At 26.0% G+C, this 57,671-nt stretch carries 59 protein-coding genes and 1 other RNA gene (2 of these 60 running past the window's edge); 21 read left to right on the top strand and 39 right to left on the bottom strand.

Features of this window, described 5'->3' with window-relative positions; all coding sequences use genetic code 11:
• Together BHAMNSH16_RS12190 and pyk are read right to left on the bottom strand one after the other, a co-directional pair.
• A protein-coding gene (locus tag BHAMNSH16_RS12190; protein ID WP_008726826.1) for a sodium-dependent transporter crosses the window boundary here: on the bottom strand, positions 1-613 show its beginning. Its footprint begins 776 nt before the window's first position; the window shows 613 of its 1,389 coding nt (coding positions 1-613); it begins with the start codon at positions 611-613; its stop codon lies beyond the left edge, outside the window.
• 192 nt (positions 614-805) lie between these two features.
• Positions 806-2,239, bottom strand: coding sequence for a pyruvate kinase (gene pyk / locus BHAMNSH16_RS12185; protein WP_008726827.1), 1,434 nt, complete (start codon positions 2,237-2,239; stop codon positions 806-808).
• A 168-nt stretch (positions 2,240-2,407) separates the two neighbouring features.
• Between pyk and BHAMNSH16_RS12180 the strand changes: the two genes are divergently transcribed.
• Positions 2,408-2,971, top strand: a complete 564-nt coding sequence (locus tag BHAMNSH16_RS12180) for a hypothetical protein (protein WP_241033618.1) — start codon at positions 2,408-2,410, stop codon at positions 2,969-2,971.
• Here the strand turns inward: BHAMNSH16_RS12180 and rsmA are convergent.
• The 4 genes from rsmA to BHAMNSH16_RS12160 are packed head-to-tail and all read right to left on the bottom strand — an operon-like array spanning position 2,968 to position 6,277.
• Complete coding sequence (gene rsmA / locus BHAMNSH16_RS12175) at positions 2,968-3,813, bottom strand: 16S rRNA (adenine(1518)-N(6)/adenine(1519)-N(6))-dimethyltransferase RsmA (RefSeq protein WP_069731530.1); 846 nt, start codon at positions 3,811-3,813, stop codon at positions 2,968-2,970. The two genes, BHAMNSH16_RS12180 and rsmA, sit on opposite strands and share 4 nt — an antisense overlap.
• A complete protein-coding gene (locus tag BHAMNSH16_RS12170; protein WP_069731529.1) occupies positions 3,803-5,530 on the bottom strand; it encodes a tetratricopeptide repeat protein in 1,728 nt (575 codons plus the stop codon). Before BHAMNSH16_RS12170 ends, rsmA begins: the two co-directional genes overlap by 11 nt.
• The gene (locus BHAMNSH16_RS12165) at positions 5,527-5,961 is read right to left on the bottom strand and encodes a tetratricopeptide repeat protein (protein WP_008726993.1); all 435 of its coding nucleotides are present in this window, start codon (positions 5,959-5,961) and stop codon (positions 5,527-5,529) included. Before BHAMNSH16_RS12165 ends, BHAMNSH16_RS12170 begins: the two co-directional genes overlap by 4 nt.
• A gap of 10 nt (positions 5,962-5,971) precedes the next feature.
• A complete protein-coding gene (locus BHAMNSH16_RS12160; RefSeq protein WP_008724720.1) occupies positions 5,972-6,277 on the bottom strand; it encodes a hypothetical protein in 306 nt (101 codons plus the stop codon).
• Positions 6,278-6,475: 198 nt separating this feature from the next.
• Here BHAMNSH16_RS12160 and BHAMNSH16_RS12155 point away from each other — a divergent pair, with 198 nt between their 5' ends.
• Together BHAMNSH16_RS12155 and BHAMNSH16_RS12150 are read left to right on the top strand one after the other, a co-directional pair.
• Positions 6,476-7,135: a hypothetical protein gene (locus BHAMNSH16_RS12155; protein WP_069731528.1), complete on the top strand. Its 660-nt coding sequence runs from the start codon at positions 6,476-6,478 to the stop codon at positions 7,133-7,135.
• A gap of 17 nt (positions 7,136-7,152) precedes the next feature.
• Entirely contained in the window at positions 7,153-7,899 is a 747-nt protein-coding gene (locus BHAMNSH16_RS12150) for a hypothetical protein (RefSeq protein ID WP_008729391.1), read from the top strand.
• A gap of 348 nt (positions 7,900-8,247) precedes the next feature.
• On the opposite strand, the gene rarD is transcribed toward BHAMNSH16_RS12150, so the two are convergent.
• The 3 genes from rarD to rnc form a co-directional block, all read right to left on the bottom strand.
• Complete coding sequence (gene rarD, locus BHAMNSH16_RS12145) at positions 8,248-9,102, bottom strand: EamA family transporter RarD (RefSeq protein WP_008729389.1); 855 nt, start codon at positions 9,100-9,102, stop codon at positions 8,248-8,250.
• A gap of 385 nt (positions 9,103-9,487) precedes the next feature.
• Complete coding sequence (gene rpe, locus BHAMNSH16_RS12140; RefSeq protein ID WP_008729388.1) at positions 9,488-10,135, bottom strand: ribulose-phosphate 3-epimerase; 648 nt, start codon at positions 10,133-10,135, stop codon at positions 9,488-9,490.
• A 31-nt stretch (positions 10,136-10,166) separates the two neighbouring features.
• Entirely contained in the window at positions 10,167-10,904 is a 738-nt protein-coding gene (gene rnc / locus BHAMNSH16_RS12135) for a ribonuclease III (protein WP_008729387.1), read from the bottom strand.
• A 392-nt stretch (positions 10,905-11,296) separates the two neighbouring features.
• Between rnc and pbpC the strand changes: the two genes are divergently transcribed.
• The 3 genes from pbpC (at position 11,297) to BHAMNSH16_RS12120 (ending at position 15,898) form a co-directional block, all read left to right on the top strand.
• Positions 11,297-13,873 (top strand): penicillin-binding protein 1C, encoded by a 2,577-nt coding sequence (gene pbpC / locus BHAMNSH16_RS12130; protein ID WP_069731527.1) that lies wholly within the window; start codon positions 11,297-11,299, stop codon positions 13,871-13,873.
• Between the two features lie 76 nt (positions 13,874-13,949).
• Positions 13,950-14,699 (top strand): FecR domain-containing protein, encoded by a 750-nt coding sequence (locus BHAMNSH16_RS12125; protein ID WP_008729385.1) that lies wholly within the window; start codon positions 13,950-13,952, stop codon positions 14,697-14,699.
• 62 nt (positions 14,700-14,761) lie between these two features.
• On the top strand, positions 14,762-15,898 hold the full coding sequence (locus BHAMNSH16_RS12120; protein ID WP_069731526.1) for an HD-GYP domain-containing protein: 1,137 nt from the start codon (positions 14,762-14,764) through the stop codon (positions 15,896-15,898).
• Positions 15,899-15,902: 4 nt separating this feature from the next.
• On the opposite strand, the gene dxs is transcribed toward BHAMNSH16_RS12120, so the two are convergent.
• Positions 15,903-17,756 carry a 1-deoxy-D-xylulose-5-phosphate synthase gene (gene dxs / locus BHAMNSH16_RS12115; RefSeq protein WP_069731525.1) on the bottom strand — a complete coding sequence of 618 codons (1,854 nt, stop codon included), beginning with the start codon at positions 17,754-17,756 and terminating at the stop codon, positions 15,903-15,905.
• Positions 17,757-18,089: 333 nt separating this feature from the next.
• On the opposite strand from dxs, the gene pyrB reads away from it, so the two are divergent.
• The 3 genes from pyrB to BHAMNSH16_RS12100 all read left to right on the top strand — a co-directional run bounded on the left by pyrB (position 18,090) and on the right by BHAMNSH16_RS12100 (position 21,765).
• Positions 18,090-19,169, top strand: a complete 1,080-nt coding sequence (gene pyrB / locus BHAMNSH16_RS12110; RefSeq protein WP_008727290.1) for an aspartate carbamoyltransferase — start codon at positions 18,090-18,092, stop codon at positions 19,167-19,169.
• Positions 19,170-19,185: 16 nt separating this feature from the next.
• On the top strand, positions 19,186-20,418 hold the full coding sequence (locus tag BHAMNSH16_RS12105) for a dihydroorotase (RefSeq protein ID WP_008727289.1): 1,233 nt from the start codon (positions 19,186-19,188) through the stop codon (positions 20,416-20,418).
• Between the two features lie 318 nt (positions 20,419-20,736).
• Positions 20,737-21,765, top strand: coding sequence for a DUF3089 domain-containing protein (locus BHAMNSH16_RS12100; RefSeq protein WP_069731524.1), 1,029 nt, complete (start codon positions 20,737-20,739; stop codon positions 21,763-21,765).
• Between the two features lie 93 nt (positions 21,766-21,858).
• Here the strand turns inward: BHAMNSH16_RS12100 and BHAMNSH16_RS12095 are convergent, their stop codons facing one another.
• The 6 genes from BHAMNSH16_RS12095 to BHAMNSH16_RS12070 all read right to left on the bottom strand — a co-directional run bounded on the left by BHAMNSH16_RS12095 (position 21,859) and on the right by BHAMNSH16_RS12070 (position 26,057).
• The gene (locus tag BHAMNSH16_RS12095; RefSeq protein ID WP_069731523.1) at positions 21,859-22,434 is read right to left on the bottom strand and encodes a TIGR03943 family putative permease subunit; all 576 of its coding nucleotides are present in this window, start codon (positions 22,432-22,434) and stop codon (positions 21,859-21,861) included.
• Positions 22,435-22,451: 17 nt separating this feature from the next.
• Positions 22,452-23,279 (bottom strand): metal ABC transporter permease, encoded by an 828-nt coding sequence (locus BHAMNSH16_RS12090; protein ID WP_008727284.1) that lies wholly within the window; start codon positions 23,277-23,279, stop codon positions 22,452-22,454.
• A complete protein-coding gene (locus BHAMNSH16_RS12085; protein WP_008727283.1) occupies positions 23,276-23,968 on the bottom strand; it encodes a metal ABC transporter ATP-binding protein in 693 nt (230 codons plus the stop codon). The genes BHAMNSH16_RS12090 and BHAMNSH16_RS12085 overlap by 4 nt, the downstream gene beginning before the upstream one ends.
• 20 nt (positions 23,969-23,988) lie before the next feature.
• Positions 23,989-24,999 carry a metal ABC transporter substrate-binding protein gene (locus tag BHAMNSH16_RS12080; protein WP_069731522.1) on the bottom strand — a complete coding sequence of 337 codons (1,011 nt, stop codon included), beginning with the start codon at positions 24,997-24,999 and terminating at the stop codon, positions 23,989-23,991.
• A 66-nt stretch (positions 25,000-25,065) separates the two neighbouring features.
• On the bottom strand, positions 25,066-25,359 hold the full coding sequence (locus BHAMNSH16_RS12075) for a hypothetical protein (RefSeq protein ID WP_069731521.1): 294 nt from the start codon (positions 25,357-25,359) through the stop codon (positions 25,066-25,068).
• Between the two features lie 89 nt (positions 25,360-25,448).
• Entirely contained in the window at positions 25,449-26,057 is a 609-nt protein-coding gene (locus tag BHAMNSH16_RS12070; RefSeq protein ID WP_008727457.1) for a hypothetical protein, read from the bottom strand.
• Positions 26,058-26,200: 143 nt separating this feature from the next.
• Here BHAMNSH16_RS12070 and BHAMNSH16_RS12065 point away from each other — a divergent pair, with 143 nt between their 5' ends.
• Positions 26,201-26,845 carry a cyclodeaminase/cyclohydrolase family protein gene (locus tag BHAMNSH16_RS12065; RefSeq protein WP_008727456.1) on the top strand — a complete coding sequence of 215 codons (645 nt, stop codon included), beginning with the start codon at positions 26,201-26,203 and terminating at the stop codon, positions 26,843-26,845.
• Between the two features lie 308 nt (positions 26,846-27,153).
• Positions 27,154-27,450, top strand: coding sequence for a helix-turn-helix domain-containing protein (locus BHAMNSH16_RS12060; RefSeq protein WP_008724686.1), 297 nt, complete (start codon positions 27,154-27,156; stop codon positions 27,448-27,450).
• 2 nt (positions 27,451-27,452) lie between these two features.
• Here the strand turns inward: BHAMNSH16_RS12060 and BHAMNSH16_RS12055 are convergent, their stop codons facing one another.
• From BHAMNSH16_RS12055 to BHAMNSH16_RS12040, 4 genes are all read right to left on the bottom strand, one after another.
• A complete protein-coding gene (locus tag BHAMNSH16_RS12055) occupies positions 27,453-28,565 on the bottom strand; it encodes a glycoside hydrolase family 3 N-terminal domain-containing protein (protein WP_069731520.1) in 1,113 nt (370 codons plus the stop codon).
• Positions 28,529-29,491: a glycoside hydrolase family 3 N-terminal domain-containing protein gene (locus BHAMNSH16_RS12050; protein WP_069731519.1), complete on the bottom strand. Its 963-nt coding sequence runs from the start codon at positions 29,489-29,491 to the stop codon at positions 28,529-28,531. Before BHAMNSH16_RS12050 ends, BHAMNSH16_RS12055 begins: the two co-directional genes overlap by 37 nt.
• 121 nt (positions 29,492-29,612) lie before the next feature.
• The gene (locus BHAMNSH16_RS12045) at positions 29,613-30,518 is read right to left on the bottom strand and encodes an Rpn family recombination-promoting nuclease/putative transposase (protein ID WP_008731268.1); all 906 of its coding nucleotides are present in this window, start codon (positions 30,516-30,518) and stop codon (positions 29,613-29,615) included.
• 69 nt (positions 30,519-30,587) lie between these two features.
• A complete protein-coding gene (locus tag BHAMNSH16_RS12040; protein ID WP_069731518.1) occupies positions 30,588-31,799 on the bottom strand; it encodes a DegT/DnrJ/EryC1/StrS family aminotransferase in 1,212 nt (403 codons plus the stop codon).
• Between the two features lie 308 nt (positions 31,800-32,107).
• On the opposite strand from BHAMNSH16_RS12040, the gene BHAMNSH16_RS12035 reads away from it, so the two are divergent.
• Complete coding sequence (locus tag BHAMNSH16_RS12035) at positions 32,108-32,875, top strand: TSUP family transporter (RefSeq protein WP_008731275.1); 768 nt, start codon at positions 32,108-32,110, stop codon at positions 32,873-32,875.
• A 251-nt stretch (positions 32,876-33,126) separates the two neighbouring features.
• Here the strand turns inward: BHAMNSH16_RS12035 and BHAMNSH16_RS12030 are convergent, their stop codons facing one another.
• Complete coding sequence (locus BHAMNSH16_RS12030; RefSeq protein WP_069731540.1) at positions 33,127-34,548, bottom strand: PD-(D/E)XK nuclease family protein; 1,422 nt, start codon at positions 34,546-34,548, stop codon at positions 33,127-33,129.
• A 324-nt stretch (positions 34,549-34,872) separates the two neighbouring features.
• Between BHAMNSH16_RS12030 and rnpB the strand changes: the two genes are divergently transcribed.
• From rnpB to BHAMNSH16_RS12015, 3 genes are all read left to right on the top strand, one after another.
• Positions 34,873-35,213: RNase P RNA component class A (gene rnpB / locus BHAMNSH16_RS12025), an RNA gene on the top strand.
• Positions 35,214-35,315: 102 nt separating this feature from the next.
• The gene (locus tag BHAMNSH16_RS12020) at positions 35,316-36,155 is read left to right on the top strand and encodes a glycosyltransferase family 2 protein (protein ID WP_069731517.1); all 840 of its coding nucleotides are present in this window, start codon (positions 35,316-35,318) and stop codon (positions 36,153-36,155) included.
• Positions 36,149-37,414, top strand: coding sequence for a glycosyltransferase family 39 protein (locus BHAMNSH16_RS12015; protein ID WP_069731516.1), 1,266 nt, complete (start codon positions 36,149-36,151; stop codon positions 37,412-37,414). Before BHAMNSH16_RS12020 ends, BHAMNSH16_RS12015 begins: the two co-directional genes overlap by 7 nt.
• On the opposite strand, the gene BHAMNSH16_RS12010 is transcribed toward BHAMNSH16_RS12015, so the two are convergent.
• Entirely contained in the window at positions 37,415-38,008 is a 594-nt protein-coding gene (locus tag BHAMNSH16_RS12010; protein ID WP_069731515.1) for a hypothetical protein, read from the bottom strand.
• 277 nt (positions 38,009-38,285) lie between these two features.
• Between BHAMNSH16_RS12010 and BHAMNSH16_RS12005 the strand changes: the two genes are divergently transcribed.
• Positions 38,286-39,122, top strand: coding sequence for a class I SAM-dependent methyltransferase (locus tag BHAMNSH16_RS12005; RefSeq protein ID WP_069731514.1), 837 nt, complete (start codon positions 38,286-38,288; stop codon positions 39,120-39,122).
• A 123-nt stretch (positions 39,123-39,245) separates the two neighbouring features.
• Here BHAMNSH16_RS12005 and BHAMNSH16_RS12000 read toward each other — a convergent pair whose 3' ends face one another.
• Both BHAMNSH16_RS12000 and BHAMNSH16_RS11995 read right to left on the bottom strand, forming a co-directional pair.
• Entirely contained in the window at positions 39,246-39,581 is a 336-nt protein-coding gene (locus BHAMNSH16_RS12000) for a hypothetical protein (protein ID WP_039954165.1), read from the bottom strand.
• Between the two features lie 11 nt (positions 39,582-39,592).
• Complete coding sequence (locus BHAMNSH16_RS11995; protein WP_008727913.1) at positions 39,593-39,934, bottom strand: DUF5674 family protein; 342 nt, start codon at positions 39,932-39,934, stop codon at positions 39,593-39,595.
• Between the two features lie 330 nt (positions 39,935-40,264).
• On the opposite strand from BHAMNSH16_RS11995, the gene BHAMNSH16_RS11990 reads away from it, so the two are divergent.
• Genes BHAMNSH16_RS11990 through csrA form a run of 3 tightly spaced genes read left to right on the top strand, consistent with a single transcriptional unit; the run spans position 40,265 to position 42,305 of the window.
• Entirely contained in the window at positions 40,265-41,518 is a 1,254-nt protein-coding gene (locus BHAMNSH16_RS11990; protein WP_008727914.1) for a flagellar hook-associated protein 3, read from the top strand.
• A gap of 60 nt (positions 41,519-41,578) precedes the next feature.
• A complete protein-coding gene (gene fliW / locus BHAMNSH16_RS11985) occupies positions 41,579-42,055 on the top strand; it encodes a flagellar assembly protein FliW (RefSeq protein ID WP_008727915.1) in 477 nt (158 codons plus the stop codon).
• A gap of 1 nt (position 42,056) precedes the next feature.
• The gene (gene csrA, locus BHAMNSH16_RS11980; RefSeq protein WP_008727916.1) at positions 42,057-42,305 is read left to right on the top strand and encodes a carbon storage regulator CsrA; all 249 of its coding nucleotides are present in this window, start codon (positions 42,057-42,059) and stop codon (positions 42,303-42,305) included.
• Positions 42,306-42,395: 90 nt separating this feature from the next.
• Here csrA and BHAMNSH16_RS11975 read toward each other — a convergent pair whose 3' ends face one another.
• Positions 42,396-43,304: a hypothetical protein gene (locus BHAMNSH16_RS11975; RefSeq protein ID WP_069731513.1), complete on the bottom strand. Its 909-nt coding sequence runs from the start codon at positions 43,302-43,304 to the stop codon at positions 42,396-42,398.
• A gap of 190 nt (positions 43,305-43,494) precedes the next feature.
• On the opposite strand from BHAMNSH16_RS11975, the gene BHAMNSH16_RS11970 reads away from it, so the two are divergent.
• Together BHAMNSH16_RS11970 and BHAMNSH16_RS11965 are read left to right on the top strand one after the other, a co-directional pair.
• Complete coding sequence (locus BHAMNSH16_RS11970; protein WP_008728598.1) at positions 43,495-44,580, top strand: hypothetical protein; 1,086 nt, start codon at positions 43,495-43,497, stop codon at positions 44,578-44,580.
• A 550-nt stretch (positions 44,581-45,130) separates the two neighbouring features.
• Positions 45,131-48,565, top strand: coding sequence for a DUF4132 domain-containing protein (locus BHAMNSH16_RS11965; protein WP_069731512.1), 3,435 nt, complete (start codon positions 45,131-45,133; stop codon positions 48,563-48,565).
• 104 nt (positions 48,566-48,669) lie between these two features.
• Here BHAMNSH16_RS11965 and BHAMNSH16_RS11960 read toward each other — a convergent pair whose 3' ends face one another.
• From BHAMNSH16_RS11960 to BHAMNSH16_RS11900, 14 genes are all read right to left on the bottom strand, one after another.
• Positions 48,670-49,017, bottom strand: coding sequence for a hypothetical protein (locus BHAMNSH16_RS11960; RefSeq protein WP_069731511.1), 348 nt, complete (start codon positions 49,015-49,017; stop codon positions 48,670-48,672).
• 29 nt (positions 49,018-49,046) lie between these two features.
• Positions 49,047-49,475, bottom strand: a complete 429-nt coding sequence (locus BHAMNSH16_RS11955) for a hypothetical protein (protein ID WP_069731510.1) — start codon at positions 49,473-49,475, stop codon at positions 49,047-49,049.
• An 11-nt stretch (positions 49,476-49,486) separates the two neighbouring features.
• Positions 49,487-49,936, bottom strand: coding sequence for an ankyrin repeat domain-containing protein (locus tag BHAMNSH16_RS11950; RefSeq protein WP_069731509.1), 450 nt, complete (start codon positions 49,934-49,936; stop codon positions 49,487-49,489).
• A 27-nt stretch (positions 49,937-49,963) separates the two neighbouring features.
• Entirely contained in the window at positions 49,964-50,980 is a 1,017-nt protein-coding gene (locus tag BHAMNSH16_RS11945; RefSeq protein ID WP_069731508.1) for a tetratricopeptide repeat protein, read from the bottom strand.
• Positions 50,981-51,006: 26 nt separating this feature from the next.
• A complete protein-coding gene (locus BHAMNSH16_RS14350; protein WP_164071383.1) occupies positions 51,007-51,171 on the bottom strand; it encodes a hypothetical protein in 165 nt (54 codons plus the stop codon).
• Between the two features lie 22 nt (positions 51,172-51,193).
• Positions 51,194-51,523, bottom strand: a complete 330-nt coding sequence (locus BHAMNSH16_RS11940; RefSeq protein WP_008732235.1) for a YkvA family protein — start codon at positions 51,521-51,523, stop codon at positions 51,194-51,196.
• Positions 51,524-51,543: 20 nt separating this feature from the next.
• Positions 51,544-51,795: a hypothetical protein gene (locus tag BHAMNSH16_RS11935; protein ID WP_008732236.1), complete on the bottom strand. Its 252-nt coding sequence runs from the start codon at positions 51,793-51,795 to the stop codon at positions 51,544-51,546.
• A gap of 375 nt (positions 51,796-52,170) precedes the next feature.
• Positions 52,171-53,886, bottom strand: coding sequence for a hypothetical protein (locus BHAMNSH16_RS11930; RefSeq protein ID WP_069731507.1), 1,716 nt, complete (start codon positions 53,884-53,886; stop codon positions 52,171-52,173).
• A 12-nt stretch (positions 53,887-53,898) separates the two neighbouring features.
• The gene (locus BHAMNSH16_RS11925; RefSeq protein WP_008731687.1) at positions 53,899-54,306 is read right to left on the bottom strand and encodes a hypothetical protein; all 408 of its coding nucleotides are present in this window, start codon (positions 54,304-54,306) and stop codon (positions 53,899-53,901) included.
• Between the two features lie 268 nt (positions 54,307-54,574).
• The gene (gene nifS, locus BHAMNSH16_RS11920; protein WP_008731689.1) at positions 54,575-55,741 is read right to left on the bottom strand and encodes a cysteine desulfurase NifS; all 1,167 of its coding nucleotides are present in this window, start codon (positions 55,739-55,741) and stop codon (positions 54,575-54,577) included.
• Between the two features lie 16 nt (positions 55,742-55,757).
• Positions 55,758-56,591: a Fe-S cluster assembly protein NifU gene (nifU, locus tag BHAMNSH16_RS11915; protein WP_008731692.1), complete on the bottom strand. Its 834-nt coding sequence runs from the start codon at positions 56,589-56,591 to the stop codon at positions 55,758-55,760.
• Between the two features lie 87 nt (positions 56,592-56,678).
• Positions 56,679-56,855 carry a (2Fe-2S)-binding protein gene (locus tag BHAMNSH16_RS11910; RefSeq protein WP_008724633.1) on the bottom strand — a complete coding sequence of 59 codons (177 nt, stop codon included), beginning with the start codon at positions 56,853-56,855 and terminating at the stop codon, positions 56,679-56,681.
• 206 nt (positions 56,856-57,061) lie between these two features.
• Positions 57,062-57,532 carry a hypothetical protein gene (locus tag BHAMNSH16_RS11905; protein ID WP_241033616.1) on the bottom strand — a complete coding sequence of 157 codons (471 nt, stop codon included), beginning with the start codon at positions 57,530-57,532 and terminating at the stop codon, positions 57,062-57,064.
• Positions 57,533-57,578: 46 nt separating this feature from the next.
• A protein-coding gene (locus BHAMNSH16_RS11900) for an MGDG synthase family glycosyltransferase (RefSeq protein ID WP_069731506.1) crosses the window boundary here: on the bottom strand, positions 57,579-57,671 show its final stretch. It continues 1,041 nt past the right edge of the window; the window shows 93 of its 1,134 coding nt (coding positions 1,042-1,134); the start codon falls outside the window, past its right edge; it ends in the stop codon at positions 57,579-57,581.

The following is a 57,671-nucleotide window of genomic DNA, read 5'->3' as shown; positions in this document are numbered from 1 at the left end:
AGAATTTTATACCCTCTACAGCACCTTCTAAAGTAACAGATCTAATTATTAATACTATTACTATAACAAATAATGATGACATCATAATTTTAGATGCTCTTTCAACACCCTTTTGCAGTCCTTTAAAGCATATCAATATTCCTAAGAATACTGAAATGAATAAACTGAAAACCATTATCGCAGGATTGGAAAGCATCTTTCCAAAAAACTCAGCTATACCATCAGGTGTGAGTCCCAAAGTAACTCCTGAAGCCATATAATAGGCATAAGTGATAGTCCAGCCTGTAACACTAGTATAAAACATCATAAGTATTAAACAGCCTAACATTTGCACATAGCCTATTAAATGCCATTTAGAACCTTTTTTCTCTATTACCTTATATGAACCTGCAATATCTTTTTGTCCTGCCCTTCCAATACTAAATTCCATTATAAGTATTGGAAGCCCTACAATAGCTAAACATATTAAGTATATAATGACAAAAAGAGCTCCTCCGTATTTTCCTGTTATATAAGGAAATCGCCATATATTGCCAAGCCCTATGGCACATCCGGCCGATACAATAATAAAACCAATTCGGTTAGATAACCTCTCTCTTTTTTCATTATCCATATAAAAACCACTCCATAAAGTTTATTAATCATAATATTATACAAAATTTCAAAATTACTTCAAGTAGTAATTTATAAAATATTAATTTTTTATCTAATTTTTTGGCATATAATATAATTATTAAACATATAAAATATTAAAAAAGGATTACTATAATTAATAGTAATCCTTAAAAACCATATAATATATAAATTAATGTATTACAACTACACGAACACTGTTTTCCTGCCATCTTCCCTGCCATTTGCTTCCGCTGACAAGTATAGCAATATCTCCATGATTAGCTAAATTATGTTTGATTAATGTATCTTCAAGTATATCAATCTGTCCGCCATGACTTATACCGGCACTGAAATTCAAATCTTCAGGCATGAGTATAGTATAAACATTATGACATATAGAAAGCCTGTTACATAAATCAGTATCAGCAGACATAAAAACTATAGGTGTTTTAGGTCTTTTTTTAGATAAATTTTTAACAGTATGTCCAGATCTTGAAAGAGCAATTATGACTTTATTATCTAAACAATATGATAAATAAGAAGCACTGTCAGTCAATGCATCATTAACTCCCCTGTCTAAATAAGACATATTTTCATGCAAATCTCTTATAACGGATTTTTCTGCCGCCTCTACTATAGAAACCATAGCTTTAACAGATTCTATAGGATAATCCCCAGAAGCAGTTTCGGCAGACATCATAACAACATCAGTACCGTCTAAAACAGCATTAGCAACATCACTAGCCTCAGCTCTTGAAGGCACAGGACTCTTTGTCATACTTTCAAGCATTTGGGTTGCTATAATAGTGATTTTTCCTATATCATTTGCCATTCTTAATATCTTCTTCTGCCAAACAGGTACTTCTCCAAATGGTATTTCTACTCCTAAATCTCCTCTAGCCACCATTACGCCGTCAGAATGCTTTATTATATCTTCTAAATTCTCAAGAGATTCAGTATTTTCTATTTTTGAAACAATACCCACATCTTTAAGATTATTATCATCTAATATCTTTCTAAGCCTAATAACATCTTCAGCCTTTCTTACAAAACTCATTCCTAAATAATTAACTCCATTCTTAGCAGCAAATAAAGCATCATTAACATCTTTTTCAGTAAGAACTTCTGTTGTAACATGTGCCCCCGGAAGATTAATACCCTTACTGCTTAATATAGTACCTCCTGTTATAACCTTACATACAACAAGTTTTGAAGCCTCATCGCTTGATTCTACTATAAGCTGTATAGTACCGTCAGATATTAATAGCATAGAGCCTGATTTTACATCATGGGCTATATTGGAATGTGTTGTAGGTATAATGCTCTCATCATTAGTTTCTTTATATCCGCTAAGTTTTACTATATCGCCTTCTTTTACGGTAATAGGCTCTTTCAATTTACCTATTCTTATTTTAGGTCCTTGCAAATCTGCCAATATTGCAACAGGTTTTTTTAACTCATTCGATACTTTTCTTATTATATTTATTCTCTCTAAATGCTCATCATAAGTTCCAAAAGAAAAATTTAACCTGCATACATCTGCCCCATTTTCTATAATCTTTCTTATCATATCCTCATTAGACCATCTTGGTCCTAAAGTTGCTATTATTTTTGTTTTTCTCATTATAAAGTATCCTTTCAATTTTTATTTTCATTCAAAATTAAAATCAAATATATATTTAAATATAAAAAAATAATTCAATAATTAAAAATAATTTTTCATTTTTATAAAAAAAATCAATATATTATAATTTATACTTTAAAAATATATAATATGATATATAATATTAATATGGATAAGTTATTTAAAAAATTAATTAATACCCTGATAATAATTTCTTTTTTATTATTATTTTCTTCATGCGGTCAAAGAACTAAAACTATAACTCTAACAGATATAGCAGTAGATGTTCCGGAAGATTTTAAAGTAGGATTTTTAGATGGGACAGTTGCTATTGATAATACAGTGGAATTCAATGAATCTTATGGAGTAGAAAGAAATACGGCTATATATACTGTTGTATATACAAAATATAAGCCTATATATAATGGAACTATAACTTTAGAAAAAGCGAGAAATGATATAGTAAATGGATTAAGAAACAATCAATTTATTAAAGAATTTGAAATAGTTAATGAAGGACTTGTAGAAGGCTCAAGCAATTCTTATAAAATTTTACTTAGTTTTTACTATGGTCCTAATAAAACTTATCATAAATCTTTTTCAATGGTTCATGAAAATGGATTGCTTCAAATAATATGTATGTATAATGCCAACAGTAAAAAAGATGATAAAGAAATAGAAAATATTATTAAATCTGTTAGAATTTTAGATTCTTCTAATACCAATAATTAAATATATTCCTTTACTATATTAGAAAGTTCTATAACTTTATTTATATCTAAAGTTTCGCCTCTTATATTGCCGTCAATATTTGCATTATTAAATATTTCATCAATATATGCTTTATTTATATTCAAATATGGAGAATTAATAAAATTATTTCGTATAGTTTTTCTTCTATTATGAAATAGAGTTTTTGAAACAGATTTAAATACTTCAATTATATTAATATCAGCTTTTTTTGGTATAATGCTTATAACTGATGAAGTAACCTTTGGAATAGGATAAAACACATCTTTTGAAACATTAAATTCCAATTTAATATCAGACATAAAATTCGCAAATAAAGTTAAAGAAGAATAATTCTCAGTATTTTCTTTTGCTATAAGTCTCTGTGCAAAATCACTTTGAACCATAAATACAGCATAGTTCCATTTATCATAAGATTCATATAAAAGCCATTCTATTATAGGACTTGCTATATTGTATGGTATGTTTCCATATATATCATATTTATTTTCTGAATATGGTATATTAAATGTTAATATATCTTTATGTATTATCTTAATATCATTAAACTTCTCTATTAAATGATTGTATAAAGCATTATCATATTCTACTATAGTAAGATTATCTTTATATATAGAATAAAGCATATTGGTTAAAGATCCAAGCCCTCCGCCTATTTCTAATGCATATTTAGATCTTGATAAATTACTTGGTATTGTATTTGCGATATTATATGCTATATTTTTATCGCATAGGAAATTCTGACCTCTATTTTTATTAGGAAATATAGACTTGCATTTCAAATATTCTGTAACTTCTCTTTTTGAATATAAATTATCTAACATCTCTAGGAATTCTGGCCATTTGGAATATAACATATAGGATAAGGAATGCAAATACAAAAACAGCAATAATAACACTAATTGTTATATGAGATGCCATTAACATTAACATTGCAAGATAATTTATTAAAACTTTATAAACCGTAACAAATAATAATGTACCTAAAACACCTGTAATCCTATTGTAGAAATGGAATTTATCAGTAGATGCGGCAAGTCTGAATCTGAATGAATAATATGCTATTATCATAAATAATAATAAATAAGCTATAGGTTCTATATTCTTAACTAAAAGTTCAAAATTAATATCCTTATCTGAATATCCAATTTTTTGAATTTCTTTTCTTAAAGTAAAAAGCTCCAATAAATTAACATATTTTAAATTTATAGAAGTATAATTCTTAATAATATCTAATGTACTATATGATATATTAATAGGAATAACTTTGCTGACAGCATCATTGTATATATATTCATTCTTGTTAGTATCAAAATATGCCTTTAATATTATATTTTTAGTATTATTTGTAGAATTAAAAGAATCAGCTATTTTTCCGTATAGAAAATTATCGCATCTTACAATTTTCAATTCATCATCTAATTCCATAAGTGAAATATCAAACATATATAAACTATTTTTAAACATTGCACTAGATGCTGAAGAGAGTAAAACATTTTTACTTAGCATTAAATTTATACCATTATGACTGAAAGAAGAAGAATTTTTCAATAAATCCGTATTATCAATATATGCCTCTCTAATCTCCTGGGCTTCTTTAATAAAGAAATTATATCTAGTTATAGCATCTCTTATAATAGAATAATAATTATTTATTTCCGCTATATTAGGATAATTCAAATAAAGCTTAGAAATATTTTCATAAGCTATCCATAAATATCCGCTTTCATACATATCAATAGTTTCTGACAATTTAGCGTATATAGATGCTTCCTGAGGAGTAAGATTACCATAGTACAGAGGTTTTCTATTCATCGCTATATTAATTCTATTCATATAGTATAATGCCATAGGATTATTATTATCCAATTCTAATACCTGACTAAAATATTTACTTGCTGAATTATAATTAGATAAACTGAACTCTCTAGTACCTAAACTCATTAAATTAGTTATGTTATTAAATTTTTCTTTATAAAGTTCAGCCTCTTTAGTCATTTTTTCTTTTTGTATAGACTTAATGAGCAAAAGAGTATTTCCGTCATTATTATCATAAAACAAAGCTTCTTCTGCCAAACTAGATGCAGCATCCAAATTTCCTGCCATCAATTGTTCTTTTGCTGATTCATAGGCTTCATTTTTTAATTTTAATTCATATTCATAATATATTTTTGCATCTCTAATACTGTTGTATTCTTTCAGCTTGGAAATAAACATATTTGTAAAAGAATAATCATATACAGCATAAAAACAAACAAGTAAAACAATCAATCCTATAGGATAAGCTATAACCTTTGATATACTTTCCTGATATAAATATTTAGCTTTAAAAAATGATAAATAGACTGATAATGCTATTACATACGGTATATAGCTTTTAAAAAATATCAAACTAGAGAGAACATAAGTAGAAAGAGCATAATCTTCCCCCTCTCCCCTGCTGTACAATATATATACAAAAAGTATAATAAATATACTTAAAATACTAAGTAAGAGAAAACTTAATATAATACTCTTAGTAATACTAATTTCTTTTTTCATGAGTCTATATTTTCTTCAATAATTTCTACTTCCTCTTCAATAATTTCCTGAGGTCTTAATTTAGGTTTTTCTTCATAAATATCCTGAATAACCTTTTGAGCTAAAATTTTAGGAGGTAAAACCGTAAAATTATTCAAGACTATATCAAAATATTCTAAAGCTTCTTCATACTTTTTTTGATAATAATAGCAAAAACCTATTTCATAATAAGCCCAAGCAACATCTTTAGCATAATTTTCTCTATCAAAATTATCTATTATGTACTGATAATAGGCTATAGCAGTTTTATAATTTTTATTACCGAATTCAGTATATCCTTTTTCAGCTATTATTTTAGGATATTGTTCTTCCTCTACAGAAATTTTAACAGCTGAAGCACATGAAATCAATAAAAAAACAACCGCCGCTAAAAAAATAAAATCTTTTTTCACTAAAAATCCATTATTTCTTTATAGTATATACTTCATCACGTACAGGTAAACTCTTACGCAAAGTCTTAAGGAAACTTCTTAAATCACCCATTTCCTTATAGTCATCGCATTTTTCCACAGTTCTCCTAGCTACTGTAAAATACTTGTACATTTTTTCTTCGCCAAGTTTTTTACGCCATTGTTCCTGTGCACATTTTACTCTTAGCAAATATTGATTACCATCTATACCGCTTACTTTTCTGAATAAAACACAATATCTGCAATTGGCACAATATATACCTGTTTCTGACAATTGTTCATTTTGTTCTTCGCTCATAAATACTTACCATAAATTATATTTTTTATATTAAGAGTATAACAAACTTTAAGATTAAAGTCAAGATTTTAATGTATGAATAGCTTTAATATAATAAGATTAACTTAGTAATAATAATAGGAAAATTTCAATTTTTATAAAAAAATCAAATTATTTTTTATTATTGCTAATTAAAAATATTACGAAAATGATAAAAGTATGAAAAAAATAATATTAATAATGATTATAATATGCAGTGCATATAGCTACACATATTCACAAGAGGCAAATTTTCAGGATATATACGAAAAGATGAAAGAAAAATATTCAGAAATGTACCCTAGAAAATTTGAAGCATATATAGACGGAAAAATAGTACAAAGACAAATAGATACTATTCCAGCAAAAAGTTATGCAAAAACTAAAGATGATATAAAATTAAGATTTACTTTTGAAAAAGGATATAAGCCTACAATAATACTTGAAAATGTGGATAGTTTTTATAGAAACATGTTTTCTGTATTTGAAGGAGCTTTGGAAACTATTGGATTTTATACTTTAGTTGGAAATAATAATACCTATAGTTCTATATCCAAAAAATTCACATTTGAAAATATAGAAGATAAAAAGGATGAATACAAAATAACTTTGAGAGCTAAAGGAGAAAATGATGCCTATAGTGTAACTTATACAGTAAACAAAGAAAATTATATAATAGAAAGAGCTGAATATTATAATAAAAACTCTAGAATATATGATGTAAATATTTCGTATCAGGAAATAGATGAATACACTTTGCCTAAAACAATTAAATATAAAAGTTCTGACGGAAAAGTTAATTCTGAAATAGAATTTGTTGATATAAAAACTTATAAATAATAAATGGATAGGAAATTATGAAAAAAATATTATCAATTATAACTTTACTAATATTAACTATGCCGCTTTATTCTATTGATGTGCAGAGTTTATTTAATCTTTCAAACAATGGAGAAATTGTTTATTATAAAAGCGATAACATAAATAATGCTGAATATAGTCAGGCTGAAAAATTAAAATCTGAGCTTCAAAGCAAAGGATATAAAGTATATTCTATAGTTATTGCAGATGTTCTTCCTAAAGAAGGTAATGAATTTATAGCTTTAATGTCTTCTGCTCAGGGAGATAAAATATCTATATACAATAAAGATAATGAAGAATTTTCATATAAAACAGACAGGCTAGGAAAAAATGCTGCTATAGATTTAGAAAATTTTTATGATAAAAAAAATGAAATTGGAATAATAAAATACTATATCATAAATGATGACGGACAGGACAGAGACATATATATGTATATGTTTAGAATAGATGGGGCTAGTATAAAATTTATTGCTGATGTAGTTTTATATAAAGAAATTAATTCTATGAAAAGCTCTGTCATCACTCAAATGGATAATATTTTTGAAGATATTGACGGAGACGGAATATATGAAATGCTTGTAGAATCAAGAGAGATAGTAGGCGGAAGTAATGAAAGAGTTGAATATCAAATTTACAAATTAAGTAAAAGCAAAGGTAAATATGAATGCATTATGTCATCTTGGCTTGAAGAAACACCTGTAGATTTATCAAGATATTTCAGAAAAAGAATAGAAAAATAATCAGCATATTGTTTAATTAAAAATATTACTTATTATTGCTAAGAAAAATTGGGGCGGGAATTCTAAATAATTTTTTTAATTTTATTATAACTCCCCACCCTATAGTCTTATTGATCTATTTTCATATTTTAGCATTATTTTTCTTATATACCTTAACTAAAAAAGCATACCCACCCAAGTGTTATTTAAAGTTTTAGAATATAAACCGCACGAATAATAAAAAACTAGTTAATAATATAAATTGAATTATTAACTATATTAAAATAAAAATCTATTTACCGTGCGTATCAATAACAATAAAATATAAAATTATAATTTCATAAAGCAGTTTTGAAATAATTATAATATTTAATTATTTTTATTAGCAGAATTTTTAAATATGGACACAGCATAAAGAACCGCTGCCAATATTATTATAGCTAAAGTAATAGCCCTATTCAAATTAACTTCTTCTTTATAAACAAAAATTGCAAGCAAAGTAGCAAATAAAGGTACAAAAAACTGAAGAAAACCTAAAGTAGAAACCTGAAGATTCTTTGCTGCCTTAGCATATAAATACAAAGGTATTCCCGTAGCAATCCCTGCAAACATTAAAGCAATCCAAGTATGAATAGGCTGAGAAGATGCCGGGAAATATATTTTACTTAAAATTATTGACGGTATAAGTATCGCTAATGTTTCTAAAAATAAACTCTCCCAACCTGAATATATAGTTATCTTTTTGAATAAACCATATATTGAAAAAGTAAGCCCTATAAAAAAAGCCATTACAGGCGGTTTTCCAAGGGTGATTGTTTGATATATCATACCAATAAACATTAAAATAATTGCCGAATATTCTAATGCTGTTTTTTTCTCTCTAAAAACTATAATACCGATTAATATACTTAAAATAGGTGCTATATAATAAGCAAGCCCCGCTTCAAGAACATGCCCAGAATTAACAGTATAAATATATAAATACCAATTTAACCCTAAAAAAATACCCGCTATTATTATAGATATTAAAGGCTTAGCTCCTCTGTATAAATTTGCTTTTTTATATATAATAATTATCAAAGTAAATACAAAAGTAGTTATAACTCTAATTCCTAAAACAAAAGCAGAATCAAAATTCTGAACAGATTTCCAATAAAGAGGAAGAAGCCCCCACATTATATATGCAGCTGAAGCTAGTAAAATAGATTTATTATTATTTGACATAAATATATCCAATATAATTTTTTTAGATGCAATAATAAAATTTAATAAAAATATTTTCAATATATTAACTTCAAATATTTATAAAAAATTAAATCTTATATTTATTTGTATATTAGACTTGCTTCAATAAAAAATAATTATGTTAATATATTATTAAAAAGGGATTTTCATAAAATAATTGATTATAAAATTATTATTGTGCTGAAAAAACATATTTTTTTATTTTGTAGAAATTAATAAAATTATATAAAAATACAATAATAACATACCAAGAAAACTATCTTTATAAGCTATGCTTTTTCTTACTTCTATATATTTCAAACAATAATATTTCAGATAATTGTCTTTATATTTTTATGTTTCTGCCATTTTTATATTTTTAAAATTAATTTCCTCTAAGTTTTTTAATAGTATCTTTTTTATTGTCGCTGTCAATTATGGCACTTCCAGCCACAAGGAAATTTGCACCTGCCTCAACTACCCTATTACAAGTATTAATATTAACTCCGCCGTCAACTGCAAGAATTATATCTCTATTTCCTATTAATTTTTTAGCTTCTTCTATTTTTTTTATAGATGACTCAATAAATTTTTGTCCGCCGAATCCAGGATTTACGCTCATTATAAGCAAATAATCAATATCATCTATAATAGGTTCTACTACATCTACTCTAGTATGAGGATTAAGTACAATACCAGCTTTGATATTATGTGCTTTGATTTGATAAATTAATCTATGTATATGAATATTACCCTCAAAATGAACGCTTATAATATCAGCACCAGCTTTTGCAAAATCATCAATATGCTTTTCAGGATTTACTATCATAAGATGAACATCAAGAGGAATACTGCTTATTTTTTTTATATCAGAAACTATTTTAGCTCCGAATGTTATCTGCGGAACAAATACTCCGTCCATTATATCCAAATGAAGATAATCGCTTCCAGCTTCTTCAAGTTCTTTTACAGCATTCTCTAGATTTGAGAAAGATGCTGTAAGTATTGAAGGAGCTATATTAATTTTATTCATAAAGTTTTCCTTATTTACTAATAACTAATAATCATATTTTTTTTAATCTGCTTATTTTTTTAATAGATATACTTGCCATCTCTATTTTATCCAATGCTTTTTTTGCAGCATTAGTTTCTGCTTCTTTCTTGCTTTTACCTATACCCAAAGCAAAATTTTTATCATTTACAAAAACTTCAGCTTTGAACATCTCATGATTATTATCATCATAATACTCATAAGATTTATATATAGGGCTAGTTTTATGTTTTTTTTGTATAAGTTCTTGAAATATAGTTTTATAATCTTTGTCAAAATTTTCAATATCCAAATTACCAAGTCTTTCTTTATATGCACGCATAACAAATTTGTATGCACTTGTAATACCGGAATCCAAATATATCGCTCCGACTATAGCCTCAAATAAATCTTCAAGCATATTATCTCTATACCTGCCTCCTGAAGCTTCTTCCCCATGCCCTAAAAGCAGAAAATCGCCAAGTTTAAGCTCTTTTGAAATATCAGCCAAACTCTTTTGAGATACTAAAGAAGATTTTACCTTGGATAATACACCCTCTTTACTGCTGTTATATTTTTTAAATAGATAATCTGAAATGACAAGAGAAAGTACAGAGTCGCCTAAAAATTCCAATCTCTGATTATATTTCATTTTCTTTTTTGATTCATTAGCATAAGTTCTATGAGTTATAGCCTCCAACAAATAAGATTTATTTCTAAACTCATATTTTATAGCCGCCTGACAATTATTTAAGATTTTATCTATATTCATAATCATATCTGCCTAACAGTATTGTATTTATAATACAATGAATAAAATAACAGTCAAGAAAATAATATAATTTTTTAATATTTTTTAATAAATAAAAATTAGGTATTTTATCATAAACTCTAAAAATAGCCATAAATATTGCATTTAAGTACTATAATAAAATGAATTAATTTATGATTAAATATTTTCTATATTCTGTATATAATTTATTAATTTTACATAGCCATATTTATTATACTTTTAATTATGTATTAAAACATTATAATATATTTTGTTTACATAATAATATACATCTAATTTTACATACAAAAGCAGAAAAAATATATAAACACAATTAATCCCTATTTAATATAATTTGACTAATTATTTTTTTATTATAGAATACTTTTATTATGGAAAAAATCATTAGAAGAACGGCATTAACTATAATATACACTTTATTATTATCTATAATAATAGTTTCAATTATATTTATACCAAAAGGCTATAATTTTTATAAACATTGTAAGGAATATATAAACAAGCCATTCTCAAAAGATGAGTTATCCCTAAATGAAGAAAGAGCTTTAAAAATATATGACAGAAACTCAATACTAATATCAACTATATTTCCAAAGCATGGAGGATTTTTTGAAGAGGTAAAATATGAAGACTTATCAACAAATTTGATTAATGCTGTAGTAAGTGCAGAGGATAAAAACTTCTTTAACCACAACGGTATAGACTACAAGGCTATAATAAGGGCATTTTTATCAAACTTAATAAGCGGAAAAGTAGTTTCAGGAGGGAGTACAATTACTCAGCAGCTAGCTAAAAGTATAATTCCTCGTGAAAGAACATATATTAATAAATTCTATGAAGCACTTGATGCCGTAAGACTAGAAAAAAATCTCACAAAAGAAGAAATACTCACTGAATATTTAAATAGAGTATTTTTTGGAAACAACTGCTATGGTGTTGGGGCTGCAAGTGATTTGTACTTTCATAAAAAAGTTAATAATTTAAATAATAATGAATCTGCAATGCTAGCTTCTATAATAAAGTCTGGTACAAAGTTCAATCCTTATAAATATGAAGAGAGATTAAAATCAAGAAGAATATATGTATTAGGAGAGATGAAAAATAATAATTTCATCACAGAAGAAGATTATAATAAAAGTATTAATGAAAAATTAAATATATATAATGATAAAGATAAATATACTTTTAAAGCTCCTCATTTTACAATGTATGCTAGAGAATCACTTGAACAGTTAAAATATACAGGTGTAACAGAATTAAGAACTACATTAGACTATAATATGCAAAAGGAAGCTGTTTTGGTAATAAGCAATTCAAGTCAGTCGCTTCATACTTTTAATGTACGAAATATTTCATGCGTGATACTTAATGCAAAAACAGGAGAAGTGCTTTCAATGATAGGCTCTATGGACTACTTTGATGCAGAAACTCATGGTGCAGTAAACGGAGCAACCGCATTAAGACAGGCTGGAAGTACATTGAAACCTTTCATGTATGCTTATATATTTGATAAGGGAGAATCCCCTGCTTCTGTTATAGCCGATATTAAAACTTATATTAATTCACCTGGAGGAGATTATATACCGGAAAACTTTGACCATAAATATAGAGGTCCCGTTACTATAAGAGATGCATTAGCCAATTCTCTTAATATACCTGCTGTTAAATGGCTTGCAAGATACAGTATAAAAGATTTTCAGAATATACTTTTAAAATCCGGATTAAGTTCTATAGATAAAAATCCAGACTATTACGGATATTCTTTAGTGCTTGGAAGTGCTGAAGTTCGTTTAATAGACTTAGCCTCTGCATATACAATATTCCCAAACTCTGGCACATTTATAAATAATTATTCTATAACTTCATTAAAGAAAGCAAACGGTGAAGTTATAACACTTCCTAAAAAAACAACTAGAAAAGTTATATCAGAAGAAAGTGCATATTTAATAACAAGCATACTCTCTGACAGAAATGCAAGAATGGGATCTTTTAGAAGCTATAAAGGAATAGTATATCCGTTTTCTATAGCAATAAAAACAGGAACATCAAAAGGATCAAGAGATGCATGGGCTGTAGGATACACTAAAGATTATATAGTTGGTATTTGGCTTGGAGACTTTGCAGGAAGCGAGATGATTAATATAACAGGCGGAAATGGTGCTGTGCCTATACTTTATGATTTATTTACTATGCTTAATAAAAGTCAGAAAGAAACTAAATGGGATAAACCAGACACTATAGTAAAAAGAGAAATATGCCTTATAAGCGGAAAACTTAGAGGAGATTTCTGCAAAGAAAGCCGAATCGAGGAGTTTTCTCATATAAATGTACCAAAAGAAGAATGCGATGTTCATAACTTATATATAAAAACAAACTCTGACGGTTCTGTTACAGAAAAAGTTTTTATTAATCTTCCTAATGAATATAACGGCTGGATAAGAGAGCAGCAAATAGAGCGTCCTAATTCAGAATGGACAAAAGTTAATAATATATATGCATATAATAGAATGAAAAATAATAATCAGAACAGTAATTTAGAAAGTATAAATCAGGAGAATAGCTTTGATTTAAATTCAGCTGACAGCGTTCAAATGAATGTAAACAATATAAATGCTCATTATGCTTCATCAGAAATAAAAACTGATAGCAGCATAAATAATATAAAAGAAAGGCTTTCAATAAAAGAGCCTACAGATAATTCCGTATATAAAATAGATTCAACTCTCCCTATAGAATATCAAAATATATTCATATCATCATACATACCTAAAAATGTTGTAAGTGCTAATTTATACTGCAACAAAGAAATAATAGCAAATATCAATGATTTGAAAAAAGAATATATAAGATGGAATCTAAAACAAGGAGATTATACTTTTTATATAGAAGCAAAAACGGAGGAAGGAGAAACTATAAAAAGCCCTCCTGTAAAAATACATATACAGTAATAAAAAACAGTATTGATAATTTTTTTAATACCGATAATATTAATAATATAATATGTATTTTTATGGAGTTTTATTTATGTTGAATAAAAAAATTATTTCTATGCTGCTAATGCTTTCTATGGCTTTCTCTTTGCAGTCAGCTTACAAGACTAATCAATATATGAAAGTTGTAGATGTCAAAGGAAGAGTGAAAATATCTTCTCAAAAAGCTGTAGTAAAACCGGCACAAAACGGCGATTTATTATTCAGCAAAGATAATATCTCCACAGAAAATGATTCTTCTTTAACTTCATATTTAGAAAGCAATAATATATTTAAAGTTAAAGGAAACTCATCACTAAATATAGATGAATCTTATGATAAAACAGGAAATACAAAACTCCATTTAAATAAAGGAGATTTTTTAATTGCAGCTTCATCTAATGCCAAACCGGACTCTATTATAGTTTCTACTTCAAATGCTAATATTAAAGTATCTGGTATAGCAGCTGTTACATATACTAATGGAAGCACAAAAGCACAGTTCTTATATGGAGATGGGGAAATCAATGGTACTAAAGTTAATCAATTTATGGAAGCTAATATAGATAATTCCAATAAACTATCTATAAAAGATATAGAATTAAATCAAGATTTAACTAACACTATAAATGAAATAACTTCAATGCCTTATGTTGAAACCGTTGTCTCTGAAAAAATAGATATTAGTAATATAAAAAATCAAGTAAGTACTGAAACCAATACTGCATCAGAAACTATAGATTATGTAGGTAATACCAATGAAAATAGAACTACATTCATTATTACTAATGAAACAAAAAGATAATTTTTAAATATATAAAAATAATTCCGATATACTATTAATGAAATATTTAAAGAGTTAGAAAATTGAACAGTAAAACAACAGAATTTTATAAAAGATTCCAATATTGTATTTCATCTGATAAAGAAATAGCTAAAAAAGAAGAGGATATATTAGAAAATATAATAAATATGTCCAATAAAGAAACTGCAGCTTATATGAGACAGTATATAGCAAAATTAGTTTCTTACCGTAAAAACTTTTTAGATGCAGAAACCGCAGAACTTATATGTAAAATGCTTATAGAAATAAGTTTTGTATTAAGAATACAATATATTAATTATTTAAAAGATAAAGAAAATAATACATTAAGAAATGATGATTATGATATAAATAATTTATCTAAAATACTTCAGATTCTAATATCAGAAATAGCGATGATAATATATACAAAAGAATATGAAACAAATAATATATTCGATAATTTTTACGCTTTAAAAACTAATAATATAATAGGTCACTGCCTAAGAATATTTTTTATGATAATTGAAGCAACCTCCTTTTTTAATGAAAAACTTAACAAAGGTGCAGCAAATAAAATGAGAATTGACTTCAAAAAAACATATTATAAATTCTCAGAAAGGATATATAAAAGATATAATTTAAACAATCCCAATACATTAGATTCAAATGTAAAATTTGGTGTAAGAAAAATAGAAAACAGCACTATTTCAGAAATTGCTATAGGAGTATTAATGCATGATATTTCTTTGGATAAACCCAAAGATTATATACCAATACAAAGCGAAGAAAAAGATAATCATTCCATAAAAGACTATGGTTTTGCTAAATATTTTATGCGTGGTAATGAGGGTGTTGCTTTGACTGTATCTCTTCATCATGAATATTATAGTCATGGATACGGACTTTTTACAGAATTATATAAAGCAGTATTAAGAAGAAACCCTAATCATAAAATAGAATACATAGTATCTTATGATTATAAAGATATATTAACATTGCAAAGTCTTACATATCTTCCTGCAAAAATGCTTGAAGTAATTGATGTTTATGATACTCTTACAATGAGTATGAATAAAACTCCAAAAGAAGCTATTTCTTTTATGACAGAAAATTTCTTGGAAAAAGAGATAATGCTTGATCCTATAATTACAGACATATTCATAGAATATTTAAAAGAAATAAAAAGAATCAAACTATAATAATTTAAAAATAACTTTTAATAATTTCTTTTATGCCGTCTTTATCCAATTTATAAATTTGTAAAAGCTCATTTCTTGAAGCAACTTCAAAAAATTTATCAGGCAAAGCATGAATTTTTACACTTTTATATACTTCATTATCAGACATTAATTCCAATACCTCACTTCCAATTCCGCCTTTTTTCACACTTTCTTCTATTATTAAAACTTTATCAGCCTTTCTAATCATATTTAAAATAGTTTCCTCATCAAGAGGCTTTAAAGTAGAAAGATTCAATATTGAACAATCAAAATTAAGTTCATCAGCAGCATCAGCTATATCAATAAGTGTAGGACCATAACTGATTATAAGATTTTTTTGTTTATTATACTCTCTTACAATATGTGCCTTTCCTATTTCAAAATTATCAGATACAATATTTTTTTTCAATTCTCTTACAGATGCTTTATTATACCTCATCACTGTAGGACCTTTATATTCTATACATTTTTTTACCATGTCCCCAAAATCTTTTTCTCCAACCGGAGCCATAATTGTTATATTAGGTATGATTCTTAAAAAAGATACATCAAATACACCCTGATGAGTATCTCCGTCCTCAGGAACAAGACCTGCCCTATCTATCATAAGTTTAACATTAGCATTCATTATCCCAATATCATGTATAACCTGATCATATCCTCTTTGCAGGAATGTAGAATACAAGCATACAAAAGGTATTATACCATTTTCAGAAAGCCCTACGGCAAAAGTTATAGCATGCTGCTCTGCTATTCCTACATCAAAGAATCTGTCTTTAAAAAGTTTGGCATATTCAGTCAAACCTGTACCTGATTCCATAGCCGCAGTTATAGCAACAATATTTTTATTTTCTTCAGCTGCTTTTATTATGCATTCGCCTGCCAGATTAGAAAAAGTTTTTGAAGAGGATTTATTTTTCAATTCTCCTGTTTCTATATTGAAAGGAGCTATGCCATGAAATTTAGCAGGATTTTCTTCTGCTATTTTATATCCTTTACCTTTAATAGTATTAACCTGAACTAATCTAGGACCTCTTATTGATTTTACTTTCTGAAAAGTACTGATTAAATCTTCAAAATTATGTCCGTCAACAGGTCCGAAATATTTAAATCCCATTTCTCTAAAAGCAATTCCCGGAGCAACAAAAGTCCTTATTGCACCTTTTCCTCTATCTATAAATTCATTGGCAATATCTCCAAAAGGCAATGTTGATACAAGCCCTCTAACTTTCTCTGATGCTTCCTGAACTAAACTATCATTTAAAGTAGTATTCAAAAATTTAGATACAGCACCTATATTTTTACCTATAGACATTTCATTATTATTCAAAACAATTATTATATCTGTATTTGTATTTGCAATATTATTCATAGCTTCCAAAGCCATTCCGCCTGTCATAGCACCGTCTCCAATAATAGCTATAACATCGCCTCTAAGTCCTAAAATTTCTTTTGAACAAGCAAGACCGTAAGCAAATGACAATGAAGTAGATGAATGTCCTGTTTCTTCAATATCATGCTCTGATTCTATTCTTTTAGGAAAACCTGATATACCGCCGTAAGTTCTTAAAGTATTAAATTTATCTTTTCTTCCTGTAATAATCTTATGAGTATATGATTGATGCCCTACATCAAATATAAAAGCATCTTTAGGAGAATCGAATAAATAATGCAGTACCAAAGTTAAATCTACTACTCCTAAATTACTGCCTAAATGTCCTCCCGTTTTTGATACATTATTTATTAAAAATTCTCTTATCTCTGAAGATAATAATTTTAATTCTTCTATATTCAATTTCTTTATATCAGAAGGAGTATTAATAGATTCTAAGTACATATACAGCCCTAAAATTAAACTTATAAATTCAATTATAACTATAAAACATTTTATTTCAATATACCAAAAATATATAAATTATAAATTTATACTTGATTTTTTTTATATACATGATATAATCCGTTCAATTTGTAAAGAACAGGATAAAAAATGAAAAATATGTTTCTTAAGCACAGGATAATTTTTTATTTACACACCTATTTTATTTGTTTATTTAAATTTACGAATTTGAAATTTTTTAAAAGGAATAAAGTTGTTATCTTTAACAATTTTATTCCTTTTTTTTATGCCGAATTTCAACAAAACTATTAACTATTTTTTAAGGGAGAAATAATGAGGAACTTTATATCTATCAAAGAGTTATCAAAAGAGGAAGTTATTGAAGTATTAGATGTAGCTAAGGAGTTAGATAACACTGATAGTAGAGAAAGAAGAAAAATTATGGACGGAATGATAATGACCAGCATATTCTTTGAGCCTTCTACTAGGACAAGATTATCATTCACATCAGCAGCTTACAGATTAGGATGCAAAGAATTAGGATTTGATAACCCAGAACAAAGTTCCGTAAAAAAAGGAGAATCTTTAAGAGACACCATAATTATGGTTTCTGCATATTCAGATATTATAGTCATGAGACATAGTATTGACGGAGCTGCTAAATTTGCTGAAGAAGTTACAAACTGTCCTATTATAAATGCCGGAGACGGTGCCAATGAACACCCTAGTCAAACTCTGTTGGATTTATACACATTAAGAGAAGAATTAGGAACTATAGAAAATAAAAAAATCGCTTTTGTAGGAGATACAAGATACGGAAGAACTGTTCACTCTCTAGTAGATGGATTAATGATGTTTAATGGAGAGTTTTATTTTATATCTCCGGATGTTATACAAATACCGGATTATGTATTAAAAGAATTGGATAATGCCAAAATTAAATATAAAAAACTTAGTAATTATGAAGAAGTATTAAAAGAAATAGACTGCCTATATATGACTAGAATACAAAAAGAAAGATTTGATGATATTAATGAATATGAAGAAGTAAAAAATGCATTTAGAATATCAAAAGACGATATTATAGGAAAATGTAAAGAGGATATGATAATACTTCACCCTCTTCCAAGAGTTGATGAAATTAATATAGATTTAGATGATACCAAATATGCTAAATATTTTATACAGGCTAGAAACGGAGTGCCTACAAGAATGGCTATGATGGCTTTGGCTACAGATGTTATAAAATCTAAGGTAAAAAGAAAAGAAATGAATTATGAGGTTGTAGAAAATAAAGAAATAGTTTGTCCAAATAATAAATGCGTTACACATTTTGAAGAGACAAAAAATAGAGTTGTGAAGAAGGGATACGGAGATTTCTGTTATTACTGCAATAGAGAAATAGGTAAATAAATTATTAAGGTAAATTATGATAATCAAAAATGCTAAAATACCAAACAATGAAAAAATAGTTTCTATAATAATAGAAAATGGAAAAATAAAAAATATAGATTCTGATAATAACTTTAAAAAATATATATCTGATAATAAAGTAGATGATATAATAGATGCTAATTACAATTATGTGATTTCAGGAATAATAGATCCGCATACACATATGAGAGATCCCGGACTCACTCATAAAGAAGATTTTAATTCCGGAAGCAAAGCATGTGCAAGAGGAGGAATTACAGTATTTTTGGATATGCCTAATACTGTACCAAATACTATTTCAAGAGAAAATCTCATTGCAAAAAAATCTATGATTATTGGAAAATCTTATGTGGATTACGGATTTCATTTCGGAGGAAGCAAAGCAGATAACAGCAATGATATAAAAAATATTATTAATGATGCAGCATCAACAAAAATTTTCTTTAATGCTTCTACAGGAAATATGCTTGTAGAAGATGATAAAATATTAGAAAAGTTATTTGAAGTTTCAAAAATAGTTACAGTTCATGCAGAAGATAAAATGGTTGATAAGGCAATAAAAATAGCAAAAAATACTAATACTCCGTTATACTTATGCCATTTATCACTAGAAAGCGAAATTGAATCATTAAAAAAAGCAAAAGATTCAGGAATGATAATTTATGGAGAGGCTACTCCTCATCATTTATTTTTAAATACTGAAGATGTAAATAAAAATGATAGAAATAAAATGCTCCTTAGAATGAAGCCTGAATTAAGAGAAAAATCAGATAATAAAGCATTATGGAAAGCGATATCAGATGGTACTATAGATACAATAGGAACAGATCATGCTCCTCATTTGATAAGTGAAAAATTAGAAAAACTTACATTCGGCGTTCCTTCTGTTGAACATTCGCTTGAATTGATGCTTAAAAAAGTTAATGACAATACTATAGATTTAAAACTGCTTACAAAAATTATGAGTGAAAAAGCTGCAGAAATTTTCTCTATGAAAGATAAAGGCTTATTAAAAGAAAATTATGATGCTGATTTAGTAATAATAGATTTAAATGACCATTCAGAAATAGAAGAAAAAGATATAATCACTAAAGCAGGCTGGTCTCCTTATATAGGTTTTCAAAGAGGAGGCAAAGTTTTAACTACTATAGTACGCGGAAATATAGTATATGATAATGGCAAATTCACAGACAGCTTTATAGGAAAAGAAATAACTTATAGTAATTAAAGCTGAATAAATGAAAAATTAAGAACTTTATTCGTAAAATATAAAGTGTGTGAATAAAAAAACTTTTTTAAATTTAATTATTTACAATTTTATATTATTATATAATTTTTTATATATGTACTTTTGCAACTTTTACATCTGGAAAAGTTAATATATTTTATCACTAATTACTGCCAGCAATAAATTCACTAAAAAGTTATAATATGATTAATATATAATTCCTATTAGTAATATTAGCAGCAATAAAAAATTATTATTGATTTTAATTTTTATACATTATAATATTTCTCTTATTAAAAAATAATGAGAGGAATTAAAATGATAAAAATTTTTATTACTATTTTATCAAGTATTATAATTCTAAGCTGCACAGCAAATAACAATAATACCGCAGCAGAAATAAAACTAACAGATTATTCAGACAAAAATAATTGGCTTAATATCCCTTCAACATCAAATGAAGCAGATGTATTTTATCTATATCCTACAACATGGAGCAGAGCAAATTCAAATGACAGTATAGTATGTCCTATAGACTATGAACCTATGAGAAAAACCGTTACCAATTCTATGCTTGAACAAACAGGAATATTTGAAGAAACAGCAAATGTGTATGCTCCGTTTTACAGACAGGCTGATGCTTTATACTTGATGAATACAAATAATAATATTAGTAAAGAAGAACAGGATAAGTATTTTTATTCTTCACCAAAAGAAGATGCAATAGCAGCATTCGATTATTATATTAAAAATTATAATAATGGAAAACCGTTTATATTAGCAGGGCATTCTCAAGGGGCTATGATGATAAAACAAATATTAATTGACTATTTCAAAACAAATGAAAATTTAAAGAACAGAATGATAGCAGCCTATATATTCGGATATTCAGTTACAAAGAAAGACTTAGATGAAAATCCTCATTTGAGATTTGCAAACGGAGAATATGATACAGGAGTAATAATTTCTTATAATACAGAAGCTCCTGATTTTAATGGATATAACCCTACACTTCTTGAAGGGGCTATTTCAATAAATCCTATATCTTGGACATTAGATGAAACTCTAGCCGCAAAAGAACAGAGTTTAGGTGCAAATATAGCACATAATTATGGAAACCCTAAATCCAACATAGTTACAAATGCAGGAAAACCTTCAAAAATAGCCGATGCCAAAATTGATAAGGCAAGAGGTGTTGTAAAATGCAGCACTATAAATCCTGATGACTTTTATGTAAGAGGAGGAGGAATTTTTGAAAAAGGTGTTTACCATGTTTATGATATTGCTCTTTACTATTATGATTTAAAAGAAAATGTAAAAAAAAGAGTGGGAGCTTTTTGGAAATAATTATAAACTAATAAAAAATGGACAGGATAATATATTCTTTATTATCCTGTCCGCAACATGGTTTATAAAATATAAATACGATATTGTCAAAAATTAATTAGCTACGAATTCTTTTCCTCTCTTGTCTAAAACATTCAAACTTATAGCATTAAGTCTTACAGTCTCATAATTGTCTATCTCTAATATTTCTACAACTCCTACAACCTCTATCCAATCCTGAGGATTAGGTATATTGCCTTTATAATCAAATTCAAAACCCGCAACACCATCATATCCGCAGCAGCCCGGACCATATCTGAATACAAAATTAAGTTTCTCTCCCGTATCCTCATCCGTAAATCCGTCATATATGCCTTCTAATTTTATTAATTTGCCCCTATAATCTTCAGGATTCAAATAAACATCATTGCATTGATTTATAAACATTCTCTCTTTTATTTCTATGATATTATTCATATCCAAATTTGATGTATCTATTTTATCCTGTTTAAGATCATTATTATCTGCTGAATTATCAGAAGACCTGCTTTGAATACTGCTATAGTCATATTTTTTCTTTGGTATATCAACATAATTTTTTTCTATATTAAACCAACCATCATTGTATTCTTTTTTTGAACAAGAAGAAAATGCCAATAATACAAAAAATAAAAATAATACTTTTTTCATAAAATATTCCTCCTTTTTTATTTTACACCTAATCTTATAAACCTTCCTACAATGGAAAATATTAAAAGCATGGCCAAATTCACCATAACAATACATGCCCCTGTAGGATATTCAAGCTGAAAAGAAGCTATTATGCCTATAAAAAAGCAAAATACAGATAATACAGCCGATGAAATTACTACACTCTTAAAAGTATTAAATACACGCATAGAAGTAAGTGCCGGAAATATTATCAAACTTGATATAAGCATAGCACCCATCATTCTCATACCTAATACTATAATCAAAGAAGTGAGTATAGATATAAGCATATTATAAAATTCGGCATTTATTCCAACCGCACGGGCAAAATTTTCATCGAATGTTACCAAAAATATCTTATTATAAAAAAGAACATAAAGCACTATAACTACAATACTTACAGCAATACTTATATAAACATCGCTTTTGCTCATAGCAAGTATACTTCCAAACATATAATTACATACATCTGTATTTATACCTGTTTTCACAGTAATGGCAATAATACCGACCGCCAAAGATACGCTTGATATTAAAGCAATAGCAGCATCTCCTTTTATTTTACTGTTTTCGCTTAACCTTAAAAGCAGTATTGAAGCTATAGCAACTATAGGTATTGAAAGCTGAAGCGTAGAAAATCCAAACATAAGTGAAAGAGATAAAGCCCCAAATCCTACATTAGAAAGACCAATACCTATCATAGAATATCTTTTTAAAACCAAATTAACGCCTAAAAGTGCAGCACATAATGATACCAATATACCAACTATAACTGCCCTCACAATGAAGGTATATGAAAAAAGTTCCTGAATCAAAGCAATCATCTCATATCCTCCCCTGATATTCTTTTATATATATCTGTTTTTATATAGTCCTCTGTACTTCCAAAGAAAAGAATATTTTTATTTATATGAAGTATCTTATTAGAATATTTAACTGCATTCGATATATCATGAGAAACCATTATAATAGTTACCTCATCATTCAATTTTTTTATTAAATTATATAAATCAGCAGTAGCTATTGGATCAAGCCCTGTAGAAGGCTCATCAAGTATTAATAATTCTTTAGCAGAACATAATGCCCTAGCCAATGCTACCCTCTGCTGCTGTCCTCCTGATAAATCTTTATATGACTTATTTTTTAAATTTTCTATATTAAGTTTTTTCAAATTATCCAAAGTTATTTTTTTATCTTTAGAAGTATAGAAAGGAAGAAACTTCTTCTTATTTAATCTCCCAGAAATCACAACTTCAAATACACTTGCCGGAAATGATTTCTGTACTATTCCCTGCTGCGGCAGATATCCTACTTCATTTTTCTTTATAATATCAAAAGAAATAGTACCTTTTTTAGGCTTAATTAGTCCTAGTATAGTTTTTATTAAAGTAGTTTTGCCTGAACCATTTTCGCCTATTATTGAAAGGTAATCTCCTTTGCATAAAGAAAAATTGATATTGGATAATACCTCATTATTGTCATAAAATACTGATAAATCTTTAATATTCAACATCAATTTTTCACCCTTTCATATTAATTTAAGCCTTTTTTCAAACTCTCTAAATTATCCCTCATTATAGATAAATATGTAACACCTGAATCAAATTCTTCTTTACTTACATTTTGTCCTGAATGAAGTTTCAATTTTTTTGCCCCTGTCTGCTCAATCAATGTATTTGCTATTTTTTCATTGCTTAATTCTATATAATACAAATAAGGTATATTATTATCCTTGATATAATTTATCAAATAGGCAATAGTTTTCGGACTAGCATCAACCTGACTGCTGCAGCCGTTAAAAGGTGCTCTATATTCCAATCCATATTCTTCTGCCAAATATCTAAATGGAAATCTATCTCCGAATACTATATTTTTTCTTTTAGAGGAATTTACTGCATTTCTTATTTCATTATCTAAAACGGTTAATTCCTGATTATATTTATCAGCATTTGATTTATATATGTCAGCATTATCAGAATCAATTTCAGACAAAGCATTGCATATTGCACTAACCATTAATTCTGCATTTTTAGGAGAAGTCCATATATGTTCATCATAAATGCCTTCATGTGTATGACTTTCTTCAGCAGCATTTTCATGTTCATTATGATTTGCTTCTTCTTCATGATCATGATCTTCATCATGCTCCATACCTTCTACAATTTCTTCATCTAATGCTTTTACATAATCTATAAGTCTAATTATTTTTTTCCCATTAGTATCCATAGAAGATACAACTTTTTCAGCCCACTCTTCACTTTCACCGCCTATATAAATAAATACATCAGCATTTTGTATATCTATAACATCTGCAGGTGTAGTATTAAATGAATGAATTTCTATACCTGGTTTTATTATCATTTGTAAATTCACATTATCTCCGGCTATATTTCTGGTAAAATCATATATTGGAAATATTGTAGTTACAACTTTTATTTTATTGTTTTCTTTGTTTGTATCAGCATCATTTGATGACTTATTAGTATTACATGAAATAGATAATACGGATATAATAAAAATTAAAATTAATATTTTCTTTATCATAATAAAAAATCCTTTATATTAAAAAATTATAATAGTAATGTATTAAAAATAATAAAGGACATAAAATCAATTTGTAAGTTTTACCTTTAACTTAATAGGACTATTATTCAAGTAAAATATCTTTTTTCTTGTTCCTAAGAAAAATATGCATGAAACAGATAAATATATTATTACTGAATTATATATATTATGAAATTTTACTATTTTACTTACAGTTTTTACTATAGAAAATATTTCCATACAAGTTTCGCAATCTGCATTTAAATGATGATTATGATGATATGAATGATGAATTATATAAAATGCAGGAAAAACATATATGGATATGATAAAAACAAATAATATTAATACTAATCTCATAATATTTTTATTATAATCGATAATAAATAATTGTCAATTATAATGAATATTTATTTTTATTGTTCAATATAAAATAATAATATTTCTCATTATAATTCAATATATAAAACAGGGCTGTCTATACCTGAGAATATAGGTATTTCTATTAAAAATGCATCTTTTAAATCATAAACATTAACATCTTTTATATCATCATAAGAAGAAAGATAACATGAACTTACTGTAGGTATATAATCTTTTGAAACTATTAATTTCATTTTCATAGAACTATACATAGATTCATATTCCCTATATTCAGATGTATTTTGATAATCTTTAAAAGGCATGAATAAAAATTTATTTCCATTTCTTATAGGCAGCAATGAATTTATATCTTCTGTTACATCTCTTTCTTTTATAATGCCATTTACATAAAGCCCTATTTCATTGTCATTATTTATATGCTTGAATTTAAAATTTCTAGGATAAGATCCTCTAGCTTCATTTTCCATATCTTTTAATATTTCTTCATAATAATAGTCAGGAACACCATTTTCATAACCTTCCGAATAGGCCGCTAATTCTATTAAAGATTTAGATATAGTAACTATTGCCACAACTGTTACATTCTTATCTTCATCTATAGTTACATATTGTGTATAATCTAAACAGCTTACAAAAAACAGAGAAAGAAATAAAGTAAGTATAATATTTTTCATAAAAAATCCTTAATTTTTTTAATATATAATATCACAAAAATAATAAATAACAATCTAGTATTATATTTTACTATTGATATTTATTTTATGATATATTAAAATCAGTTTCAATAATCATATAAATATTTTCGGAGTTATTATATATGTCAAAGTTAATCGATAAAAAATTATCAGATTATATTAATGATGTTGACAGTTCTCTTCCTGCACCGGGAGGAGGAAGTGTTATGGGAGCTGTAGGAAGTTTAGCTTGTGCATTAGCAGGTATGGTTGGATATCTTACAGTTAATAAAAAAAAGTTTTTAGAATTATCTCAGCAGGAACAAGATAACTTTAATAATGCTATAGAAAATATAAGAAATATTAAATGCTGTCTAATGGAGATAGTTGATAAAGATGCAGAAAGTTTTAATGCTTTTATGGAAGCTATGAAACTTCCTAAAAATACAGAAGAAGAAAAAGCAAAAAGAAAAACTGCAATATCTGAAGCTGCCAAAAAAGCTATAGATATTCCTTTCAATGCTTTGAAGTCCTGTTATGAATTAATGCCGTTTTTTGAAACAGTGATTAAATATGGAAACAGTAATGTTATTACAGATATTGCCTCAGCTTATATTTTAGCATTTGCATGTGCTAAGGGTTCTGTACTTAATATTAATATAAATATACCTCTTATAGATGATGATGTATTTTTAAATAATATAAAAACAAATACAGAAAAATATATAAATACTGTGGAAAATAATTTTTATAATATAGAAAAGCAAATATTATTATTTAGAATATAACAATAAATAATATTTATTATATTCTTTTTATCTAAAATTATGTTATAAATGTAAGATTTGTTATACAAAATTCTAATTTTATTTTTTCATATTGATATTTTATTCATATTATGATAATCTTTCAATAACAACAAGGGTTTATAAAATATATATTGGAATAAAAATATATTAGATTATTTTTGTTTTTTAATCTAATTTATCTAAATGATTTTTATATTTTATTCTTTGACTATATTTTTATAATTTTATTCTCAAAATCTCTTTATTCTTAACGTTAGTTATATGTATTCTTTTAATAGGAGGTTCGAATGAGTATAACAACTAAACACATGATATCCTTAAGTGAAGAGGAAAAAGAAAAAATCAAAGAATTTATTAAAAAGGAAGGAAAATCAAAAAGACTTATTTCTAGAGCAAATATCATTCTGGCATTAGATGAAAAGAAAAACACAGGACTTACTCACACTGATATAGCTAAACAGTATAATGTTACATACCATACGGTTGTAAACATTATTAATGAATATGTTAAATCAGGGTTAGATGAAACTCTAACATATAAGAGAAATCCTAACAGCAATAGAAAAAAGAAACAAGCCAATTAAAATTAATGATATTTATATGTGCGGGATATATTGTTTTCATCAATTATTTTTAATAATCTCGCACATGAAAGTATATCGGCATCTATATATTTAAACATATATTCTACATTTTCATATACATTGCTTATCAAATTAATACCGAAATTTATACCTGTATCAATGTTTCCTGTCATAGCTAAATCATCTGTAATAACTACACCATTAAATCCTAAATCTTTCTCTAATATATAAGCATATTTTTTTGACATACTAGCAGGATACTTATCATCTATATATTTATTCTTTATATGTGCCGCTAAAATAATTTCAGCTCCTGCTTCTATGCCGCTTTTAAATGGAATAAATTCATTGGATAATAACTCATTTGTAGTTTTATCAATACTTGGAAAATCTTTATGTGAATTTACCGCTGTATCTCCATGTCCGGGAAAATGTTTTAATACACTTATTATACCAGCATCTCTTTGGGCTTTTACCGTATTTGAAACCATTTTAGAAACTATGTCAATATTAGTAGAAAAACTTCTATTATATATATATGAATTGGTATCATTAGGTATATCACATAAAGGTCCTAATATCATATTAATACCTAAATCAAGTAAAAACTTAGATTTTTTGTATGCTATATTATATGCATATTCAATGCTATTTGAATCACCTATATTTTTTGCAGATATATCTTTTAATTTATCAAATTTTATACGATTAACTTCTCCGCCTTCCTGATCTATAGAAATTAACATATTTGGGTTAACATATTTTCTTAAATCTGATGTTAATTTTTTTAATTGTTTTTCATCTGTTATATTATAATCAAAAAGTATTACTCCCATTATATGATTATCTTTAAGAGTTTTAATTGTTTTTTCTGAAAGAACTTTATCTTTTATGCCTACCATTAAAAGAAGTCCCCTTCTCTCTTTTTTATCCATATTTGCAGCTTTATCTATATAATCAGATAAATCAGGATAATCTTTCTTTAATTCAGATATATATATACGCTCTCCAATCATATTCGAAGCAGTTTTGCATGAATATATAAACAACATTATCAAAAATAAATACAATACCGCCTTTACAATCTTTTTATTAACTTTAATACTTTTGAACATAATTCTAAATCCGTTTCTTTTATATTATTTTGTATAATATTTTTTATATTCTTTATATTATTTTTATAATAATTATAGGAAAATACATTTATTCCATAACTAATTATATTTTTATTATCTGTTATATAATCAGTCATTATAATGCCTTTAAACTTCATATTATTAAATAGAAAATCTCTATATTTATCATTATTTTTTATATGAGACATTACTATAATATCCGCATCAGCTTTTATTCCCTCTAAAAAAGTTTCTCTGTTATCAATAATACTTTCTATATTCTCCGTATCTTCATCTATATATAATTCATCATCATAGTATTTTGGAAAATATTTTAATGCTGTTATAAGCCCATTATCTTTATATGCTTTTACTGTACTATATATCAAATTGGAAGCGAGTATTTTATCATCTGAAAATATATGCTCTTTAAGATGAGATTTTTCATTACAATAAGTATTGCATATTGGAGATAAAATCATATTAACGCCTGCCGACTTTAATTTTGATGCTCTTTCAGATGCTATTTTGTATGCATATTCCTCACTTTTTCTCTCGCCTATATAACTAGAAAAAACTTTAAACTTCTTATCATAATATATACTGCCTGTATTTTTATAATCCTGATCTATTGCTATAAATATTTTTCTTTTAACTTTTCTTTTAATTTTTTTTATTATTTTCTCAAGGCTTTCAATATCTAAATTATCTATATTGATTATTATGCCTGATATATTTGTTTTATTTATTATATCCATCAAATTATCATCATAATTTTTTACTGATATTATAAATGGTATTTCTTTTTTATTTTCAATATTTTCTTTAGTATTATTATTTTTCAATACGATATTAAAATTGTCATAAAGATAAATAAAAATAAAAAATAAAATTAATAATATTGAAATTATAACAATGTACATCATTATTTTATTATACTTTATTTATATAATATTTTTATATATTATATACTAATTTTATTATTTATCAAAATCATTTGCTTTAAATAGAACTAAATAAACTTTTAATTAGATTGTATATTTTAATTTATAGTTTTTCTATTTCTTTTATACTTAGTCCTCTTAATTCACTAATAAGATTAATATCCATATTTTTATTTTTCATATTTTTAGCTAGTGAATATTTTTCTTGTTCTATACCTTGTTCTATACCTTGCTGAAAACCTATTTCTATGCCTTCTCTTCTTCCTTCTGCTCTCTCATACTGAAACATAGCAGCCTGTCCATAAAGAAAAGTATATCTTTCATTATACGCTGACATCTCTTTTTCATCAGCTACAAATCTTTTATATTTATCTATTACTTTAGACATGATACCGTTACCTCCTACTAACTTGTCAATATCTTTCTCTAAATCTTTAGTAGTAAAAAAATCAATCCAAGATAAAAGTTTGTTTCTATTATATTCATCTATACTAGTATTTTTTAATATTTCTGCAAATCTTTTAATCTCTATAAAATGTATCTGAAAATCATTAAGTCTAAGGTTAGGATTATTAACATCTGCAAATGTTAAACATTTATGCTCTCTTTTTATATCAGTCTCACTTCCTATATCTAAATTAAAGTTGATAAAACTAATGCTAATCATCTGGCTTATACCAATATATAAATCACTTTCTTTTAATTCAGAAGCTATATTTTTTGCAATATAATACAATATTCTTTTTATAAAATTATTATTTCCAACTAACTGTACTTCAATAAGTATCTTTTTACCATCTTTAGTTTTTGCTTTAACATCAAGGATTGATTCTTTTAAATTCTCATTTTCTGCTAAATTGTAAGGATTGATTATTTCAAGATTACTCACAGATTCAAATCCAACATCATTTAAAACAGCATTAACAATATTCTCTAATATATCCTCATCACCTTCAGTACCAATAAGATATCGTACAAATAAATCATTAAGTCTGTTAATCTCTTTCATGATTTTATTATACTAAAAACAAACTATTTTGTCAAAAATAAAAAAGCAATATAAGAATGTCAAAAAATATTAATTCAAATACTTAATAATATTCTCAGCAATATATATGGCATCCTCTTCTTTTAAAGTACTATACAATGGAAGAGTTATTTGATTTTTATACATATTAAAAGCATTTTTATAATTATTAATATCATACCCCAAATCAATATAAGCCTTCTGAGCAGGAAGAGGCAGATAATGAACATTTAAAGTTATTCCAATTTCGGACATTTTATCTATAAGCAAATCACGTTCCTCTTCTTCATAATCCTTTATTCTAATCAAATATAGATGATAAGATGACTCGCTAAAACTATCCTTAAAACTAGGAAGTATTATTCTTTTATTGCTAGATAAAATTTCATTATATATGCTTACTATTTTTTTTCTATTATTAAGCATAGAATCATATCTTTTAAACTGAGATAAACCTACGGCCGCATGCAAATCGCTCATATTAGCTTTATATCCTGCTAATTCAATACTATATCTCCAAGCTCCTTTACCTCCTTTACTTTTATCCAAAGCACTTTTATTTTGTCCATGAAGTGATAATACAGAAAGCTCTTTGTATATATCATCAGCATTGATACTGCCTATATCATTAAAAGATAAAGCCCCTCCCTCTGCCGTTGTAATATTTTTTACAGCATGAAAAGAGAAAGAAGAAATATCAGCCTGAGAACCTGTTCTTTTTCCTTTGTAAACAGCACCTATAGAATGAGCCGCATCAAGTAAAAATAATGGTCTTTTTAATTCTATTTGATATTTATTTTCTGAAGCATTAAATAATTCTTTTTTACTTTCAAGTATTTTTATAATGCCGTCATAATCGCATGGCTTTCCTCCAATATCCACAGCAATAACTGCTTTAGTTTTATTAGTTAAAGCCTTTTCTAATTTTTCTAAGTTTATATTAAAATCATTATCAGATGCATCTATAAATACTACTTTAGCCCCAAGATGAACAGCTACATTTGCAGTCGAAGTATAAGTATATGCAGGAACTATTACTTCATCTCCTTCTTTAATACCGAACATAATTAAAGCTAATTCCATAGCGGAAGTTGCACTTGAAAATAGTTTTACTCTTTTTACATCTATGTATTTACAAAGTTCTTCCTCAAACTCTTTATTAACAGGTCCTGTAGTTATCCAGCCTGATTTTAATACTTTAACTACTGCTTCTATTTCACTGTCTGTTATATCCGGAGGTGAGAAGGGTATTACTTTATTCATAAGTTCTTCCTTTATACTTTCATATTATTCTGATTATATTATGTTTACTTTACATAATTATATAATATACAACATATAAAAATAAATCAATAAGAATTTTTTATTATTAATAACTGCTTTTAATTACATAAGTTATAATTTTTTTATTTACACTAAGATATTAACAATTTTTATTAGCAATAATAAAAAATAAGAATTTTTAAAATACATTTTATAATAAATAAATTTACGAATATGATTTGACAAAAAATTAACATAGGTATAATATTTTTAATCAATAAAAAAAAATAAATTAGCGGTGTTCTATTATGCTGAGTATAGAGAATTTAATTATAGTAATTATAGGCTGTTCAATAGCAGGTTTTGTGGATGCAGCAGCTGGAGGAGGCGGACTTATAAGTCTTCCGGCATATTTAATAGCGGGAGTTCCTCCGCATACGGCATTAGCTACAAACAAATTCACTTCAACATCCGGAGCTATAGTTTCTGCTTTTACATTTTTCAAAAATGGTAAACTTACAACTAAACTAATAAAATTTTTAATACCTATGACAATATTAGGTTCTATTGTAGGCGTTCAGGTTATAGTATTAATAGATGCTAAAATATTGCAGCCTTTAATAATGATACTTATTTTAGCAGTTGGTATTTATACTTTATTTTCTAAAACTTTTGGAACCGATAACCTATTTTATGAAAATAATTTAAAAAGAAAAAATTATATAGTCGGTATGTTTTTTGCTTTTCTTTTGGGTTTTTATGATGCAGTATTCGGTCCCGGAACAGGAAGTTTTTTAATAATGTTTTTTGTTATGTATTATAAAATGGATTTTCTTCTTGCATCTGGTAATGCCAAGGCTTTGAATTTTACAAGCAATTTATGTTCATTGATAATATTTGCAATAGAGGGAAAGGTTAATTATATGGCTGGAATATTTGTTATACCTTTTATAATGATATCCACCTACTTTGGTGCTAAGTTTGCAATTAAAAAAGGAATAAAAGTTATAAAACCTATATTTGTAACTATATCACTACTTACTACATTAAAAATATTAATAGATATAATTAGATAGAAAATATAGTATGTACTGAAAATTTTTAAGTTTGTCAACTGATGTCTTTATATAGAATTATCAACTTTTTTTCCGAGACTTCGTCAAAGTTGCTGCCAACACCATACCTAACGGTACTTCCTTCGGTCGCAGGCGGACATTCGTCATAAAAGAACTGTGCGTTCTACGAAGTACGAAAATATTAAAAACATAAAAACTAATTTTTACAAAATTAAAAAAATTTCAATATATAATAAGTGTATATTTAATAATTATAACTTCTCTGTCAAAATATTATAAAGCTTAATCATAGCTTCAGCAATTTCTTCAGGACTATATTTTTCTGTATCTATATAATCCCAATAAATCCAATGTTCATCTTGTTGGAATTTATTAAATGTACTATTTATATCATTTATAATATCATGTAGTTTTCTTACTTCATTTTTATATTTTTCTGTACATATAGAAATATAATAAGGCTTATCCTTATTATAATGCGTTTCTAATGTTACAACAATATCATATTTAACTTTTATATTTAAAATTACAGAATCACTCTTTTTTATAACATTTTCTATAATTTTTTCTTCAGATAACTCATCAATATTTTGTATATTTTTTAATGTAAGGTAATCTTTAATTTTTTTTATATATTCAGATTTACCGAATATATTTATGTTATTTTTTATATCAATTTCTTTTCTTTTTTCAGTTAATAAAGATGTAACATTATTAAAAATAGTTATATACTCATCAACCTCTTCTACTGTTTGTATGTCTTTAAAAATATTTTCTTTTAATAAGTTTTGTATTTTTTCTTTTGTCATATCAAGCTCCTTTGTATTATTGCTTAACATGTTGGCATTATGTATGGTCTGTATCATAGCAGATTTCAAAAGCCTATAATCTCTTATATATTTATTATCATTATCTTTAAATAAAATATTTTTCTCATGCAAAAAATAATACTTTTCATTTTCTAAAATATTCTCAAGCCATAAAGCTATATCGCTATGTTTTAATGTTTGAAAATTATCTCCAAGTTCTTTTTTTGATTCTTCTGATAAAGTATAAGATTCATAACCTGAAGGATTGAGAAAAATCATATATAATTTTTTATAATTATCTTTTTTCTTATTATAATAATCCTCTAATTGATTTTTCTGCTCTTTAGCATATATTTTATTTTCTATAATAATTGCAAACTCTTTTTTATAAGATATAAACAAATCTATTCTTCTACTCTCTGCATACTCTTCTCTTTTTATTCTTATATCTGAATGATTTATTTCTTCAATACTATTTAATCCGTAATTCCAATTAAATTTATTATGCAAATATATTAAAAAATCTTTTATAAAACTTAATTGACTACCTTCATACTCTATATTTACTTCAAAGAGTTTAGCAAGTAAATTACTATTATAGTTTTCATATCTTTGTAAATTTACTGCATCAAATATACAAATCTGCGGAGGATATTTTTTCATTTCTTCTTTTATTTCTTTTATTACTATTTTTATTTGAGGAAGAAATTTATTTAATATATTCGTTTTTAATTCTTCTTCCTCCAAAAATGATTTATGTATAGACTTTATAGTATTTTCTAATGCATTATATTTTTCTTCTTCATCTTTTTTAAATTCATTTATTAAAGTTAATAATGTATTTTCAATAATTTCTGTATTCATATATTGAGTATAATAAACAAGCATAAAAAAATCAATTAATTTATTATTAAGAAATTATTTACACCCCCACCCTATATCTTTATTATTTTATTTTCAATTTTAATCTTTATTTCCTTACTGCTTCAAACAAAAAAGCATACCCGCCCAAGTTTTGATTAGATTTATAATTAACTAAACGCACGGTTAATAATTTTTTTAATATTAATAATATTATGAATTATAACTTATTTATATTTTTCATATTATTTATCGTGCGGTATTGAATTTGTTAATTAAATAAAAATTATGATTGACATTTTATGATTTTCATAATAGAGTAATCGGCATGCGGAGCGGGTAAACGCGGTATTTAAGTAACTAATACTGAGGAAAGTCCGTACCTCTAAAGGGCATCATGCAAGCTAACGGCTTGAAGACGAAAGTCTATGGAAAGTGCAGCAGAAAATATACCGCCGATTTGGTAAGGGTGAAAAGGCATGGTAAGAGCATACCGCATTTGTGGCGACATGAATGGCAGTGTAAACCCCATGAGAGGCAAGAGCAAACAGAAACGGATTGCCCTTTTCCTAAGTTTCAGGTGGCTCGCTGGAATATTATAGCAATATAATATCAAGATAAATGTTTACCTTAAATGACAGAATACGGCTTATAGCTCCGCTTAATTTTTATAATTATACCTTTTAAAAATTAAAAATAGTTAAATAATATTGTTATTTTTTTATTATGAATATATTATTTATCAATCATAAATAAAAATTGGTAAATAAATGGTAAGTATAATCATCACAACTAAAAACTCAGAAAATTTTATAGCTGATTGTATAAATGCTGTAAAAAATTCTAATTATAAAGATACTGAAATAATATTGGTAGATAATAATTCAACTGACAAAACAGTAGAAATAGCTGAAACATTAGGTGCTAAAACTTTTATTAAAGGTCCTGAACGATCGGCACAAAGAAATTATGGGGCTGAAATGTCAGGCGGCGAAATAATAGGATTTTTAGATGTTGATATGACTTTATCAGAAAATGTTATAACAGAATGCTTGGAAATTTTTGAAAATGATAAGGATGTACAGGCTATTTATATACCTGAAAAAATTTACGGAAAAAGTTTTTTTAATAGAGTAAGAAGTTTTGAACGTTCATTTTATGATGCTACTGTCATAGATGCTGTAAGATTCTTTAGGAAAGAGGCATTTATAAAAATAGGAGGCTTTGACCTAAACTTAAATGGTACTGAAGATTGGGATATAGACAGAAGAATAAAAAAAATAGGAAAAACTGACATAATAAAATCCCCATTATATCATCATGAAAATCATACTCTAAAACAATATATAGTAAAAAAAAGTTACTATGCTTCAAATTTTGATAACTACTTCAAAAAATGGGGACATGATAAAACTACAAAAAAACAATTTGGAATGTTTTATCGTTATATTGTTGTTTATATAGAAAATGGTAAATGGAAAAAACTATTAGCCCACCCTATTTACTCAATATCTATGTACTTCTTAAGATTCTTAATAGGCATTGTTTATATACTTTCAAAATTTAATATATCAAAAAAAGAAAATGTTTATAAGGATAAAAAATGTTAAATTTAAATGATAAAAAATCATTAATAATACTTTCAATAATAGCAATTATAATGGGAATATTTTTAAGATTTTATATCTATAATAAATCAATAATAGGAAAACCTCCAAGACTAGATGAGCAGTACCAATTCTATCAAACAGAAAAACATATAAAAGAAAAGAGATTTCCCATAGAAGGTGTTTTTCTAAATACTCCAGATACATATTATAGTGAAGAGAATTCAAGAGTTCCCGGAGGATATTTTTATTTATCGTATATGCTAAAATATCTTATAGGCGGAAGAACCTATGAAGGAGCAAGATTTATTAATATGCTCATTTCTATATTAGCAAGTATTATATTTTTTATTTGGCTTTATAAAAGATTTTCGCTAACCACATTTAGTATTATTTTAATGCTTATGTCTGTTAATGTATATTTCTTAAATGCCGGAAATAATATATATAATCCCCATAATCCATTAATACTATCTTTTATTTTTTTACCTGTACTTTATGAATATTTATTTAATGAAAAAAAATTCATATATGCTGTTTTGCTGTTTCCAATATTAGCATTATCAGCACAATGCCATTTTTCAAATTTCTTTTCTCTAATCCCATCTCTTATAGTATTCTTAATAATAAGATGGAAAAAAGATACAAAAGAAAATATAATACCATTGTCTATAGGAGTATTCATATCATTTTTAACTTATCTTCCTTATTTAATATATCAATTTCAAAATAATTTTGAAAGCATATTAAAAATATTTGGAAGAAAATCGGAAATAGATGCTGTCAATATAATACAGCCGCCTCAAATTTATTCAATATTCCTTTTCACTACAAATGAACCTGGAAATAAATATGTAAATGGAATAAAGGATATAATAAACAGTTATTTTGGAAATAATCCTTTATATATTTTTAATTTTATATTTTATATATTATCATTTGTATTTGCTTCAACAGCATTAATTTATGCTTATAAACATTTCTTTACTAAAAAGATGTTAACAGATAATGATAAAAAAACAAATACATTAAAAGATTTATTATTATTCTATATTGTATATGTAATAACTTCTATAGTATTCTATATGCTTGCCAATATAGGAGCTGGAAGACCTCATTATTTTTATTCATCATTTACTTTAGGATTCGTACCTATAATATATTTTATAGAAAATATAAACTATACAAAAAATAAATATATAAACTATATTTGCTTATATGCTTTATTAAATATTATAACTATTTTTATTTATAGAATATAATTAAAACTTTATTATACCATTAAAAAATTGTTTATCTCTCCATTCGATAAAGTCTTCAAATGTTGTAATGTTATTTTGTAAAACGGCTTTATAATATTCTATACCCATTATTTTTATATCATCAGGAGTTTCATATTTTAATTTTAATATTATATTTCTTTTTTCTTCAGTAAGCATATTTATTATATCATCAGCAGCTTTTTCAAAATATCCGTCATAATAAGATCCTTCTAGTATATGAATAATATCAATCTGCCAAATTTCATATTCACTGTATTCATAAAATAAATGCCACTCTATACAATGCTCATCTGTATATATTGAATTTGTATATGTAACTTTTCGTATATTTTTATTTGAAGCTATTTTAGATATAGCATAAAAACTTTTTTCTATATTTAATTCAGAAGTATAAACATGAAAATCAATATCTTTATTTTTCATTAAAAGTCCCATTTTTAAAGAACCTACTAAATTAACTCTAGCACCAATATTTTTAAAAGCATTTTCAATATCAAGTTCTTTTATAATATTAAATGCTTTATTCTGATTATAATTAGAAAGTTCTATAATCTCATTAATATGATTATTCATAATTCAAACCTAAAAAATAAATATCATCTTTAATAAATGATAAACTATTTTATTTTATTATTCAATAAATAATATTTAAAATACGATTATGTAATAAATATAAAATAACAAGTATTAATTTAATAGAAAGTATTGCTTATATTTTAAACTTTAAAATCTTCAATATATTCACTTTATATTCACTTTTAACAACATTTTATATTCTTGACAATTTAAAATTTTATAGTATAAAGAATTAACATAATATTAACTGTATTTATTAATTTGAGGCAAGCAGATGAAAAAAGGTAAAAAGTCCGAAATAAAAAAATTAAGAGTGAAAAAACATAAAAATCTTTTACTTGTAAAAAGCGACAGTGAAGAAGATAAAAGAAAGTTAGAAACTATTAGAGATATACTCATAAATAATGATGATGATCAGTCTAAATATGATTTGCATAATTACTTTTTGAATAATAAAGGAGAGGCAATTTTTAAACATCTTCCTTTTTTTGATATATATGAAAGACATTTTTCAAAATATAGGGGTAAAGATATCAATATGATGGAAATTGGTGTAGGAAGCGGCGGAGCTGTAAAGATGTGGAGAGAATATTTCAGAAACAATAACCCTGAAGCTAATGTTCATATATATGCAATAGATAAAAATCCTAAATGCAAACAATTTGAACAGGATAATATAAAAATATTTATAGGCTCTCAAGATGACAGATATTTTTTAAAAGAAGTAAAAAGTCAAATTCCAAAATTAGATATTTTAATAGATGACGGCGGACATAGAATGAATCAGCAAATTATAACTTTTGAAGAGATGTATGAACATATAAAAGATGACGGACTTTATTTATGCGAAGATGTTTATACTTCATATTGGCCAAATTTTGGAGGCGGTTATAAAAATCCTAATTCATACATAGAATATACAAAAAATTTAATAGATTATCTTAATGCATATTGGGCTACAGAAGAAGATGATTTATTTCCAAATGCCTTTACAGACAGCACCTACTCTATTCACTATTATGACGGCATAGTAATAATAGAAAAAAGAAAAAGAGATACGAGATATAATGATATATGCCAACAGGCTATCATAGGTAAAACTAAAGAATGATTAAGAGTAAAGACGATTTTTAATAATATTGTTTGTATAATAAAGAATTAGAAGCTGCATTAAAAATTATGATAAATTGAAATATTATAAAAAATAAAAACTCTTAATTTTATTCTGGTTATTTTATTTTCCTTTTCTTTTTGCCGATATATAAGCAAAACTATCAAAATATTTCATAATACTTTCATCTGTATTATATTCATTATCTCCAAGCAAATAATCGCATAAAACTTCTCTTAATCTTGTAAACTCTTTTATACTATGTTTTTTATACTGAGCTAATATAGTTAAATCTATAAGCTCCAAAGCTCTGTATGCAGCATTTTTAGAATATTCAGAATTATTTTTCTTTTTAAATTTTATTGCTCTGTAAACTTCGCTTCCAATATTAGCCATCTGTTCTGCAAGACTTAAAGTTTTCCATTTTCCATTTGCCGAATCTTTATGCATATAACTCATAAATATACCCATTACTTAATGATTAAATTATTTAATATTTCTATTATTTTATTTCTAATATTTTCATCTTCTACATATCTGCTTCTATTATTATCAGAAGGTCTTATATTAATTAAAGAATCAAACTCTATAAAATCTTCATCATCTAATTCAGGGTAAATATTAATACCCCATAAATTATGTTGTGAAGAACCATTTTCTATAAGTAAAGATTCTAAATCGCTATGAAGTTCTGCATCCAAAGCTAATTCATTTTTTTCTATATCAACGACACCCTTAACCATATCTGTAAAAAAATTTCCAAGCATATTTTTTATTTCTGCAGCTTCAATGCTTTCCTTTATAATTATCATAAAATATTAATACCCCATAAATATGTTTAATAAACATAATATTAACGGCAATATAATTTTTTTATAGAGAAATTTAATATGTGTATAAATATTTTTTATAATTTATATTCCGATAATAATGTATAGTTTTTATCATTAGTAATAATAAAATTTTAAATGCTAGGAAGCTAAAAATTGTAAGCGTATATAAAATTTATTTTCTATACTTTTTATGAATGCATAAACAATTTTTATTAATAATAGTAAGAAAAAATAATAAAAGAATTTTAGATTATTACGAGAATAGAAGCGATATAATAATCATTTCTATATTAAAACAGGAGATAAAAAATGAGAGTTACTGAACAAGCCCAATTAAATGGATCAGTTAGTGCAATAAGAAGAAATAAAATGGAAATGGGAGCTTCCAAAACAAGGCTTTCCACTGGTCAAAGGGTACAGTACCCTCACCAGAATGTTACAGCAACTATTAACTCTATCTATTACAGAACAAGAATGTCATCAGTAGACAGATATCAGAATAATATAGTTGACGGAAAAGAAAGATTGAGCGTAGCACATGATTCTATGTCAGCAATAACAGAAGCATTAAACAGAGCTAGAGATTTAGCAGTACAAGGTGCAAACAGTACATACGGTGCTGATGACAGAGCTAAAATGGCTATGGAAGTTGAGGAAATGATAGAGAGAATATATGATATATCCAAAACTCAAAGCAAGGGAGAGTTTATTTTCTCAGGTACTAGTATAAAAACTGCACCATTCAGAGCATTTTACGGATATGATGAAAAAGCAGGACGCTCTATAGTACAATCCGTTATGTATGAAGGAGATGGAAATGCCCAAAATAGAGAAATAGAAAATGGACAAGTTATTAATGTAGCAACTCCGGGTAATTATGCTTTTTGGGGAACTGATATGGAAATAATATCCACAACCGATGCATCAACTTATATTGCTGCTGAAGATCAGGATATTATGATAGATGATATGGTTATCAATATTAAGCAAGGCGATAATATTGAAGCTGTAGTACAGAGAATAAATGATGCTAATGGAAATGTAAGTGCCAGCATAGGAGATTTAAAAGGCGGAGAAAAAGTTATACAATTAAAAACAGGCTCTCCTCATAAAATACTTTTACAGGATTTAGCAGGAGGCACAGTTTTGCAGGATATAGGATTAGTAAGAGAAGGTTCTGCTAATAATCCGGAAAATAATTATGAGCCTAGTGCTTTAGTAACAGGAAAAAGTGTATTTGAAAGTTTAATATATTTAAGAGATGCTATGCTTAATGATGATGTAAGAGCTATAGGCAGTGAGGCTTTAGGTTATATAGACAGCTCTTTGGATAATGTATTAACAGTACAGGCTAATGCTTCTTCTAAAGTAACAAGACTTGATATGGGTTATACTAGCTTTGAAGATCAAAAACTTGCTATTCAAGAAGCTTTGGCTAAAAATGAAAATATAGATTATGCAGAAGAGATTATCAATTTTAATATGTGGGAATATGCTCATAATGCTTCTCTTCAAACAGCCGGAAGATTATTAGGCAGAACTCTTATGGACTATTTAAGATAATATAAAAAATAAAATGCTGACAATATAAAATATTTTTAATGTATAGAGGGAAATAATTTTATGCCGGAAATAGAATCTAGGATATTAGGAAAAATAGAAGTTTCAGATGATTCATTATACCATCTAAATGGTACTATATTAGCATTTGAGGACTATGATGAATTTTATCTTGTCAATATGGATGAGGAAGGAACTTTTAAAATTCTTCAGTCTAAAGACAATAAAAATGTATGTTTTATACTTATAGATCCGTTTTTAATATTTAAAAATTATGAACCTGATGTGCATGATGATGATATAAAATATTTAGGTATAGAAAATAATGAAGATTTATACCTGCTTACTATTGTCAGCATTCCAAATAGTGATTTTAAATCTATGAGTGCTAATTTAGTAGCTCCTGTAGTTTTTAATATAAAAAATCATAAAGCTAAACAATGTACTGTTTCAGGTGATAAATACACAACAAGACATTCCATTCTTTTAGAAGATAATGATTCTTCAGAAAATGCCAATACAGAAGAAAGGAGTTCATGACATGCTTGTACTTTCTAGGAAAATCAATCAAAGCATAGTAATAGGAGATAATATAGAAATAATGCTCGTAGATATACGAGGAGATCAAATAAAACTCGGTATTAATGCTCCTAAAAATGTAAAAATATTCAGAAAAGAAGTTTATGAGGAAATAGAAAGCCAAAACTTAGAGGCATCAAAAGAAGCTACTGCTGATAAATTGAATATTTTGAGTAATTTTGTTAAAAATAAATTTGGTAAAAAACAGTAATTAAATAATATTATTTTTCTTAAAATTCTTATAAAATCTAAACTTCATTATTTTTATTTTTAAAAAAGTAATAAATGACATAATAAGTCATCAGCTTGTAAATGGATTAATCAATCCGCCGTTTTTTATTAAATTAATTGGCGTTAAAATTATATAAGTTATCAAGAAATTAAATAATGATATTATAGCCGAAAATATTAATAGCATATTATATGTTTCTAAAATTCTATTAAAGAAATGATTTATAAAAATAGGAATATCAAATTTAAAAAATACTTTCATTATAATAAATATTGTATTTAGTATTAATGATAAAGCAAATATCACTATAATACCTTTTGAAGCATGCGAAATATCTGCTGGGCTTAACTCCATATGAGAAGCTATTGCTATTGATAAATATAAAAATATCCAAAAAGTAATATTTTTGAAAGCAGAATACTCTACCACATTTTTTATAATATTTATAAAAATATTATAAGTATATACAAAGATATTTGATATTGTATAGTAAAATATTGATAATATATCAGAATTAAATACTTGTTTATATTTTATAATAGGAATTTCAAAAATATTATTTTTTAATTCAGGAGCTAATAAAATAAATAATAAATAAACTATCAAAGTACCGATAATAATCGGCCCTACCCCTATAAAAAAATTACCCATTTGCTGATACCAGCTTCTTGAATCATAACTATGAAGAACATAACCTATAGTATCTGATTTCGTATTGAATAATTTAATATCATTAATTTTATGTTTGAATAATAAACAAAATAAGGCATGTGAAAGCTCATGTATAGGAGTACCTATCCAGCCTGTAATATAAACTTCTGTTTTAGAGCCTAATGTTTTAGCAAATATTCGCCTAGTAATAGAAGAAAGCACATATAAAATAAATCCGAATATTATAATGCTTCCGAATGATCTGAATAAATCTATTATAGTTTTAGTTAGTATAATAACTATAAAATAAAAAAAATCTTTTATCATTTTTAATTCCGTATATGAATTTATCGGAAGAAAATACCTTTTAATTTACTCTTAAGCTTATATAAAATATAAATAAAGTATGCACTTGAAAAAATAGAGTTTATACTATAAACTATTACGACGATTAAATTATTTACATTATTAGATAATATCTGTTTTGTATTATAGTATAATGATAAGTGGAGAAAAAATGAAAAAAATAATATTTATGATGCTATTAATATTAAACTCTTTTGCTTTTGCTATAGATGATATAGTAGATAAAGATAATATGCATAATTTAATAGAAGGAGTAACCTCAACAAGATTCGGATCAGATAGAATCAGCACCATATATGATTTTGCTCCGCTTATGAATCATAATACCCCTTTTAAGTTAGGAGTAGCAATATTAGATTTATCACATATAGTCGATAATAGTCATACAAACACTGACGGCAGCAGAAAATTAGCTTTTTTGCCTAAAGGTTTTGTAGGATTAAGCTACGGTATATTTGGATTCGGATATCAATTTAGTTTGTATAATAATCTTAATGATAAAAATAGTACAGTTGCACATAGCCATTCATTTTCTTTTGGTTTTGCTACAGAAAAATACCGATTATCATTACCTGTTTCTGTATCTGTAGGAGATTCTTCATATTATGGAGGAAAACTTTCTGTAAGTACAACGCCTAAATTCTCATTTATGTTTAGAGGCGGATTATTAGATGAATTTACAATGTCGCTCCATTACGGTATACAGCTTTCTACAGTTACGAATGATGTAGGCGGAACAAAAATAGCTCCTATGGTATTAGGAGGATCTTTATACGGCAGTATAATGCTTACAAGATTTGATAATTATCCTGTTCAAATAAGTCTTCCTGTAAAATTAGCTTTCTATTATGGTATAGGTGCTAGATGGGCTACTATAGATGCAGGATATGCTGAAGATGCCACACTTAATTATTTATATGATGATGTAGGAGGAAGATCTACTGACAGCATATATTTCTATATATTAATGCCGGCTAAATTTGAAGCTAAATTGGGGGCAATATATACTTATGTAATGCCTAGACTTATGTTTGAGGGTAAAATATATAAAGTGGATGGTGAATATAATTTGCATTATGGAGTTGAAGGAGAAATTCGAGTTACTTTAGTGGAAAATTTTACATTCGGTTTGACGGGCTATGCTGAAGGTCAGGGAATAATGAAAAAAAGTGCCGACTTTAATATATATAATGCATTCGGCGGAGGATTGGACATCTGGGGCATTTGGCGGTACTAATTAATTTATAAAAATTTAAATATAAAGCAATATACATATTATAAAGTATATTGCTTTTTTATATAAAACTTAATAATTTATAATGATTGCATATTAATATTTTATTTCCTCTTTTTTAAATAAACTATACTAATCAATTATGTTTTATGATATTTTTTTAATAATATATTAAAAAGTTATTGTATTTATCATACAATTTATTATATTATTAATAGATGATTGTGATAATTAACTACAATATTTAGTAATTATTTCACATAAAATATTAGAGTCAATTAATGGGTAAAAGGAGGTATATTATGACTAAATTATTTAATATTTTAAATAACGAATGTACTTTTCTTAGTGATGAAGACTACGGCTCATTAATAAGTGAATATTATGAAATAATAAGTAAATACATATAAGAATTATATTATTTGTTTCTCCTTAAAGCCTATGCATTTATTGCATGGGCTTTTTTATTATAATTAATCTTTTATAGTTATATATTGACAAATAAATAAAAATGTGTATACTATATATTAATATAGATTTCAGAGGTAAAATTATGAACTTAGAAGAAAAACTTGAAATGTACTATAAAAACTCGCCTATAGAAGATGATATAAAGAAATGCGAATCTGCAAATGATTTCAGCAAAATAAGGAAGAATTCTTATGATTATTTTTATTATAGAGATGAGTTTTTGAAAGATTATTTTACTATAGAAGATGAAGCATTAAAGAAAAGATATGAACATTTTGTTAAGATACTTCTTTACGGAAACGATAAAGAAGGAGAAGGCGGAACTAGATATGTTATTCTTGATTATATAGTCAATAAAGATTTTGAAAAGTCACTCAGATATATGGCTTACGGATATGAGAAAAGACATAAAGAGAATGTAAGAACTCTAAATGGTGAAGAATTAATATATACAGTTTTTGAAGATTTTAATAAATACTTCAGTAAAGAGTTTGAAGAATATACAGATAAATATATTGATATTATTAATAACAATGACAATAAAAAAATACTGCATAAAATGGGAAGAGATGCTGTAATACCATTGATTGCAATATGTTCTGTTATAAAAAATAATAAAGAATGCGATGAAAAATATATAAATGCGGCTATAAAATCATTTGATATTTTTCCAAATCTTTATGACACTTTAAATGTAATTGCTGCTCTTTTAGATAAAAACGAGGCTATAAAAAATAAATTTATAGAAGTATTAAATAACAATGAAGAATATATTATTGATATAAATATTGAAATTGGACAGTATTTAAGATTATTAGATTACAGCAATCCTTATAAAGCCAAAGATAAATTCCTCAAAGCAATAAATTATCCAAACTCTTTTATATTTATAGCAAAACATTTTGAAGATTATTTTCGTTATGAGTTCATTTATGGAGCAAGAGATTTATATTTAAACTATAGAGAAGATTTTTATAAAGTTTATAATTTAGTAGGAAATGATTTAAAAAATGATAGAAACAAAAGAATATTTATAGTGCTTAGCGGTGTTTTACTAGAGAATAATGATAATAAAATAGACACAAATAATTTAAAAAAGTCTATACCCGTATTTCAAACTATAGTTAATAAATTTACAGAAGATAATTCAGATAGATATAATAAAAGACCAGCATTTACCACTACAGAAAAAATAGAAGAAATATTTGATAAAGATAAAAATAAACTCTTTGATACGCTTATTGAATATTATACAGACAAAAAAAATACATACAATCTATACAGCAACAGATGGGATAGCCTTCCTGAATATAGTATTGAGACAGAACTTTATTATTTATACTCTCTATTTAATTATGATAGTGCAGAAATGAAAAACTATAAAAAGTTTGCTATTGATATTTTTAAATACTTACCAATTCAGTTAGCAGTAAGAAAATATATAGAAGTGCAGGCATCTATAGGAAAGAAAACTCTAAAAGAAGTTATTGATAGTTTATTAAATAATAAAGAATTGAATATTACATTAAAAGAAATTCTGCTTTCATACTATTTTGATTATGCAGGAGATTTTTCAAATTATTATTATGACTATGGCGGCAAATGCCTTCCTACATTATACAAAGAGCTTAGATGCGTAGATGAAAATAATAATGTTATTATAAACAGCGTAAAAGATGAATTGTTTAAAAGCTATTTTGATGAAGTGGTAAATATATTAAATGATGATAAGTTTATAAAAGATAATATAGCATCAAATAAAAATACAGCATTAGATATATTAAAGACTTTGTATAATAAATATAATTATGAAAATTATCATTTGATTTATACAGTTCTTGAAAATACAAAGAGAGCCGAAGTAAAAAGACATTGTATCAAAGTTATTTCTGATAATGAAGCTATTACAAGAGAATATGTCGAAAAGATGTCAGAGAAGGTAAGATCATCAGAACTTAAAGGGGCATTAAAAAATATTATTAAGAATTGGAATCTTAAAAAATACGGCAATAATTTCAAAAGTATTGATGAGGTTTTGGAGTTTATAGATACCTACTACAATACAAATTATGAAAAAAATATAAAATTCTTAGATGATGTTCATTTGACAAAAGTTTTATACAATAATGGAAAATTGGCTGATGAGAGAATATTTAAATATATTATTATGGAATATATGAACTTAATTGAGCCTGCCAGATTAAAAGACTGCGATATGCTTACTGAGATTCTTGATACCTCTTCATTTACTAATGCTTTAGAAATGTTGTATATTTATTGGAAAGATTCTAATTACGAAGCTAACAAAAAAAATATTTTAATACCTTATCTTTTATATTCTGATAATTCAAAGATAGATAAAGTTTATCCTCTTATAAAAGAGTTTGCTAAAGGTTCACGCACTGTTATGGGTGCATTTATTGTAAAATGTATCGCATTAAACGGAAAAAGCTATGCATTAATATTAGTAGACAGCCTCACAAGAAAAGCACCTACTGCTAAAATAAAAGAAGTGGCAATAGAAACTATGGAAAATGCTGCCTACTTACTTGATATGACAGCCGATGAGCTTTCAGACAGAATAATACCTAATTTCGGATTTGACAGAAAAGGCGAAAAAGTTTTAAGCTATGGAGGAGAGGCAAAAAGAACATTTACATTATCAATAAACAATGATCTTGAACTCACAATAACAGATAATGACAAACAAAAAATAATAAAATCGCTCCCAGCTCCTAACAGCAAAGATGACAAAACAGAAGCAGATAATGCCAAAAAAGAATGCTCTGCTCTCAAAAAAGAGATAAAAACTTTAATACAGAGTCAGAAAATAAGACTTCAGAAAGTATTATTAAACGGTAGAAAATGGACTTATGATAATTTCAAAACTGTATTTGTTGAAAACCCTATAATGAATCTATTTGCATTAAAACTTATATGGGGTGTTTATGATGAGAATAACAATTTAATAGAAAGTTTCAGATATATGGAAGACGGCACTTTTAATACTGTTGATGAAGAAGAGTACACTATCAAAGAAAATGCTTTAATAACTTTAGTACACCCTTCAGAATTAAGCTCTGACACTATAGCAAAATGGAAAAACCAATTATCAGACTATGAGATATCGCAGCCTATAGAACAGCTTGATTTTAAATATTCTGATATTAAAGAAAAAGATATAAGCGAAGATAAAATTACTTCTCTTAATTCCAAAAAAATAAAAGCAGGCGTATTGATGTCATTAGCAAATAAATACGACATGACTAGAGGCGAGACTATGGACGGCGGAAGTTTCTGCGAGTACATATTAAAAGATACTTATCTCAATATTGCTGTTCACATCTCATTTGACTATATGTATTTTGGAATGGACGCTAATGAAGATATTGAGTTTGGAGATATAGAGTTTTGCGAGATAAATGACGGTATTGAAACTCTAATTAATCCTCTAAAAGTAGAAAAAAGATTTGCTTCTTCAATTTACAGTATAGTAAAAAGCGTTTTTGGAGATTAATTTTTATTTATTATAATACACACTGTAAATAGATTAAAAATTTAAACATAGTTAATAATTCTGTTGATTATTAACTATATTTAAAAATAGACTATATAAAATTTTTAATTTTTTACAAAATATATTCTAATATCATTATCATTAATATATACGTATGTCATTCTAACATTAAATTTTTTACAATATTTTTTAGATAATTCTATAAATACAAAAGTATCACACCATTCACTAAATTCTTTATAAAAACTATCAATATATTCAATTTTTATGTAAAACCCAAAAAGACTGTTATTAATAGCTCCATTAAATAATTTTGAAAAATCTTCTATAAAAGAATTAGCACTATTATATTTTGTTAGATCTATAGAATATTGGGTATAACCTGTAGGATATTTAATATCAATGGCGAAAATATTTATATACATTACTAAAAATAAAATTAGTTTTTTCATTTTTTATCCTTAATTATTAATTTTCTACTTTATATATCAAAATCTTCTGAATATGGATAATCAATTATGTCTTCTAATTCTATATAAATAGTAATCCCAAATTCATCCATCATAATATTTTTGATATAATAAAATGTAGTACCTAATTCTATTTCCACACTAATGTTTTTTAAACAAAATTCAGTATATTTTATACATTCTTCATAAGCTTCAATATCTGATTCTCTAAAATCATGAGGTCTCAATGGATCCATAAAAATATGAATATAATAACTATAATACATTTTTGATTTCGCGTTAATTATAAAAGAACCTATTGTAAATAATACAGGATTATCAATTTCTTCATAATATTCTTTCTTTTTATCTGAATAATTAAAAGAATATTTAGGAATATTTTCTTGTCCAAAAATAGTAGAATTAAAAATTAGCAACAAAAATAATAAAATTTTTTTCATCTGTTAATCCTCTATTCTTTAGCACCTAATTCTTTAAGTTTTCTTATTTCATCTTTGTCAACATTCCATTCTATATATTTACCTAATATAGTTTTTCCTTCTTTATTTCTTATATTTATATCAGCATTATAATGGTATAATAAAATAATACATTCTATGGAAGCACATTCAAATAACGCAGTATCTCCATTATTATTTTTGTAGTTAGGATCAAATCCTTTTTTTAACAACATTTCTGCAAGTTTTAATAGATTCCACGCTACAGCTGAAAATAAAAGATTACTACCATCATAATCATCTTTTATTTCAAGTAATTCTTCAATAGTTTTTTTCTCTAAATAAGAATAGACTTGATCAACAAGATCCTCATTTTTAATATAAGAATCAAGTATTATATAAGATATTTCTTCAGTAAATAAGAAACTTGATATTAATAAAAATAATAAAATAATTTTTTTCATTTTTTGCTCCTAAATATAGTTATTATTTTAATATGGTATTATATATTTACCATTTTTATCTTTAAATTTTAATATTAACAAGAAAAATATATCTATAAGATAAAAAAATCCAAATACATAATAATTTGGTGTATTAAAAGAAACTATTAAAATTATTAAATATATTATGCCAGTAAATATTTTACCAGCATAAAACCTATGGAACGAAGGAAGTATTACAGCTAAAATTAAAGCAACCTTCCAGCTCTTTTTGGATATATTTCCGCTATCTTTTATAAAATTAAGTTTTTCTGTAATTTCTTTATTATCCTTATTATTTTCAAGTAGTTTATTATAAATATCTTTTGCTTCTTTAAATTGACAATTTTTATTATAAGAATTTCCAAGCCAAGCCAAATTCCAATCATTGTCAGGATTTAACTCTGTCGCTTTATTCAAACATCGTATAGCTTCTTCATAATTACCATTTAGATTATAAGAAGCACCTAACCAACTCCAATTAGTTTCATTATCAGGATTTAACTCTACAGCCTTGATTAAAAATTTTATAGCTTCATCATATTCTCCATTTCTACTATAAGAACATCCTAGCCAATACAAATTAACTTCATCATCATGGTTTAATTCATCAGCTTTCTGAAAATACTTTATGGCTTCTTCATATTCTTTATTATTATAATACGCTTTTCCTTGTTTTAATAACTCATCATAATCTTCTGGCAATGGATTTTCATCTTCATAATTTTCATCTTTATCTATATCTTGAACAGATAATATTTGTACATTTCTTACCCGTCCGTAAGCTCTTTCTAATCTCTCCAAAACATTTTCTTCTGAATTGGCTTTAATATTTTTAGTATCTGACTCCCATCTATAATAATTATTTACTCCTCCTCTAGTATAAAGTTCAAATTTAACATTATACTCTTTAGCATTTTCATTCAATTTATCATTAGCATTTGCTGCTTTATATGTTAAATTTTTAACAGTTTCTTTTACTACTACTTTTGCTACTACTTTTCCAAAATTACCTAATAATCCCATTTTAAAAATTTCCTTAAATTAATTTTTTATTTTACTAAAAATATATCATCAGAAAACCAATCAACTGAATACATAGTTCCCACTATTCCGCCTGCTTGCTGTGAATTATTTAATTCATTTAAAGATCTGCTAAGTTTATTATTTACACTAGTTAATTGATTATTGATATCATTAGATGTATTTTCATTCATAATATTATTACTCCATAAAAAATTATTTTGTTGCTACTTTAAAAACTAATACTGCTAGAAGAACTACTATAATAACTCCTATACCACCAACTATTAAAAGTCCCCATTTTAAAAATTTTACTATCCCTCTTAATGAACTATTAGCTTCTAAAACTCCATTCTGTATGCCGTTAAGTCCGCCTACAATCAGTAATAATGCATCCTCAAACCAGCCTACTATTGGTATGACATCAGGCACTAAATCTACAGGTGAAACCGTATATATTAATGCTAATATTAATGGTATCCAAGGTGCTATTCCAGATTGTGCAGGTTTGTTGGAATTATCATCATAGTTATTGTAATCGCTCATAAAAAACTCCTATTATTTTATTATAATGCTGGTGTATGTTTTCCATTGTTAATTCCATTAGGATGCCTTGGACAATTCTGAGAAGTTAATGAACTTAAAGAAGTTAATGAACTTCCGCAATATTTACAAATGTAACTAGATTTTTCGCTGCCCTCATAAAGTTTATGCTTTCCTTTATTAATACCATTTGGATGTCTTGGACAGTTTTGAGATAATAAAGAAGCTGCTGTAGAAAACTTAGAGCCGCAATATTCACAGTAAAAATTTGACATAGTATTCTCCTATTTTATTTTTTATTGCAATGCCGAAAGAGATGGCATTAATATATTTAAGTATTTCCGAAGATTGAAATAAATTTTTGATAGTTATTTGATAGAATGGGTTTATAAAGTTTAATAAGACATTAAATGCGATGCGATGCGATTAAACAACATAATTAAATAAACCTTATATTAGTATTTTCATTAATTAAGTATATAATATAATTAACATTTGTCAATATTTTATATCTTTATATAAAAATAAAAAGCACTTATTAAGTATTTTATTTATTGATACTCACGGTAAGTGATTAAAAATTTAAACTAGTTAATAATTCAGAAAACTATTATTAACTAGTTTTTTATTTATACATTAAAAAAATTTAATTACTTATTTTTGATAATAATTCTTCTCTCTGTTTTTCCCCAATATTCTTTATATGAAATATTATCATTAAAAATCATAAATTTTTTATCATCAGATAGATTGAATTTATCTTTAGAAAAATGCTGCATACCATCTATTAATTCAATAGCTTTTGATTTATTGGTATTTATCAAATCATTTACAATATCGACTTCTGATAACAGATATTCATGCCTTTTATTATCAATTTCTTTATCAATATCAGAAATAAATTCTTTTATTTCTTTTTTATAATTTTTATCTGCTATTTTTTTATAATATTTATTTCTATCATTATAAGCCTCAAATACATACTGATAATTAGAATAATTCATTTCATTATTCAAAGTATTTTTAAAATCATTAAAAAAATTTGTGGACATATTATCATATAATTCTTTTTTATCTTTTTTTAATGCAGCAACTTCATTAATATCTGCGAAAGGATAAATATATTTTAAATGCATATTATTATTTTTATCGTATGCATCATTAAATTTTTTATTTTCTATCAAATTAGAAATTTCATTACTTGATAAATTAATATATTCAATATTATTTTGTCTGTAATTATTGGCATATAAATATCCATATACTGTAGGAACACCAATTAATAATAATAGCATTGACAGTAAATATAAAGCTGATTTTATTAAATTAGTAGTATAAAATTTAAATCTAATATTAAATAAATAATGATAACTTATAAACCATATTAATGCTGTAATTCCAGTTATTATTAGAGAAGATAATATAGATAATAATATAAATTTAATTATACCAATACTATATGCATTAAAATCAACTAAGATTGATACTAAAAATGATATTGCAAATACTATAGGCATAACTATTATCATTTTATTAAAATAATTACTCAGACTTTTTAAAACATTATGTTCTCTATAATCCTTATATTTATTAAATAAATTACTAGAAATCAAATTAATACTGTTTCTATTTTTAAATATTACATCATCATTTCCGTATGACTTATAAACATTCTCTGTTACCACTTTAGGTATAAAATCTATCTCATCATCATTATTATTATTTACTATAAATAATGTACCTATGGTTGGGTTATTAGTTGCTACGGAATAAAAATCCGAATTTTTATAAAGCTCCATAGTACACTTAGCATTACTATCATCTATATTTGGACATTCATAATCTGCTGAATATTCTTCATTAAGCCATGCTTTGAATGTATCTAAAGCATATTGATATAATTTTAAAGTATAAGAATCTCTGCAATAAGATTTAAAAGATAAGGCTAGTCCATTAATTAAATGTTCTTTATTTTGTATATTCTTTTCTGATAATAGCAATTTAGAATCATTAATCATTATTTGTTCTGTCAATTTTTTATTATTATTAAGAAGGTTTATATTTTGCTCTACAGCTGACATTTTGGCTTTTGCCGTACTTTGTAATGTAGGCAAAGCCTCATAAAAATTTTTTTTCTTATCTTCTAATACTTTTTTCTTTTTAATATTTATTAAAATTGTACTAGCTGCAGCTACACCAACACCTAATAATGGATTTATAAAAGAAACTGACATTATGCCTATTCCTGAAATAGCATTTCCTATATCTATCCAGCCTGATGCTATCTTATCTATTGCTGCAAATATATCATCTAGATCCTTTTTTATCTTTAAGAACTCTTCATCATTTAATAATTTATTATACATATATTAATTCCATTATTTTAATAAATTAATTAACATTTGAGAGATTGTCAAATTAAAATTATTAATCATATTTAAAAGTTCTGTTCTATGCTTTATTTCAGATTCATTTATTGTATCTGTAGGTATACTCAACACTTGCTGAGTAAATAAATTTAAATTGTTAGAAATATTATTAAGCATATTAGAAGTCAAATCAAAACTATGTCTAAATTTTTCTAAATCAACATCTGCTTTTTTCATCAAATGCTGAAATTCTCTATCTATTAACAGCATATCTCTCTCTATTTCTTTCATAGTAGTAACAGCAGATGAAATACTTCCAACTATAAACGAGGCATCACTTGAAAAATTTAGTTTGCTTAAAGATGTGCTAAGTTTATTATTCACATTAGTTAATTGAGTGATTATATCTTCATCCATAATTTTATCTCTCCTTAAAAATTAATTTAAATATATTAAATAGTTACTAAAATTATACCTTTCAATTATAAGTATTTGTACTATTATGGTATTTTTATATTTTATAGAAAATTACATAATAAAACAGATATTAAATCAATATATTAATAATATTATATATTTATATTTTTGTCAATATCTTATAATAATTTTATATATTTTATCATATAATTAATAAAAAAGCCCATCATATAAATGATGAGCTATTAAAAAATTAAAATATTAATTATTAATTTCTATAAGGAGATATATCCCTTAATCTTGCTACAATCTTTTCTATAGCATCAGCAGTATACATTATCTCATCCATAGTGTTATCCAATGACAAAGAAAATCTTGTAGAACTATGTGCATATTCAAAAGGCACTCCCATAGCTTGAAGTACAGGGGAAGGTTCTAATGTACCAGATGAACAGGCACTTCCGCTTGAAGTACAAATTCCATATCCGTCTAATAAAAGCAGTATGGCTTCTCCTTCTATATTTTTGAAACTAATATTCGCTGTATTGCTTACTCTATTAGCATTCTTACCATTTATTTTAACATCAGTTATTCTTTTTAAAACTTCAGCCTCTAAAGTATCTCTAAGTTTAGCAGTATGCTCCATAAATCTAGGAAGTTCAGCCTTAACCATAGAAGCAGCTTTACCCAAACCAATAATATAAGGCACATTCTCAGTACCGGCACGGCGGCCTCTCTCCTGATGCCCTCCTGTTAAAACGGTTCTTAATTTGGTACCATTTTTTATATATAAAGCACCAATTCCTTTAGGGGCATGTATTTTATGACCAGCTATTGTAAGCATGTCAATATAAGATTCATCTTTCATATTAAGAGGAAGTTTACCAGCAGCCTGAACAGCATCAACATGAAATACTGCCCCTGCATTTTTCACTATCTGCCCTATCTCTCTTATAGGATAAATAACACCTGTTTCATTATTGGCATACATTATAGACACTATTGCAGTATTTTCATTAATTGCACTTTTAAGCTCATTAATATCAATATTACCGTCATTATCTACAGAAAGATAAGTAACTCTATATCCATGACGCTCTAAAGATTTACAAGTTTCTATAACAGCAGGGTGTTCAACTTTAGTAGTAATAATATGATTCTTAGTGGGATATGCTTCTATAGTTCCCCTAATAGCCATATTATCACCCTCACTTCCGCAAGAAACAAAACATACTTCTATAGGTTCGCATCCTAAAAAATCAGCAACCTGTTCTCTTGCCTTCTCCATCTCTCTATGAACAGCACCTGCAGGAGTGTACATACTAGAAGGATTGAAATACTGATCCTTAAAATAAGGAAGCATAGCCTCCAAAACTTCAGGATATATTCTAGTTGTGGCATTATTATCCATATATATTATTTTTTTATTTTCCATATATCAACTCCTCAAATCAAACACCTACAACTTCTAAATCTTTATTAACAAGTTCCTGCAATTTAGGCTCAACAAAACCTTTCAAAGTATTTTTTGAAGAAGCACAACCTGAACAAGCTCCCTTAAACTCTATCATCACTTTATTACCATCAACATCTACAAGTCTGCAGCTTCCGCCGTCCATCTTAAGCATAGGATTAATAACTCTATCCAAAGCCTCTTCTATCTTTTTAATTTTCTGAACGGTAGTCATAGGAGCATTTTTAGCTTCTCTCTCCATCTCAGCTAACTCTTCATTAAGTATATCTTCAATTTTAACTTTACAAGCTCCGCATCCACCGCCTGCTTTAGTGTAGAAAGTAACTTCATCTACAGTTTTTAAGTTATTTTCTCTAATCGCTCTTTTTATTTTAGTATCTGTTATACCAAAACATTTACAAATAATAGCTCCTTCATCATGTTCATCATCTTCAGTAGCAATTCCTCTGTAATTGTTAATTGCCTTTTCTAAAGTTTCCATTCCCATAACAGAGCAATGCATCTTCTCCTCAGGAAGACCGCCTAACTCTAAAGCTATATCTCTGTTAGTAATTTTGGCAGCTTCATCAAGAGTTTTACCCTTAATCATCTCAGTTAATATACTGCTGCTTGCTATAGCTGAAGCACAGCCGAATGTTTGAAATTTTGCATCTTCTATGACTTCAGTATCTTTATTGATTTTTAATGTTAATTTAAGTGCATCTCCGCAGACAATACTGCCTGTCATAGCTTCTGCATCGGGATTTTCTATCTCCCCTACATTTCTAGGATTTATAAAATGATCCTTTACTTTATCTGTATATTCCCACATGTTCTTACCTCCATCTAAGTTAATAATTTAATATAAATATATTAAATAATTTTGGAATATAAAAATAATATTTTTTTATTTTTAAAATTATTTATTCATCTCATCTAAGATTTGTTTTATTGCCGCCTGACATCCGCCGCATCCAGTGCCGGCTTTAGTGGCATTAGAAACTTCTTCTACTGTTTTTAATTTTTTTGATTTGATAGCATCTCTAATTTGATTCTCAGTTACCGCCATACAAAAACATATTGTCTTATCAGCCATTTTTAGATTCTCCTATTATCTAATTAATTTAAGAAAATAGAAAAATATGAATCCGCATATTAATCTATTTTATAACCTTCCATTGTTAGAATATTATAACATTTTAATAAATAAATATCAAGTATATTTTATATATAATTTATCTTTTATGTATAGATTAGTGAATTAAAAAAAATGACCAATATATTCATGATAAAACTAAAATATTAATTTTGATTAACTGTTTCTATTAAAAGTGCTTCTGATTTATAATCATCAATATTTTCTAAATCTATTATTCTAAAGTTATCCCTTACAGCATAAAATCTTATATTAGCATTAGGAGCAATATCATCTTTCATTTCTGATACAGATAATATTAAATCAAATACCTGATAATGATAATTTTCTTCAAGAATCTTTTTCAAGGACATAAACATTTTTAAAGATAAATTTAAAACCTGTTTTATATCTAAGCTGTTTGCTATATATATTTCATTATTGTCCCATTCAAAATTAGAAAGATTCCCTATATTTGCAGGAGCTTTACACATAGTACAATCTGACTCATTACTAATAACCCAATATTTTTCATTTTGATAATTTTCTTTTTCAAATACAGAATAATAATTTTTTAATTCTATATTTGATAAATCAATATCTGAAATCAGTTCTTTCATCTTGACATTAGCAATCAATATATTAACCTCTAATCAATGGGATATTTTTTATTATAAAAATATTTTATTTATTTTCTGAATCTTTAAATAATTCATCAGCAATATATTTAACTATCTTTTCTCTTACATCTCTGCCGTAATAATCGAATTGTTTTTC

Origin of the sequence: Brachyspira hampsonii, from assembly GCF_002214805.1 — a bacterium.
Classification (GTDB): domain Bacteria; phylum Spirochaetota; class Brachyspiria; order Brachyspirales; family Brachyspiraceae; genus Brachyspira; species Brachyspira hampsonii.
Note: the sequence above shows the minus strand (reverse complement) of the source record. Positions and strands in the feature narration are given on the sequence as shown.

Bases quoted from the DNA above. Each gene is read 5' to 3' on its own strand.
- pyk (WP_008726827.1), bottom strand. From the start codon at position 2,239: ATGAGAAAAACAAAAATAATAGCAACTTTAGGACCAAGATGGTCTAAT.
- BHAMNSH16_RS12180 (WP_241033618.1), top strand. From the start codon at position 2,408: ATGGATAAGTTATTTAAAAAATTAATTAATACCCTGATAATAATTTCT.
- rsmA (WP_069731530.1), bottom strand. From the start codon at position 3,813: ATGTTAGATAATTTATATTCAAAAAGAGAAGTTACAGAATATTTGAAA.
- BHAMNSH16_RS12170 (WP_069731529.1), bottom strand. From the start codon at position 5,530: ATGAAAAAAGAAATTAGTATTACTAAGAGTATTATATTAAGTTTTCTC.
- BHAMNSH16_RS12160 (WP_008724720.1), bottom strand. From the start codon at position 6,277: ATGAGCGAAGAACAAAATGAACAATTGTCAGAAACAGGTATATATTGT.
- BHAMNSH16_RS12155 (WP_069731528.1), top strand. From the start codon at position 6,476: ATGAAAAAAATAATATTAATAATGATTATAATATGCAGTGCATATAGC.
- BHAMNSH16_RS12150 (WP_008729391.1), top strand. From the start codon at position 7,153: ATGAAAAAAATATTATCAATTATAACTTTACTAATATTAACTATGCCG.
- rarD (WP_008729389.1), bottom strand. From the start codon at position 9,102: ATGTCAAATAATAATAAATCTATTTTACTAGCTTCAGCTGCATATATA.
- rpe (WP_008729388.1), bottom strand. From the start codon at position 10,135: ATGAATAAAATTAATATAGCTCCTTCAATACTTACAGCATCTTTCTCA.
- rnc (WP_008729387.1), bottom strand. From the start codon at position 10,904: ATGAATATAGATAAAATCTTAAATAATTGTCAGGCGGCTATAAAATAT.
- pbpC (WP_069731527.1), top strand. From the start codon at position 11,297: ATGGAAAAAATCATTAGAAGAACGGCATTAACTATAATATACACTTTA.
- BHAMNSH16_RS12125 (WP_008729385.1), top strand. From the start codon at position 13,950: ATGTTGAATAAAAAAATTATTTCTATGCTGCTAATGCTTTCTATGGCT.
- dxs (WP_069731525.1), bottom strand. From the start codon at position 17,756: ATGTACTTAGAATCTATTAATACTCCTTCTGATATAAAGAAATTGAAT.
- pyrB (WP_008727290.1), top strand. From the start codon at position 18,090: ATGAGGAACTTTATATCTATCAAAGAGTTATCAAAAGAGGAAGTTATT.
- BHAMNSH16_RS12105 (WP_008727289.1), top strand. From the start codon at position 19,186: ATGATAATCAAAAATGCTAAAATACCAAACAATGAAAAAATAGTTTCT.
- BHAMNSH16_RS12100 (WP_069731524.1), top strand. From the start codon at position 20,737: ATGATAAAAATTTTTATTACTATTTTATCAAGTATTATAATTCTAAGC.
- BHAMNSH16_RS12095 (WP_069731523.1), bottom strand. From the start codon at position 22,434: ATGAAAAAAGTATTATTTTTATTTTTTGTATTATTGGCATTTTCTTCT.
- BHAMNSH16_RS12090 (WP_008727284.1), bottom strand. From the start codon at position 23,279: ATGATTGCTTTGATTCAGGAACTTTTTTCATATACCTTCATTGTGAGG.
- BHAMNSH16_RS12085 (WP_008727283.1), bottom strand. From the start codon at position 23,968: ATGTTGAATATTAAAGATTTATCAGTATTTTATGACAATAATGAGGTA.
- BHAMNSH16_RS12080 (WP_069731522.1), bottom strand. From the start codon at position 24,999: ATGATAAAGAAAATATTAATTTTAATTTTTATTATATCCGTATTATCT.
- BHAMNSH16_RS12075 (WP_069731521.1), bottom strand. From the start codon at position 25,359: ATGAGATTAGTATTAATATTATTTGTTTTTATCATATCCATATATGTT.
- BHAMNSH16_RS12070 (WP_008727457.1), bottom strand. From the start codon at position 26,057: ATGAAAAATATTATACTTACTTTATTTCTTTCTCTGTTTTTTGTAAGC.
- BHAMNSH16_RS12065 (WP_008727456.1), top strand. From the start codon at position 26,201: ATGTCAAAGTTAATCGATAAAAAATTATCAGATTATATTAATGATGTT.
- BHAMNSH16_RS12060 (WP_008724686.1), top strand. From the start codon at position 27,154: ATGAGTATAACAACTAAACACATGATATCCTTAAGTGAAGAGGAAAAA.
- BHAMNSH16_RS12055 (WP_069731520.1), bottom strand. From the start codon at position 28,565: ATGTTCAAAAGTATTAAAGTTAATAAAAAGATTGTAAAGGCGGTATTG.
- BHAMNSH16_RS12050 (WP_069731519.1), bottom strand. From the start codon at position 29,491: ATGATGTACATTGTTATAATTTCAATATTATTAATTTTATTTTTTATT.
- BHAMNSH16_RS12045 (WP_008731268.1), bottom strand. From the start codon at position 30,518: ATGAAAGAGATTAACAGACTTAATGATTTATTTGTACGATATCTTATT.
- BHAMNSH16_RS12040 (WP_069731518.1), bottom strand. From the start codon at position 31,799: ATGAATAAAGTAATACCCTTCTCACCTCCGGATATAACAGACAGTGAA.
- BHAMNSH16_RS12035 (WP_008731275.1), top strand. From the start codon at position 32,108: ATGCTGAGTATAGAGAATTTAATTATAGTAATTATAGGCTGTTCAATA.
- BHAMNSH16_RS12030 (WP_069731540.1), bottom strand. From the start codon at position 34,548: ATGAATACAGAAATTATTGAAAATACATTATTAACTTTAATAAATGAA.
- BHAMNSH16_RS12020 (WP_069731517.1), top strand. From the start codon at position 35,316: ATGGTAAGTATAATCATCACAACTAAAAACTCAGAAAATTTTATAGCT.
- BHAMNSH16_RS12015 (WP_069731516.1), top strand. From the start codon at position 36,149: ATGTTAAATTTAAATGATAAAAAATCATTAATAATACTTTCAATAATA.
- BHAMNSH16_RS12010 (WP_069731515.1), bottom strand. From the start codon at position 38,008: ATGAATAATCATATTAATGAGATTATAGAACTTTCTAATTATAATCAG.
- BHAMNSH16_RS12005 (WP_069731514.1), top strand. From the start codon at position 38,286: ATGAAAAAAGGTAAAAAGTCCGAAATAAAAAAATTAAGAGTGAAAAAA.
- BHAMNSH16_RS12000 (WP_039954165.1), bottom strand. From the start codon at position 39,581: ATGAGTTATATGCATAAAGATTCGGCAAATGGAAAATGGAAAACTTTA.
- BHAMNSH16_RS11995 (WP_008727913.1), bottom strand. From the start codon at position 39,934: ATGATAATTATAAAGGAAAGCATTGAAGCTGCAGAAATAAAAAATATG.
- BHAMNSH16_RS11990 (WP_008727914.1), top strand. From the start codon at position 40,265: ATGAGAGTTACTGAACAAGCCCAATTAAATGGATCAGTTAGTGCAATA.
- fliW (WP_008727915.1), top strand. From the start codon at position 41,579: ATGCCGGAAATAGAATCTAGGATATTAGGAAAAATAGAAGTTTCAGAT.
- csrA (WP_008727916.1), top strand. From the start codon at position 42,057: ATGCTTGTACTTTCTAGGAAAATCAATCAAAGCATAGTAATAGGAGAT.
- BHAMNSH16_RS11975 (WP_069731513.1), bottom strand. From the start codon at position 43,304: ATGATAAAAGATTTTTTTTATTTTATAGTTATTATACTAACTAAAACT.
- BHAMNSH16_RS11970 (WP_008728598.1), top strand. From the start codon at position 43,495: ATGAAAAAAATAATATTTATGATGCTATTAATATTAAACTCTTTTGCT.
- BHAMNSH16_RS11965 (WP_069731512.1), top strand. From the start codon at position 45,131: ATGAACTTAGAAGAAAAACTTGAAATGTACTATAAAAACTCGCCTATA.
- BHAMNSH16_RS11960 (WP_069731511.1), bottom strand. From the start codon at position 49,017: ATGAAAAAACTAATTTTATTTTTAGTAATGTATATAAATATTTTCGCC.
- BHAMNSH16_RS11955 (WP_069731510.1), bottom strand. From the start codon at position 49,475: ATGAAAAAAATTTTATTATTTTTGTTGCTAATTTTTAATTCTACTATT.
- BHAMNSH16_RS11950 (WP_069731509.1), bottom strand. From the start codon at position 49,936: ATGAAAAAAATTATTTTATTATTTTTATTAATATCAAGTTTCTTATTT.
- BHAMNSH16_RS11945 (WP_069731508.1), bottom strand. From the start codon at position 50,980: ATGGGATTATTAGGTAATTTTGGAAAAGTAGTAGCAAAAGTAGTAGTA.
- BHAMNSH16_RS14350 (WP_164071383.1), bottom strand. From the start codon at position 51,171: ATGAATGAAAATACATCTAATGATATCAATAATCAATTAACTAGTGTA.
- BHAMNSH16_RS11940 (WP_008732235.1), bottom strand. From the start codon at position 51,523: ATGAGCGATTACAATAACTATGATGATAATTCCAACAAACCTGCACAA.
- BHAMNSH16_RS11935 (WP_008732236.1), bottom strand. From the start codon at position 51,795: ATGTCAAATTTTTACTGTGAATATTGCGGCTCTAAGTTTTCTACAGCA.
- BHAMNSH16_RS11930 (WP_069731507.1), bottom strand. From the start codon at position 53,886: ATGTATAATAAATTATTAAATGATGAAGAGTTCTTAAAGATAAAAAAG.
- BHAMNSH16_RS11925 (WP_008731687.1), bottom strand. From the start codon at position 54,306: ATGGATGAAGATATAATCACTCAATTAACTAATGTGAATAATAAACTT.
- nifS (WP_008731689.1), bottom strand. From the start codon at position 55,741: ATGGAAAATAAAAAAATAATATATATGGATAATAATGCCACAACTAGA.
- nifU (WP_008731692.1), bottom strand. From the start codon at position 56,591: ATGTGGGAATATACAGATAAAGTAAAGGATCATTTTATAAATCCTAGA.
- BHAMNSH16_RS11910 (WP_008724633.1), bottom strand. From the start codon at position 56,855: ATGGCTGATAAGACAATATGTTTTTGTATGGCGGTAACTGAGAATCAA.